Source organism: Rhizobium sp. BK196, from assembly GCF_014193255.1.
In the GTDB taxonomy this organism is placed as follows: Bacteria; Pseudomonadota; Alphaproteobacteria; order Rhizobiales; family Rhizobiaceae; genus Rhizobium.
In genome coordinates this window covers 917,492-975,162 of sequence record NZ_JACHZB010000002.1, presented here as the reverse complement: position 1 = coordinate 975,162, position 57,671 = coordinate 917,492, and the positions used below count along the sequence as shown (strand labels likewise).

General features: G+C 60.0%; 46 protein-coding genes (2 of these 46 running past the window's edge). 14 read left to right on the top strand and 32 right to left on the bottom strand.

All coding sequences use genetic code 11. The features are described from left to right. From FHT78_RS11030 to FHT78_RS10990, 9 genes are all read right to left on the bottom strand, one after another. On the bottom strand, positions 1–11 hold the start of the coding sequence (locus FHT78_RS11030) for a glycoside hydrolase family 95 protein (protein WP_183743375.1). It extends 2,236 nt beyond the left edge of the window; only the first 11 of its 2,247 coding nucleotides appear in the window; its start codon is at positions 9–11; the stop codon falls past the left edge of the window. A 2-nt stretch (positions 12–13) separates the two neighbouring features. Next, entirely contained in the window at positions 14–1,111 is a 1,098-nt protein-coding gene (gene ugpC, locus FHT78_RS11025; RefSeq protein WP_183743373.1) for a sn-glycerol-3-phosphate ABC transporter ATP-binding protein UgpC, read from the bottom strand. A 37-nt stretch (positions 1,112–1,148) separates the two neighbouring features. Continuing rightward, on the bottom strand, positions 1,149–2,183 hold the full coding sequence (locus tag FHT78_RS11020) for a LacI family DNA-binding transcriptional regulator (protein ID WP_183743371.1): 1,035 nt from the start codon (positions 2,181–2,183) through the stop codon (positions 1,149–1,151). A 140-nt stretch (positions 2,184–2,323) separates the two neighbouring features. Next, a complete protein-coding gene (locus tag FHT78_RS11015; RefSeq protein WP_183743369.1) occupies positions 2,324–4,375 on the bottom strand; it encodes a beta-galactosidase trimerization domain-containing protein in 2,052 nt (683 codons plus the stop codon). Positions 4,376–4,380: 5 nt separating this feature from the next. Continuing rightward, complete coding sequence (locus FHT78_RS11010) at positions 4,381–5,202, bottom strand: carbohydrate ABC transporter permease (RefSeq protein ID WP_183743367.1); 822 nt, start codon at positions 5,200–5,202, stop codon at positions 4,381–4,383. After that, complete coding sequence (locus FHT78_RS11005) at positions 5,199–6,158, bottom strand: sugar ABC transporter permease (protein WP_183743365.1); 960 nt, start codon at positions 6,156–6,158, stop codon at positions 5,199–5,201. The genes FHT78_RS11010 and FHT78_RS11005 overlap by 4 nt, the downstream gene beginning before the upstream one ends. After that, on the bottom strand, positions 6,158–7,465 hold the full coding sequence (locus FHT78_RS11000) for an extracellular solute-binding protein (protein ID WP_183743363.1): 1,308 nt from the start codon (positions 7,463–7,465) through the stop codon (positions 6,158–6,160). Before FHT78_RS11000 ends, FHT78_RS11005 begins: the two co-directional genes overlap by 1 nt. A 553-nt stretch (positions 7,466–8,018) precedes the next feature. Next, the gene (locus FHT78_RS10995) at positions 8,019–11,312 is read right to left on the bottom strand and encodes a cellobiose phosphorylase (protein ID WP_183743361.1); all 3,294 of its coding nucleotides are present in this window, start codon (positions 11,310–11,312) and stop codon (positions 8,019–8,021) included. Positions 11,313–11,711: 399 nt separating this feature from the next. Continuing rightward, positions 11,712–12,467: an SDR family oxidoreductase gene (locus FHT78_RS10990; RefSeq protein ID WP_183743359.1), complete on the bottom strand. Its 756-nt coding sequence runs from the start codon at positions 12,465–12,467 to the stop codon at positions 11,712–11,714. 216 nt (positions 12,468–12,683) lie between these two features. Here FHT78_RS10990 and FHT78_RS10985 point away from each other — a divergent pair, with 216 nt between their 5' ends. After that, a complete protein-coding gene (locus FHT78_RS10985) occupies positions 12,684–13,574 on the top strand; it encodes an AraC family transcriptional regulator (protein WP_210278631.1) in 891 nt (296 codons plus the stop codon). Positions 13,575–13,615: 41 nt separating this feature from the next. On the opposite strand, the gene cysG is transcribed toward FHT78_RS10985, so the two are convergent. The 7 genes from cysG to FHT78_RS10950 form a co-directional block, all read right to left on the bottom strand. Then, positions 13,616–15,091 carry a siroheme synthase CysG gene (cysG, locus tag FHT78_RS10980; protein WP_183743355.1) on the bottom strand — a complete coding sequence of 492 codons (1,476 nt, stop codon included), beginning with the start codon at positions 15,089–15,091 and terminating at the stop codon, positions 13,616–13,618. Next, positions 15,063–17,717 (bottom strand): nitrate reductase, encoded by a 2,655-nt coding sequence (locus FHT78_RS10975; protein ID WP_183743523.1) that lies wholly within the window; start codon positions 17,715–17,717, stop codon positions 15,063–15,065. The genes cysG and FHT78_RS10975 overlap by 29 nt, the downstream gene beginning before the upstream one ends. Then, positions 17,717–18,046, bottom strand: a complete 330-nt coding sequence (gene nirD, locus FHT78_RS10970; protein WP_183743353.1) for a nitrite reductase small subunit NirD — start codon at positions 18,044–18,046, stop codon at positions 17,717–17,719. Before nirD ends, FHT78_RS10975 begins: the two co-directional genes overlap by 1 nt. A gap of 11 nt (positions 18,047–18,057) precedes the next feature. Further along, entirely contained in the window at positions 18,058–20,508 is a 2,451-nt protein-coding gene (gene nirB, locus FHT78_RS10965; RefSeq protein ID WP_183743351.1) for a nitrite reductase large subunit NirB, read from the bottom strand. Positions 20,509–20,526: 18 nt separating this feature from the next. Continuing rightward, complete coding sequence (locus FHT78_RS10960; RefSeq protein WP_183743350.1) at positions 20,527–21,768, bottom strand: nitrate/nitrite transporter; 1,242 nt, start codon at positions 21,766–21,768, stop codon at positions 20,527–20,529. 454 nt (positions 21,769–22,222) lie between these two features. Next, positions 22,223–23,506 (bottom strand): CmpA/NrtA family ABC transporter substrate-binding protein, encoded by a 1,284-nt coding sequence (locus tag FHT78_RS10955; RefSeq protein WP_183743348.1) that lies wholly within the window; start codon positions 23,504–23,506, stop codon positions 22,223–22,225. 37 nt (positions 23,507–23,543) lie between these two features. Beyond that, complete coding sequence (locus FHT78_RS10950) at positions 23,544–24,131, bottom strand: ANTAR domain-containing response regulator (protein ID WP_183743346.1); 588 nt, start codon at positions 24,129–24,131, stop codon at positions 23,544–23,546. Between the two features lie 219 nt (positions 24,132–24,350). Here FHT78_RS10950 and FHT78_RS10945 point away from each other — a divergent pair, with 219 nt between their 5' ends. Next, entirely contained in the window at positions 24,351–26,654 is a 2,304-nt protein-coding gene (locus FHT78_RS10945; protein WP_183743344.1) for an FdhF/YdeP family oxidoreductase, read from the top strand. On the opposite strand, the gene FHT78_RS10940 is transcribed toward FHT78_RS10945, so the two are convergent. Further along, a complete protein-coding gene (locus FHT78_RS10940) occupies positions 26,651–27,673 on the bottom strand; it encodes a LacI family DNA-binding transcriptional regulator (protein WP_183743343.1) in 1,023 nt (340 codons plus the stop codon). The two genes, FHT78_RS10945 and FHT78_RS10940, sit on opposite strands and share 4 nt — an antisense overlap. Before the next feature lie 235 nt (positions 27,674–27,908). Between FHT78_RS10940 and FHT78_RS10935 the strand changes: the two genes are divergently transcribed. From FHT78_RS10935 to FHT78_RS10920, 4 genes are all read left to right on the top strand, one after another. Further along, a complete protein-coding gene (locus FHT78_RS10935) occupies positions 27,909–29,048 on the top strand; it encodes a sugar ABC transporter substrate-binding protein (RefSeq protein WP_183743341.1) in 1,140 nt (379 codons plus the stop codon). Positions 29,049–29,126: 78 nt separating this feature from the next. After that, positions 29,127–30,665 carry a sugar ABC transporter ATP-binding protein gene (locus FHT78_RS10930; protein WP_183743339.1) on the top strand — a complete coding sequence of 513 codons (1,539 nt, stop codon included), beginning with the start codon at positions 29,127–29,129 and terminating at the stop codon, positions 30,663–30,665. Next, positions 30,662–31,657 carry an ABC transporter permease gene (locus FHT78_RS10925; protein WP_183743337.1) on the top strand — a complete coding sequence of 332 codons (996 nt, stop codon included), beginning with the start codon at positions 30,662–30,664 and terminating at the stop codon, positions 31,655–31,657. Before FHT78_RS10930 ends, FHT78_RS10925 begins: the two co-directional genes overlap by 4 nt. After that, positions 31,654–32,637, top strand: coding sequence for an ABC transporter permease (locus FHT78_RS10920; RefSeq protein ID WP_183743335.1), 984 nt, complete (start codon positions 31,654–31,656; stop codon positions 32,635–32,637). Before FHT78_RS10925 ends, FHT78_RS10920 begins: the two co-directional genes overlap by 4 nt. Before the next feature lie 100 nt (positions 32,638–32,737). On the opposite strand, the gene FHT78_RS10915 is transcribed toward FHT78_RS10920, so the two are convergent. Together FHT78_RS10915 and FHT78_RS10910 are read right to left on the bottom strand one after the other, a co-directional pair. After that, a complete protein-coding gene (locus FHT78_RS10915; RefSeq protein ID WP_183743333.1) occupies positions 32,738–33,496 on the bottom strand; it encodes an alpha/beta hydrolase in 759 nt (252 codons plus the stop codon). Between the two features lie 43 nt (positions 33,497–33,539). Beyond that, on the bottom strand, positions 33,540–35,315 hold the full coding sequence (locus FHT78_RS10910; protein WP_183743522.1) for a cytochrome c biogenesis protein DipZ: 1,776 nt from the start codon (positions 35,313–35,315) through the stop codon (positions 33,540–33,542). Between the two features lie 206 nt (positions 35,316–35,521). Here FHT78_RS10910 and FHT78_RS10905 point away from each other — a divergent pair, with 206 nt between their 5' ends. The 5 genes from FHT78_RS10905 to FHT78_RS10885 all read left to right on the top strand — a co-directional run bounded on the left by FHT78_RS10905 (position 35,522) and on the right by FHT78_RS10885 (position 39,841). Beyond that, complete coding sequence (locus FHT78_RS10905; protein WP_183743332.1) at positions 35,522–35,890, top strand: DUF488 family protein; 369 nt, start codon at positions 35,522–35,524, stop codon at positions 35,888–35,890. 137 nt (positions 35,891–36,027) lie between these two features. Further along, positions 36,028–37,068 carry an alpha/beta hydrolase gene (locus FHT78_RS10900; protein ID WP_183743330.1) on the top strand — a complete coding sequence of 347 codons (1,041 nt, stop codon included), beginning with the start codon at positions 36,028–36,030 and terminating at the stop codon, positions 37,066–37,068. A 134-nt stretch (positions 37,069–37,202) separates the two neighbouring features. Continuing rightward, positions 37,203–37,943, top strand: a complete 741-nt coding sequence (locus FHT78_RS10895; protein ID WP_183743328.1) for a response regulator — start codon at positions 37,203–37,205, stop codon at positions 37,941–37,943. Continuing rightward, entirely contained in the window at positions 37,940–39,265 is a 1,326-nt protein-coding gene (locus FHT78_RS10890) for a HAMP domain-containing sensor histidine kinase (RefSeq protein WP_183743326.1), read from the top strand. Before FHT78_RS10895 ends, FHT78_RS10890 begins: the two co-directional genes overlap by 4 nt. A 159-nt stretch (positions 39,266–39,424) precedes the next feature. Next, positions 39,425–39,841: an organic hydroperoxide resistance protein gene (locus FHT78_RS10885; RefSeq protein ID WP_113320380.1), complete on the top strand. Its 417-nt coding sequence runs from the start codon at positions 39,425–39,427 to the stop codon at positions 39,839–39,841. Between the two features lie 104 nt (positions 39,842–39,945). Here FHT78_RS10885 and FHT78_RS10880 read toward each other — a convergent pair whose 3' ends face one another. Next, complete coding sequence (locus FHT78_RS10880) at positions 39,946–40,101, bottom strand: hypothetical protein (RefSeq protein WP_183743324.1); 156 nt, start codon at positions 40,099–40,101, stop codon at positions 39,946–39,948. Between the two features lie 80 nt (positions 40,102–40,181). Here FHT78_RS10880 and FHT78_RS10875 point away from each other — a divergent pair, with 80 nt between their 5' ends. Both FHT78_RS10875 and FHT78_RS10870 read left to right on the top strand, forming a co-directional pair. Next, positions 40,182–40,781 (top strand): TetR/AcrR family transcriptional regulator, encoded by a 600-nt coding sequence (locus FHT78_RS10875; RefSeq protein WP_183743322.1) that lies wholly within the window; start codon positions 40,182–40,184, stop codon positions 40,779–40,781. After that, positions 40,771–41,664, top strand: coding sequence for a haloalkane dehalogenase (locus tag FHT78_RS10870; RefSeq protein WP_183743320.1), 894 nt, complete (start codon positions 40,771–40,773; stop codon positions 41,662–41,664). Before FHT78_RS10875 ends, FHT78_RS10870 begins: the two co-directional genes overlap by 11 nt. Positions 41,665–41,742: 78 nt before the next feature. Here FHT78_RS10870 and FHT78_RS10865 read toward each other — a convergent pair whose 3' ends face one another. From FHT78_RS10865 to FHT78_RS10845, 5 genes are all read right to left on the bottom strand, one after another. Continuing rightward, complete coding sequence (locus tag FHT78_RS10865) at positions 41,743–42,702, bottom strand: trypsin-like peptidase domain-containing protein (protein ID WP_183743318.1); 960 nt, start codon at positions 42,700–42,702, stop codon at positions 41,743–41,745. A gap of 269 nt (positions 42,703–42,971) precedes the next feature. Further along, a complete protein-coding gene (locus tag FHT78_RS10860) occupies positions 42,972–44,150 on the bottom strand; it encodes an alpha-D-ribose 1-methylphosphonate 5-triphosphate diphosphatase (RefSeq protein WP_183743316.1) in 1,179 nt (392 codons plus the stop codon). A gap of 226 nt (positions 44,151–44,376) precedes the next feature. Then, complete coding sequence (locus FHT78_RS10855; RefSeq protein ID WP_183743314.1) at positions 44,377–45,522, bottom strand: Xaa-Pro peptidase family protein; 1,146 nt, start codon at positions 45,520–45,522, stop codon at positions 44,377–44,379. 257 nt (positions 45,523–45,779) lie between these two features. Further along, positions 45,780–46,970 (bottom strand): MFS transporter, encoded by a 1,191-nt coding sequence (locus FHT78_RS10850; protein WP_183743312.1) that lies wholly within the window; start codon positions 46,968–46,970, stop codon positions 45,780–45,782. A 322-nt stretch (positions 46,971–47,292) separates the two neighbouring features. Next, the gene (locus FHT78_RS10845; RefSeq protein WP_183743310.1) at positions 47,293–48,432 is read right to left on the bottom strand and encodes a helix-turn-helix transcriptional regulator; all 1,140 of its coding nucleotides are present in this window, start codon (positions 48,430–48,432) and stop codon (positions 47,293–47,295) included. Positions 48,433–48,724: 292 nt separating this feature from the next. Between FHT78_RS10845 and FHT78_RS10840 the strand changes: the two genes are divergently transcribed. Further along, entirely contained in the window at positions 48,725–50,953 is a 2,229-nt protein-coding gene (locus FHT78_RS10840) for a methyl-accepting chemotaxis protein (RefSeq protein WP_183743308.1), read from the top strand. A gap of 76 nt (positions 50,954–51,029) precedes the next feature. On the opposite strand, the gene ugpC (FHT78_RS10835) is transcribed toward FHT78_RS10840, so the two are convergent. The 7 genes from ugpC (FHT78_RS10835) to FHT78_RS10805 all read right to left on the bottom strand — a co-directional run. Continuing rightward, on the bottom strand, positions 51,030–52,100 hold the full coding sequence (gene ugpC / locus FHT78_RS10835; protein ID WP_183743307.1) for a sn-glycerol-3-phosphate ABC transporter ATP-binding protein UgpC: 1,071 nt from the start codon (positions 52,098–52,100) through the stop codon (positions 51,030–51,032). Between the two features lie 71 nt (positions 52,101–52,171). After that, entirely contained in the window at positions 52,172–53,473 is a 1,302-nt protein-coding gene (locus FHT78_RS10830; protein WP_183743305.1) for a D-tagatose-bisphosphate aldolase, class II, non-catalytic subunit, read from the bottom strand. Next, entirely contained in the window at positions 53,470–54,426 is a 957-nt protein-coding gene (locus FHT78_RS10825; protein WP_183743303.1) for an SIS domain-containing protein, read from the bottom strand. Before FHT78_RS10825 ends, FHT78_RS10830 begins: the two co-directional genes overlap by 4 nt. Before the next feature lie 11 nt (positions 54,427–54,437). Beyond that, on the bottom strand, positions 54,438–55,295 hold the full coding sequence (locus FHT78_RS10820) for a carbohydrate ABC transporter permease (protein ID WP_183743301.1): 858 nt from the start codon (positions 55,293–55,295) through the stop codon (positions 54,438–54,440). Then, on the bottom strand, positions 55,295–56,212 hold the full coding sequence (locus tag FHT78_RS10815; RefSeq protein ID WP_183743300.1) for a sugar ABC transporter permease: 918 nt from the start codon (positions 56,210–56,212) through the stop codon (positions 55,295–55,297). The genes FHT78_RS10820 and FHT78_RS10815 overlap by 1 nt, the downstream gene beginning before the upstream one ends. Next, a complete protein-coding gene (locus FHT78_RS10810; RefSeq protein ID WP_183743298.1) occupies positions 56,209–57,465 on the bottom strand; it encodes a sugar ABC transporter substrate-binding protein in 1,257 nt (418 codons plus the stop codon). The genes FHT78_RS10815 and FHT78_RS10810 overlap by 4 nt, the downstream gene beginning before the upstream one ends. A 27-nt stretch (positions 57,466–57,492) precedes the next feature. Next, a protein-coding gene (locus FHT78_RS10805; RefSeq protein WP_183743297.1) for a BadF/BadG/BcrA/BcrD ATPase family protein crosses the window boundary here: on the bottom strand, positions 57,493–57,671 show its final stretch. The gene runs 784 nt beyond the window's last position; 179 of the gene's 963 nt are visible here — the last part of the coding sequence; the start codon falls outside the window, past its right edge; its stop codon occupies positions 57,493–57,495.

The window sequence follows — 57,671 nt, the reverse complement described above, 5'->3', positions numbered from 1 at the left end:
TTGTCCGTCATGCTCATTCTGCCGGAATGCTGTTTGCCGGCCTGGCGTCGCGAATGCGTAGGCCATCGACACCGAAGAGCAGCGCTTTTCGGGCCGGAAAGCCTGCGCTTATCGTTTCCCCGGGGCGCAAAACTCTTTCCGAACGGTCCTCGACGATCACCGATTGGCCCGAGTTGAGCGTGCCATAGATGAAGCGGGTTCCGCCGAGGTTTTCCACGACCTCGACCTTGACGTCGATTGAGCCGCCGCCCTCATCGCGTCCCGTAAAATGCTCCGGCCGGATGCCGACCTTGACTGGCATCTCGCTGCCCGTGCCGACGATGCCGGCCCTGAAAACCGCGCCGCAATCGAGCCTGATTGCCCCGTCCGCACCGGACCTGCCATCGAGGAAATTCATGCGCGGCGAGCCGATGAAGCCGGCGACGAAGAGATTGTCCGGATCGGCGTAGAGCGCATCCGGCGTGCCGGCCTGCTCGATCTTGCCAGCCCGCATGACGACGATCTTGTCAGCGAGCGTCATAGCCTCCGTCTGGTCATGGGTGACATAGATCATCGTCGCGCCGATGCGGCGATGCAGCTTGGCGATCTCGACGCGCATCGAGACCCTGAGTTCCGCATCGAGGTTCGACAGGGGTTCGTCGAACAGGAAAACGGCCGGGTTGCGCACGATCGCACGACCGATTGCGACGCGCTGGCGCTGACCGCCCGAGAGCTGCGCAGGTTTGCGCTTCAACAGCGCTTCGATCTGCAAGGTGGCTGCCGCTGCAGCGACGCTGCGGTCGATGTCGGCCTTGCCCATGCCGGCCATGCGCAGTGAAAAGCCGATATTCTGCTCCACTGTCATATGCGGGTAGAGCGCGTAGTTCTGGAAGACCATAGCCACGCCGCGCTCGATCGGGTCGGCCTCGTTCATGCGCCGCCCATCGATCTTGAGATCGCCGGCGGTGATCTTCTCAAGGCCGGCGATCATGCGCAGAAGCGTTGATTTTCCGCAGCCGGAAGGCCCGACGAAGACCGTGAATGATCCGTCGTCGACGCTCAGGTTCAGGCCCTCGATGGCTTGAAAGCTACCGTAGGATTTGTCGATATCGTGCAATTCTACGCTGGCCAAAGCTTCCTCCCTTTAACCGCCTGGTGGGCAGCGCGCGTCAGGTGATCCGTCGCGTCGAGCCTCGTAGGATGATGTCGCATTCAAGGACGACGCTGCGTGTCGCTCCCCCGGAGGGCTCCGTCAGACGTTCCACGAGAATGTCGGTAATGGTTTCGGCAACGCTTGCGACCGGCTGGGCGACGGCCGTAATGCCGGCTTCGTAGAGGCGGAAGATCGCCACATCGTCGAAGCTCGCAAGCGAAATATCTTCGGGCACATGCCGGCCGTTTTCCTTCAGCCAGCTCAGCGCCCCGATCGCCATGCCGTAATTGGCCGAGAAGATCGCGGTCGGTGGGTTTTCGAGCGACATCAGCCGTTTGGTCGCCTGATAACCGCCGTCCATGCGCCAGTTGCCGCGCACTGCGAGTGTTGGATCGATTGCAATGCCCCGATCGCGCAGCGCCTGCTCATAGCCCTCCAGCCGTTCTATACCCGAGGAATTGCGTGGATCGCCTGTAAGAATGCCGATGCGGCTGTGGCCGAGATCGATGAGGTGGCTGACGATGCGGTGGCTTGCGCGATGGTTCTCTACCATCACCCGGTCTGCCGCCAGCCCGCGGACGTCGTTGTTGTAGAAGATGATCGGAATGTCGTGGTGGATCAGGTCGTCGACGCGATCATAGACTTCCGCAGTGCCGTCCATGACGAGCGCATCGACGCGCTGCGCCGCAAAGAAATCCAGTGCCTCGGCCACCACGCGCGGATCGCCGCCATGGCAGTAGGTCAAGAGCGCCCTTCCGGTCTGACGCACGGAATGAGCAAGATGCTCCAGCATTCGGGCATGGAACTCGTCGAAGGTCGGCACCAGGAAGCCGATCATATGGGTGAGATCGGTGCGGATCGAGGCGGCTGCGGCATTGCGCCGGTAGCCGAGATCCTGGATCGCCCGCTCGATCTGCTCGCGGTTCGAGCGACGGATCGTTTGGCCGTTAAGATAGCGCGACACAGTGCCGACCGCGACGTTCGCCACCTTGGCAACGTCGATGATCGTGGCTCCGCGCTTCCTTCCGGCCGTCTGGTCCGTTTGTTGCATTTCGAGCGGGCTCCTGCATTCATCCATGGGAAATGGCGCCAGGCCAAGCGCCTTTCCGTCGTATAGCCCAGCGCTCCGCCGCCCACCAGTATCGCGGGCGGCAAGAGCAAAGTCCGACGGCTCCCTTACTTCAATCTACATTATGCGCCTTCGAAGACCACGGCGCTGTGGATGCGCAGGCGCGGCACCGTGATGTTGATGGCGCCATCGTCACCCGCATTCCAGGCAAGATCCTCTCCTGTCATCGCGTCAAAAACGCGCTTCGGTTTTGTCGGCAGGCGCACAGTGGCATTGACCGGGCCAATCGCCGGAATGTCCTCGATCATCTCCATGACCCGGGTCGAACCGTCGTCGCCGCGCACATCCTTGCCGCGGATCTGCGGCGGACCGTAGAGCAGATGCAGGATATGGCGGTCATGCTCGATCTGGCGCGTCAGTGTCGCCCGGCCGGAAGACGGCAGGTCGGTGACCATGGCCGGATTGGGGACAAGTCGATCAAGAAGGCCGCGAACCAGATATTTGTAGAGCGGCTGGCCCATCGCCCGGTAGAGCCGGAAGATCGGATAAGCGATGTAGGCCACACCCTCGTGCTCGGTGACTGCTGCGCCCAGCATATCGGCATCCGGGTCGTCGGGCGCATGCTGATGTGAGCAGAAATGCTTGTAGGAGCGGTTGAAATAGGAGGGATATATGCCGGCCAGCACCGTCGCACCGACCGAACGGACGGTTTCGGCATCATCGTAGAAGACAAAGGCCGTTTCCGGCATGGACGGATCGAGATTCTTTCCGGCTTTTACATAGCTCGGCTTGAAAGCGATGGGCGCGGCTCCCCTTTCGATACCGAAGTCGACAGCAAATCGTCCGTTTTCATCAAGACCCGAACGCCAGGAGGCAATGATCCTGCCGCCGCCCGCGAGATAGGATTTGAGCCGTGCGGCGAGCGCGGCATCGACAGGGATTTCATCCGGCAGGATCAGCAGCCGGTATTGCTCGAAACGGCCAGACTTATCGATGACGTCGAAAGGCCGTTTCAGCTCCTGCAGCACCTGGGCGGCGCCATCATCGCTTGGATGGTTGCGTGCGCCCTTCGGGTTCATGTGTTCCGCCGAGAGTATGGCGATTTCGGAAATCTGCTTGGCGCCTTCGAGGAAAGGCTCGAGCTTTTCAACACGACGATAGGCCGGCGCGATCGACGCATAGGTGTCAGGGTTGATCGCTCCGTTCGGATGAAGCTGGTCGCCGACCAGGCATTTGGAGCCGAGCGCGATCATCTGGGCACATTCGTATTCCAGTGCATCCGGATGTTTGAAGCCGCCGAATTCGCCCCAGGACGTATGGAACTTGCCGGTATGGGCGAGAAAGTCCATGCCAAGCGTTGCCGCATAACGGGCGCTTGAGGGAAAGTGGTCGTATCCCCAACCGCCCGTCGGCAGGCTTTCGAGTTCGAGATGCGAATAGGTCGAAAAGCGTTCCGGCCCCTGCTTATGGATGTGGCCGCAATTGTAGAAGACGCGCAGGCCAGGGAACTCCGCAAACAGCGCTTCACTCGTCTCGCGGCGAAACTGCTCGTTGACGGCTTCGTCGTTCTTCAGGCGGTCGGCCGGGTTTTCAGGGTCGAGACCTTCGCACAGCATGCGTTCGACGCAGGCTGGGCAGACGCAATCCGGCGTCAGGATGATATCGAAGAAGAGGCCCTGCGTCGGATAGTTCTGCGCGACCTCGCGTGCCTGTTCGAGGATGTAGTGTCTTAGACCCGCATGATTGAGGCAGAGCGTGTGCCAGGCAGGGCTGAGTTGCTTGCCGGCGGAGGGGTCGGCCGGCCGGTCGTGATGATAGCGGTTCGATGCGCTCATGGCGCGCCATTCAGGATGTTCGCGTGCCGTCAGCTCGTCCCACTGAACAGAGATATAGATCGGGCTTTCGATATCCGCTGCGGCAAGCGCCTTCACCATGTCACCGAGAAGGTCCGGGCGGGCAAGTCGCGGATGCGGCTTGCCGACCTTGGTCGGATAATAGGACCAGCCGTGATGGCACTTGGCGAAGATGGTGATGGAATCGACATGGGCTGCTTTCAGTGTCGAGACGAAGACATCCGGATCGAAATCGGCGCCGATGCCCGGAATATGTTCCGACGTATGGAAATCGAGATGGATCTGGCGGTAGCGCAGCGGCTTGTTCGTGGTCTTGGGCATTGGTCCTATTCCTTTGCGCCGGCGCGGGTTTGCGAGCCGGCGGCGAACTGACGTTGGAAAACGAGGAAGACGAGCAGGGGAACGATGGTGGTGATGATGGCCGCCACCGATCTCAGGTCCCAATTGATCTCGTAGCTGCCGGAGATACGGGCGAGCAGCACAGGAAGGGGAACATCACTGCGCAGAAAGAGCATCGGCAGCAACAGGGCATTCCATGTCCAGAGGAACTGCAGGATGCCGACGGCAAAGATCGGCGACAGACTGTTCGGCAGCACCACATGGCGGAAGGTCGCGAGCGGTCCGCAGCCGTCAATCTTGGCGGCTTCCACCAATTCCCTAGGAAAATCCTCGAAAAAGTTTTTGACGAGGAAGATCGACCAGGCGAATGACAGCCCGACATAGGGGATGAGCACAGAGAGGATGTTGTCGATCAGTCCCATATCGCGCCAGAGCGTGAAGAGCGGAATGATGACGACCTGCTGGGGCAGCACGAATGCATTGATGATGATGATCAGCAGCAATCGGCGGAATGGGAATGTCAGGAAGTGGAAGGCATAGGCCGCCGCCGGCGTCAGCAGCATGGTGAGCGCCGTCGCGAGACCAGCCGTCTTCATCGTCACCCACATGGAGTCTGCGAGCGGATATTTGTCCCAGACGCGGCGCCAGGCATCGAGGGTGAGATCGAAATGATCGAAGCGCCACCAGCCGAGCGATACGCCCTCGGGCGGGCGCAACGAGGTGACGACGATGCCGATGATCGGGATCACCCAGATGAAGGCGACGATGCCGACGACGGCGATAATCCAGCGAGGTGCTTTGCCGGTCATTTCGCACCTGCCGTTCGCTGGATGATAGCGGGGATGGAGACGATCAGGACTGCAAGCAGCAGGATGACGGTAGCGGCCGCACCATAGCCCAGTTTGAACTGCGTCATGGATTCCCGGTACATGAAATAGCCGACAGTTTCCGTCGAGCGCACCGGCCCGCCGCCGGTCAGGATATAGATGATGTCGAAGGCGCGCAGAGCCGACAGGAGATTGATGAAGACGGCGACGCGCACGCCCGGCATCGACAGCGGCATCATGATGTGTCGCATGGTCGAGAGCGGCTTGGCACCATCCATATAGGCGGCTTCAAGCACGGATTTAGGGATCGCCTGGATGGCGGCGAAGATCAGCATCAGCGGCAGTCCGACACCGCTCCAGGAGGCCGCGACGATGAGCGCCCAGAGGGCCGTGTTGGCGTCACCCAACCAGGCGTGCGCGAAGCCCGGAAAGCCCAGGAGCTGGATCAGTGAATTGAGCAGACCGCCGGCATCCGGCCTGTAAATGCCGATCCACATATAGCCGGAAACCGCTTCCGAAATGCCGAAGGCCGCGAAGATCATCACGCGGAAGGGCAGGGTCTGCTGTGGTGCAAAAGCGCACAGCATCGCCAGAACCCAGCCGATCGCCACCGAGATCGCAGTCGTGCCGATGGTGAAGATCAAGGTCGTCAGCAGCGTGTTGCGGAAAGCCGCGTCGGCGAAGAGCCGCGTATAATTTCCGAAGCCGATAAAGGCTGGTTTCTTGAGCCCCTGGATATCCCAGAAGCTCAGCCGGATCGTCTCGACCAGCGGGTAGATCACGGCGATCGCAAACAATACGAGAACCGGCGCAATCAGGATAAGCGCGGCGGGCGTGTTCCTGAGCAGACGCCGATGGCTTCTGATGCCAGCTGCCGGCGGAGAACCCTGCATCACGCCCGCCGCTTCCCGCACCGGGGAAGCGGAGGTGTCAGCCATCAGTAGGAACCCTTGGCCTTTGTCTCTATAGCCGCAAGGACAGTGTCGATATTGGCATCGGACGGATCCTGCAGGAATTTTTGCAACTGCACGCGATACTCGTCGACGAGATCGCCGGGCAGCAGGTCGCCGAGCACGAATTGCAGCTTCGAGCTTGCGACCGCCTGTGTCGCCACCTTCTGCGCTTCACCATAGAGCGAGGCATCGACATTGCTGCTCGGTGAAGCATAGCCGGCTTTGGCAAGGATGTTGGAGGCCTCGGCACTCGTCCAGAAATCGAGGAAGGCGTCCGCCGCCTTCGGATTGGGGCCATTCGTCGTCACCAGTAGCTCCTTGGCGTCGACGCTCGACGTATCGTCATGGCCCATCCCGAGGGACGGGAACTGGAAGAGACCGTAATCCTTGCCTTCGGTGAGCTTGTAATCGTTCTTGGCACGATTGTTCAACCACATGCCGATCAGCAGATAGTTCTTGGCATCGGCCTGGAAGATCTGGTCGGCCTCACCGTCCCAGTCATTGGCAAGCATCGTGTTTGGGGCGCCACAGCAGCCGGTGGTCAGCATCTGCGCATATTTCGTCAGCGCCGTCTTCACAGCGGGATCGGTCCACGGGATCTCATGAGCGCCAAGCTTCGTCGCCGTCTCGACGCCCGCGGTTCTCAGCAGCAGGGTTTCGAACCATTCGGCATGTGCCCAATATTTGCCGGGGATCGCGACCGGAGCCGCGTAGCCTGCCTTTGTAAGCTTCGCGAAGGAGGCGACAAATTCGTCCCAGGTCTTCGGCGGTTCGGCAATACCGGCCTTGGCGAGATGCTCCTTCTTGTACCAGATGCCTGAGCGGTCCCCGAACGTGTAAGTCAGGCCATAGGTCTTATCGCCAATAGATCCGAGATCCTTCCACGATTGGCTGATGAGTTTGTCCCAACCGAAGGATTTCCACTGATCGTCGATCGGCCGGAGCATATCGGCATCGGCAAGTTCCTTGCGGAAGGCCGGCCAAGTGTTGAAGAGCACGTCGACGACTTCGCCGCCCATCAGCGCGGTGCGGATGCCGCCGCGCATGTCACCCTGGCCAGTGATGGCGACCTCGCGGATCGTGACATTGGGATATTTCCCCAGAAAGGCTTTCTGAATCGAATGCATCATCTCGAGTTCGGAGCCGCCGATCCAGTTCAGAACGACGAGTTCGCCGCTGATTGAATCCTGAGCCCGTCCCGCTCCGCTGACGGCCAAGAGCGCAGCGCTTCCTGCGCCGGCAAGAAGGGTGCGGCGACGGATTTCGGGCGCAAATCTACTGCTGCTGGTCATGTCATGTCCTCCCAAACATTGACTGTTGCCGTCATGCATTCAATTTAGTTGAAACGTTATCATCTATTTTGTCTGAAACAAATGTTTTTATCGATAAACAAACGACCCACCGGGTAAATGATTGATATCGCCTCGAAAAATGAACCAGAGCGATGATTGATAGGTGCGTTCCCTGCGCTGAAGAAGGAGCACGTGTCATTTGCGAGTGTGCGGCGATGACGCCGATTTGATACCGGCCAATTACAGTTCCCACAGAGGTGGAAATAGAGCGGTACTGTGTCTTCACTGCATAGGATGCATAGGTTTCTCGCTCGCCTACGTGAGAAATGTCAGCCATATATGACAGCTAATGAATCTGACATTTTCCAGAGGGCATGGGAAAATGCCTAGGCACCTATGCATCCTATGCAGGCCCTGCGATCAGCTGAAGCCTTTACGGCACGAAGCCCTCTGCTAGTAGAGCGCCTCCGGCATGCGGAATCGGAGGAGGCGCTCTATTGTTTTTTTCGCAATTCCGGATGGAAAACCGGCTCCCACTTTTCCTGGAATTGCTTTAACCCTTTCGCTTCGGTGCCTTCGACGGGGCGTTCAACCGGCGCCAAGGCGCATGATCCGTCCTGATCGTGACCGAGGCGGGTGACGGCAGAAGCGGTTCGCGCTTACGCCGTCCGAAGCGGCGTTTGAAGCCGAGGATGTTTTCGATGAAGCTGCGGGCATAGAGGCCGGGGCCGCTGGAATAAATACGCCAGCCGCCGTCGATATCGATTTCGCCTTTCTTGACCTGATCCCAGTTGGTCATCGCCTGATAGCGGTCAAGGAAGGCGGCATCGCTGCTGCTGAAATAGGTGTTGCGCTGGCGCAGCGACGCATGCGGCAGGGCGTCGGTGACGGCGATCGGGTTGACGAGGCCGATCGTTTTCCAGAGCGCCTTCGCATCCTCGGCGATGGCGAGCGTCTCGCAGTAACGCAGATGCGCATGCACATACATGAGGCCGATCTCGCGGCCGAAGAAGGAAGAGGATTCCGCACGCCGGAACAGCGTTTCCGGGCCGCCGGCATAGGTCGCAGGTTTCTCCATCAGGCGGACGCCATCAGGAAAAAGCAGGTGCTTTTCGATCAGCTTCATATGAGCCTGCCGCTGCTCCGGCGTGAAGAGCTTGCCGAGCATCGCCTGCGTCATCGAGATCAGCGAATAGTGCAGGCCCGTGCGCTGGTCATCGGGATGCAGCAGCAGCTCGACGCCGTCGTGGGCGGGATCGAAGATGCCGTAACCGGCGACAACGCCATCGCGGATCAGGTGCTTGTTGAAGTCGCGCCGCATGGCGGTGGCGATCTTGCGCAGTTCGGTGGCGTCGGCGCCTTTGCCGATACGGCGCAGGATGGCGGAATAACGCACGATCTGTTCATAGAGCAGGGAAACCGTCCAGCTGCTCACCATCCAGTCGCGCAAGTGCGGGTCGGCCGGCTGCAAAGAATCGTTCCAGTCGCCCTCGCCATAGCGGATCAGATGCGTGCCGGGAATGAAGCGTTCGCGCACCGTATCGAGGAGCTTGTCGACATGGACGGCGATCGTATCGGATGGTGCTCTGCCCATAGTCTTGTCATCGCGCCAAGCCACCTCTTCATCGAGGATGGCAAGGTCACCGGTCGCCTCGATATAGTCGCAGAGCGCCTTCAGCGGCCAGACGACGATATCACCGTGGCTGTCGCCGGAGCGGATGTTGGAATAGGGTTCCAGCATGAACCATTGCGGCCAGTCACCTTTCTCCAGGTATTGCTCGCTGAAGACAGTCTTCACGACTTCCTTGGCTTCGCGATCATGCTCATAGGCAAGCAGGAATTCGATCGGTCCCTGGCAGGCGTCGCGCGTGCCCCAGGCAGCACCGGTATATTGCTCCAGCCCGTGCGGCACGCTCAGGTGCACGATTGCGTCATGGGCCAGCCAGGGCAGGATCGCGCCATGGGCCACGGCATCGGCTTTGCGTTTGTCGAGCGTCAGGCCGCGGATTGTCTCCCGCCAGAAACGCGAAGCCGGAGCCAGCATCGCTTCTTGCGTCACGCCGCCTGCGTAACGATCTGCCAGGCGTTCAGCCTCCACCTTGTCCGTCATCGATCCGACGATCGTCAAGGACAGCGATTGCGTTTCCTTAGACCGCACCGCAATGAAGGCACCGTTGCGAGCGGCGCCATCCTCATAGAGAAGCTCGTCACCGCCGATCGCGTCAACGGCATCCGGTGTGGAGCTCACAAGCCAATAGCTGGCATCGGAAAAACGCTCACCCCATAGCCAATGCGGGTCCGGGCGAAAGAGAATGCGCTTGGCATCGTCGTCGAATTCGGCGTAGCCGCTCGTGTCATATTCCCGCTCGCCGAGGACGAGGTGGCCGAAGACCAGGAAGCGGGATGGTTTACCCTTGACGGAAATCGCCCATTGCATCGCGGGATCTTCGCCGGAGGCCGCGGCTGTCACGGTGATGGTGCGGTCGGCAAGCCGATAGATCCAGCGGCAGTCGCTGAGGCCCATGTCGAAGACCGAGGGCACGCCGAGAAGCTGCCAGCCGTGGCCGACATCGGCAAGGATGCGCAATCCGCTGGTGCGCGTCAGATTGTAGGGATCGCGGGAGACGGAAAACAGCTTGTGGAAGGATGTATTGCCGATCGTCAGCTGTGCGGCAAAGATACCCTGCATCCAGCAGGTCGAGGCCAGGGTGACATCGTCAAGCAACATGTTCTGGCCGCTGCGCACGATTGCTCCATGGCGGCGTGCGACCTGCAGTTCCTTTTCCCGCAGAACCACATGGCGATTGAGAGCGCCTTCGGGCACAAAGAAGGACAGCAGCTTTCCGTCTACGCGCTCTTCGAGCATGCGATCAGGGTAGAGTCGGGCAAGCGCTTTGTCGTTGAGCGTTTCGACCGCCAGCAGCCGGGCATCCTGCAGGATACTGCGCGGCGGCACTTGCTCGGCCGTCCCGGTTGCCCTCGCTTCGGGAACTTTCAGATGATCAAGGCGGGAAAGATCGGCATTGTCAGATGCCGCCTGATGATCGTTGAGGAACAGGCCGAAGAAGGTCGCGGTCACGCCTTCGGCTGAAGTGGAAAGCGGCTTCGACTGAAGGGCCGGGCAGGCCATTTCATGCTGCCGGCGCTGGCTCGGCAGATCGGTGCCGAAGGGGCCGACGAGAAGATCGTCCTCGCCAGCGGCCGATTTGACCAGTTCGATCGCATCGGTGGAGTAAGCAGCTACACCTTCGAGGCAACCCTGCGCGAGCCACGGATTGCGCCCGCCTCCCTGCTTGAGGTTCTGCCGATTCATCACTACAGGGCCGAAGGCCGGATGCTCGGCAATATGATGGTCGATATATTGTGAGGCATAGGCCTCGCTGTTCATCAGGAAACCGCGGTCGCCGAGGCCGATATCCTGAACCAGCACGAGATCGGCCTGCAGTTTTTCCGTACCGGAATGCGCAAGCGTGACATGCCAGAACCATGTCGTTTCGGAAGGGGCAAGCATCAGGCTCACGTGATAGCGGATGTCTGCGACTTCGCCACTCCAGGAGAAGCCTGCCTCACTATGGCCAAAGCGACCCTGCGCCCGTGGTCCGACGATCTCTGCAACGGCAGGCTTCCTGCCACCGATCCGCAGATAGAGGCGTCCGACGCCGCCTGAGAGCGGCGATCCCTGGATCTGGTTGATCTGTACCGATCCGAGGCTATCGGCATAGTCGATGGAAAACAGCGTGCCGTTCGGCAGCGCTGATATGGAAAGGCCGGAGCCATTGGCGATTGTCAGAAGGCCGAGGTCGTCGCGGCGCGGCAGCTGCAATTTGCGATTCAGTCTCGAGGGCATGTGAGATCTCGTGTCGCCTAAAGGGAATCGGACAATGCCGCAAAATGTTTGAGCAAAACACTACCGAATGTCACGGATTAGATCGTGGCGTGTATGGTGAACTCGTTAGAGCGAAACAAACACTGGTCTAAAGCAAAACTGATTCAACCAAAATAAAGCGAGAAGAGAGTATAAATTATTGATCTTACTGCGAAAATAGCCTTAAATATTTCGCGATGCAGGACGTTAAATGCCGCCGAGGATGGCTCAACCGAGTCCACGGTGCCCTCCCGACGATGCTGGTATTGAAGGCTGCCGCCTTGTCCTGCCTCAAAGAACAAGAAAGTCCTCGCGAAAGGGCGGCTTGTATTCAAGGCATTCAAGACCGGCCCAGCGGAACGCCGAACCGGCCCTGGCTGACTAGATATTTTGGCCGCCGGACACTTCAATGCGTTGTGCCGTGACCCACCCGTTGTCAGGGCCAATCAAGCTGGCGATCATCGGGCCGATATCGTCCGGCAGACCGACGCGGCCAAGGGCGATCATGTTTGCGAACGCCTCGTTATAGGCTGGCGTGTCGCGAACCGCGCCGCCCAGGAAATCTGTCGCAATCGCACCCGGGGCGACCGTATTCGCCGTAATGCCACGGCTTCCAAGCTCTTTCGCCATGTAGAGCGTCAGAGTTTCGACCGCGCCTTTCGCTGCGGAGTAGGCCGAAAACCCCGGATAGGAAACGCGGGTGAGACCGGACGAGAAGTTGACGATACGGCCGCCGTCTACAAGGAGAGGGAGCAGGGTCTGGGTCAGGAAGAAGACGCCCTTAACGTGGACATTGAAGAGATTGTCGAATTGCACTTCCGTGGTCTCCGCGAAACTTGCCATCTCGCCATGACCGGCATTGTTGATGAGGTGATCGAAGCTGGAGCGCGACCAGGTCACAGTCAGGGCGGATCGAACGGCTTCCGCGAAGGCTGGGAATGCCGATGTGGTACCGACGTCGAGCTGCAGCGCCACTGCTTTGTGGCCGAGAGCTTCAATTTCGGCCACGACAGCGTTGGCTTCTTCCGCGCCGTTTCGGTACGTCAAAATTACGTCGCCACCATGCTTGGCGATGCTGACTGCGGTGTTGCGTCCAAGGCCGCGGCTACCGCCGGTTACGAGTGAGATCGTCGTCATAGGTCAACTCCTTTTGCGATGACTGCTGATTGACACAATGCCTCCAGCCTAACCGGAACTGCTGCCTATTTCTCCAAACGAATTGCCTATTTCTCCGAAAGCGAGGAGTTGCATCGTCCCATGCACTTGCGATACGGCCGAAAGGCTTGCTAGTCTGGCGTTGGTGAAGGCCGACCGCCAATTTTGAGTTGCCTTTTTCTCTATTATCGCGGGGGTTTGATGAGCTTGCTGGAGATCGTCCGCCGTCATGCAGATATCAATGTCGATCGATTCGGAGTGGCAGTGACCCCGATCGCCGGTCTCACGGCTATCCGCGCCCTGAGCCCAAGCGAAATCCAGTTTGCGATCAACAGACCTCTGGTTGCGCTGGTTCTCCAGGGTCGAAAGAAAGTGAGCATCGGGCCGGAGACGTTCGATTTCGGCGCAGGCGATAGTCTCTTGATCACCGCCGACGTTCCCACGGTGAGCCAGATCACGATGGCAAGTCGCATTGCTCCCTATTATTCTCTCGTTCTCGAACTCGACCTCGCCATGATCCGCGAAATCGGTACGGAAATTGGTCCGGTGACAGCTTCGACCTCGAAGCCCGTTAACGTAGACCCGACGGAAACTGAGGTCGCGGACATCGCCGCCAGGCTGATGGGCCTGATCGATCGGCCTTCAGCCATGCCGATCCTGGCGAGGCAGCATCTAAGGGAGATGCACTTCTGGCTAATGACCGGCAAGCACGGAGCCTCAATCCGGGCGCTCGGTCAGACAGATGGCCACGCTGAGAGAATTGGTCGTGCCGTTGCCATCATCCGCGAAGGCTTTGCTCGTCCCTTAAGGGTGAATGAGCTTGCCGAGACGGCAGGCATGAGCCTTTCGTCATTTCATCAGCATTTCCGCGCGGTGACCACATTGTCACCACTTCAGTTCCAGAAGCAATTGCGCCTGATCGAAGCGCGAAGGCAGATGATTTCGGAAGGCGTTCCGGCCAGTTCGGCCGCCTATTCCGTCGGCTACGAGAGCGTCACGCAGTTCACGAGGGAATATGCCCGCCAGTTTGGAGCGCCGCCCGTTCGCGATCTCAAGGCGTTACTGGAAAATGGCCTAACCGCCGCGTGAGGTTGACGAAGCAAGGTTCTGTTCGCCGCTCCGGCGCGTCCTTAAGCCCGGGCAACAAACGGCAGATCGGCTTCAGCCATCAGATCGCAAGCGCCAAAAACCTCTCCGACGCCGATCAGTACTGGCCGGTCGAGGCCGATTTCCGCTATGGCCGAAGAAAGACCGTCCAGACTGCCGGCCCAGCGCCGCTCGTCGCTATTGGCGACAGAGCTGACGATCACGACGGGCGTTCTTGTATCGAGGCCAGCATCGATCAGCCTGTTCTGGATTGCTCCTGCTGTCCGTCCACCCATGTAGAAGATCGTCGTTTTTCTTGTGTCCGCGATAGCCTGCCAGTCGATCGTTTCGGGCAGGCTGCCATGGCGCGAATGTCCCGTGACGAACTGCACGCTCTGCGCATGATCGCGGTGGGTGAGGGAAACACCAAGTCGTGATGCCATGGCGCTCGCCGCCGTGATGCCGGGGATGACCTCGACCGGGACATTATGCTGCTTCAGATAGGCAATTTCCTCGCCGGCGCGGCCGAAGATCATGGGGTCGCCGGATTTCAGCCGGGCAACGTTCTTGCCGGCCTTGGCGAAAGTCAGCATCATCTCGTTGATATCTTCCTGGCGGCAGCTCGTTCGCCCGCCGCGTTTGCCGACGAGCAGGCGCTTTGCCTCGCGCCGCGCGAGTTCCAGAACCTCGTCCGACACCAGATCATCGAACAGGATGACGTCGGCGGCCTGCAATGCCCGCACGGCCTTTAGCGTCAGATATTCCGCATCGCCCGGGCCAGCGCCGACAAGCGTCACCCGTCCAACAGGACGCGCCTGAGCCGGCCGTCCCATATCGGCAAGCAGATCGCGAGCGCTTGCTTCCATCGGCTCAGCTCCGAAAGCGCGATCGACAAAACGCTCCCAGAAGGCGCGGCGCTCTGCGCCAGGCTTCAGACGAAGGGCAATCTCCTCGCGCAGTGACTGGGCAATGGCTGCCCAGGATTTCAGGGATGCCGGCAGCAGCGTCTCGATGCGGCGGCGAATGGCCTGGGCGAGAATGGGGGCGGCTCCATCCGTCGAGATCGACACCACGACGGGTGAGCGGTTGACGATGGAGCCGAACTGGAACTGGCAGAAAGCCGGCTTGTCGATGATGTTGACGGGAACGCCGGCTCGCTGAGCCGCTTCAAAAAATGTTCGAGCCTCCGCTTCATCCTCGCAGTCCGCTATGGCAAGCGCCGCACCTGCAAGAATATCTTCACGCCACGCCGTCGGATGGTGGATAAGCGCACCATCCGGATGCGATGAGCCGCGCTCAATGAGGGTGATGCAGGCTTCGCCGAGGTGCTCGGCATGGATATCGACCTTCGCACCGCATGCGGCCAGCAGTTCCGCCTTCCAGGCACAGGCATCCGAGCCGCCGGCAACGATCACCCGTTGTCCGGCAAGCGACCAGAAGACCGGCAGCTTGGCGAGCGGCGCCATGCGGGCAGGCGCCCGGTCGGCAACATCATTCGGCAGCGTCTGCAACACAGGCATTGATGATTCCCCTGATTTCGGCGCGGCACGAACCGCAATTGGTACCGGCCTTGAGTTCGTTGCCGATCGCTTCGACGCTGAGGCAGCCGGAGCGGACGGAGGCGACGATCTGGTTGACGCCGACGCTGAAGCAGGAACAGACCGTCGCACCCGGATCCGGCCTGTCGGCGCCCGGCCGGCCGGCGATGATGGCAAAGCGGCGACGCAGATTGCTGTGATCGGCAGTCAGCTGCGACACCGCCCAGCTGCGCGCGACGGCAACCGGCTCTCTTGCAAGAAAGAGCGCGGCAAGCAGCCTCTCTCCGTCGAAGAAGGCGATGCGACGGTCGCCCGATTGCTGGTCGGCATAACCCAGTGGCTCGATATGGTCGGCAATGCCGAAGCTTTTTCGGCACCAGGCCGCCCAGTCTTCGATGCCGTCACGGAAGGCAAGCTCCAGCCGCCAGCCGCCATCGGCCTTGGCGAGTGCCCAATAATCCGCGTCTGCCACATCAGGCTTTGCCTTGCTGACGGCGAAGCCGTAAGTGGCAGCGCGATAGCGGCTGACGGCAACCGCGACATTCTTCGAGGCAGGCTGCCCCGAAACGGGATCCGTTGCGGGTTTGACGACGGCGCCGATCCGCGCCTCAGCGGAATTCTGGTCGCTCCAGTGCATCGGCACGAAGACGCTGCCGCGTGCCTGCCGGTCGGTTACCAGCGCGCGGATGATCGCCTTGCCATAGCCGCTTTCGATCTGCACGAGGGCGGCGTCAGCCACGCCGAGTTCCATCGCGTCGCGCGGATGGATTTCCGCAAAGGGCTCGGCGATATGGGATGACAGCCGCGCACTCTTTCCTGTCCGTGTCATGGTGTGCCACTGGTCACGGATGCGACCCGTATTCAGCGTGAACGGATAGGCTGAATCTGTTCTGTCGGTTGCCGGTGCTTCTACGGCAACGAAACGCGCCTTGCGATCGGAATGGAAGAAACCGCCCTCAGCGAAGAACCGCGTTTCCCTTTTCTCCGTTCCAAAAGGCTGTGGCCACTGGAACGGCTTCAGCGCATCATAAGCTGGCGCTTGCGTCTCGGCGTAGGCGCCGATATCGAAGTCGCGGCTGCCGTCATTCTCGAAAGCGGAGAGTGCCGCGTGTTCGGCGAAAATATCGGCCGGAGACGTGTAGTCGAAGGCGGAAAAGCCCATCCGGCGGCCGACTTCTGCCATCTGCCACCAGTCGGCACGTGCCTGTCCCGGAGAAACGAGAAAGGGGCGTTGCCTCGATATGCGGCGTTCCGAATTGGTAGCCGTTCCGTCCTTCTCGCCCCAACCGAGGGAGGGCAGCAGCACATGCGCATGCCGCGTCGTATCGGTCTCGCGCAGCATGTCGGAGACGACCACGAAGGGGCAGGCGGCAATCGCCGCCTCGACGCGCCGTGCATCCGGCAGGGAGACGACCGGATTGGTCGCCATGATCCAGAGCGCCTTGACGCGACCCTCCTCGACGGCCCGAAACAGATCGACAGCCTTCAGGCCGGGTTTGGCGGCAATAGCAGGCGCATTCCAAAAACGCTGCACACGGTCACGATCATCAGTGTTTTCCATCGCCATATGGGCAGCCAGCATATTGGCCAGGCCACCGACCTCGCGGCCGCCCATGGCATTCGGCTGTCCCGTCAGCGAGAACGGCCCCATGCCGGGCCGGCCGATACGCCCCGTCGCGAGATGGCAATTGATGATGGCATTAACCTTGTCGGTGCCGGAAGCGGACTGGTTGACGCCCTGGCTGTAGCAGGTGACGACCTTTTCAGTCATCTCGAACAGGCGGAAGAATTCCCTCACCTGCATGGCCGGCAGGCCGGTACGCTCAAGCAAGTCGTCTACCGATAGTGCGGCGGCAGCGGCAAAGGCCTCTCCAAACCCTTTCGTATGGGCACCGATATAGTTCTGGTCGATGGCAGAACTTGCCGCGAGATGGGCAAGCAGTCCCATGAAGAGCGCGACGTCTCCATCCGGACGGATGGCCAGATGCAGGTCGGCGATGTCGCAGGTCATCGTCCGGCGCGGATCGATGACGATGATCTTCAGGCCCGGCCGGGCAGCCTTGGCGGCTGCCAGCCGCTGGTAGATGACGGGATGGCACCAGGCGAGGTTGGACCCGGTCAGTATGACGAGATCGGCAAGTTCCAGATCCTCATAGAGGCCGGGCACCGTATCCGAGCCGAAAGCGCGGCGATGGCCGGCGACCGAGGAGGACATGCAGAGGCGGGAATTGGTGTCGATATTGGCGGAGCCGATGAAGCCCTTCATCAGCTTGTTGGCGACGTAATAGTCTTCTGTCAGAAGCTGACCCGAGACGTAGAAGGCGACGGAATCGGGGCCATGTTCGGCAATGGTCTCGGAAAACCTGCTGGCGACAAGATCGAGCGCCTCATCCCAGCTTGCCTGTCTGCCCTTGATTTCAGGATGGAGCAGGCGACCATCGAGATCGATCGTTTCGGCAAGCGCCGAACCCTTGGAGCAGAGCCGGCCGAAATTGGCCGGATGTTCAGGGTCGCCCTTCACCGTTACGGTGCCGGTCTCATCCACCTTGGCGATCACGCCGCAGCCGACACCGCAGTAGGGACAGGTGGTCTTGACTTCCGCTCCCATCATTCCGCCGCCATGACAAGGCTTTCGAGCGCGACATAGAGCGTGCCGCCCTCGTTCCTGAGCGGAACGGTGCGCACCGCACCGTCGTCTGCACCGAGCGCCTTACCGGTCTCCAGCGAGATCACCCAGTTGTGCAGGGGGCAGGTGACGGCATTGCCGTGCACGATGCCTTCCGAAAGCGGGCCGCCCTTATGTGGGCAGCGGTTTTCGATCGCATAGACCTCGTTCTCGCTCGTGCGGAAGACGGCGATATTCATATGCGGGGTCTTTACGCAGCGGGAGCCGCGCAGAGGAATATCGGAGATCTCGCCGATAGGATGCCAGTTCATGGTTGATCTCCTCACTCTGCCGCCTGACTGAAGCCGATGGTCGCCATCGGCCGGAATTCGTGCTTGTCCTTGCCGGAGACGCGCTCCGACCAGGGATCGACCTGCGCGAATTTCTGGGAAAAGACGAAGCGCTCGTAATAGGCCTTGCGCTTGTCGTGATCCTCCATGATCTGCCGGCGGATCTCATCAAGGCCGATGCGCTTGGCCCATTTGTAGATGCGTTCGAGATAACGGGCCTGTTCGCGGTACATCTGCGTCAGCGCCACGATATGTTCGAGCGCTTCGTCCTCGGTCTTGACAAGGCCGAGCACCTCCGTGCCCTTGATGTCGAGGCCTGCAGCACCGGCGAAATGGATCTCGAAGCCGGAATCCACGCAGATGACGCCGATATCCTTGCAAGTGGCCTCCGCACAGTTCCGCGGACATCCGGAGACTGCCATCTTCAATTTGGCCGGTGTCCAGGAGCCCCACATGAACTTTTCGATGCGGATGCCGAGGCCGGTGGAATCCTGCGTCCCGAAGCGGCACCAGTCGGAGCCGACGCAGGTCTTTACCGTGCGCAGGCCCTTGGCATAGGCTTGGCCGGAGATAAAGCCTGCTTTGCCGAGATCGGCCCAGACCGCCGGCAGGTCTTCCTTTTCGACGCCGAGCAGGTCGATGCGCTGGCCGCCGGTCACTTTGACCATCGGGATCGCGAACTTGTCGACGACATCGGCGATGGCGCGCAGTTCGCCCGAACTAGTCACTCCTCCCCACATGCGTGGCACGACGGAATAGGTGCCATCCTTCTGGATGTTGGCGTGAACGCGTTCGTTGATGAAGCGCGACTGGTAATCGTCGGCATACTCATCCGGCCAGTCGCAGACGAGGTAATAGTTGAGCGCGGGGCGACATTTGGCACAGCCACAGGAAGTCTTCCATTCGAGCTCCTGCATGACGGCCGGGATGCTCTTCAGCCCCTTCGCCTTGATCAGCCGGCGGACATCGTCATGGCCGAGTTCGGTGCAGGTGCACATCGGCTGAACGGCAGCCGGATTGTAGCCGTCGCCGAGCGTCAGTGCCATGAGTTGCTCGACAAGCCCGGTACAGGAGCCGCACGAGGCGGATGCCTTGGTGTGGGCGCGCACGTCGTCGAGCGACGTCAGCCCCTTGGCCGTGATCGTCGAGGTGATCTTACCCTTGCATACGCCGTTGCAGCCACAGATCTCCGCGTCATCCGGCAAGGCTGCAACGGCCGCCATAGGGTCCAGCGGCGACCCTCCCTGATAGGCCTGTCCGAAGATCAGCGTCTCGCGCATCTCGGAAATATCGGTCGCTTTCTTCTTCAGGTCATTGAACCACGCGCCATCGGCAGTCTCGCCGTAAAGTACCGTGCCGATGATCTTGTTATCCTTCAGCACCAGACGCTTGTAGACGCCAGCTGAAGCATCGCGCAGCACGATTTCCTCGCGGTCGTCGCCGTCGGCGAAATCGCCGAGCGAATAAAGTTCGATGCCGGTAACCTTGAGCTTGGTCGGCGTATCGGCGTGAACGAAGGCAGGCGAGCGATCGCCTGAGAGATGCGCGGCGGCGACGCGGGCCATTTCATAGAGGGGTGCAACCAGGCCGTAGACCATGCCGCCCACCTCGGCGCATTCGCCAAGTGCGAAAATATCGCCGTCCGAGGTCTGCATGCCGGCATCCACGACGATGCCGCGATTGACCGCAAGTCCGGCTTCTTTCGCGAGGCCGACACTGGGGCGAATGCCGACGGCCATAACGACGAGAGTTGCCGGGATAATGCGGCCATCATCGAGTTCGATGCCTTCGACCTTGCCATTGCCGACGATCGCCTTGGTATTGGCCTTGCAGATGACCTTGATGCCGCGTTCCTCGACCGCTTTCTGCAGCAGATAGCCGGCAGCAGGATCGAGTTGGCGCTCCATCAACGTCGGCATGACGTGCAGCACGGTGACGTCCATGCCGCGCTGGGCAAGACCGGCCGCCGCTTCGAGGCCAAGCAGGCCGCCGCCGATGACGACGGCTTTTTCACGCGACTGAGCAGCAAGCAGCATGGCCTGCACGTCGTCGAGGTCGCGATAGGTGATGACGCCGGGCAGGTCCTTGCCCGGGACCGGGATGATGAAAGGCACGGAACCGGTAGCGATTACCAGCTTGTCGTAATTTTCGACGACGCCGTGGTCGGACGTGACGGTCTTGGCGTCACGGTCGATGTTGATGATCCTGTGGCCTTTGTAGAGCGTGATGCCGTGCTTGATGTACCAGCCGTCACCGTGAATGATGATCTGCTCGTAGTCTTTTTCTCCCGAGAGAACCGGCGACAGCATGATTCGGTCGTAATTGACGCGCGGCTCGGCGTTGAAGATCGTGACGTCATAGCGTCCGGGCGCCCGTTCGAGGAGGTGCTCCAGCATGCGCCCAGGCGCCATGCCATTGCCGATGATGACGAGTTTTTCGGTCATGTTTTACTAGTCCCTGGATCAGGTTGCAGCCACGGGCGCGGAGTGCCCTTGGCGCGACAGTTGTTTTACGGAGAGGTGCATCCAGATCAGCGAGATCGCGACGATCGCGAAGAGCAGCAGGAAGCAGCTCGACCAAAGGCCGGTCATGTCCTTGAGGAGGCCGAAGGCGATCGGCAGGATGAAGCCGCCGAGACCGCCCATCATCCCGACAATGCCACCGACTGCGCCGACGCTTTCCGGGTAATAGGCCGGAATGTGCTTGTAGACGGCAGCCTTGCCGAGGCTCATGAAGAAGCCGAGCACGAATATGACGACGATAAAGATGACTGGGGTGATGGCGGTTGCTGGCAGCGACAGGATAAGGGTGGCGACTGCCGATACGGCAAACATTGCGTACATCACGCTGCGCGCGCCCTTCTTGTCCGAGAGCATGCCGCCGAAGGCGCGGAAGATGCTGCCGGGGATGGAATAGGCGGCGGCGATCATGCCAGCAGTTTCCAGGTTGAAGCTGTAGACGCCGACCAGATAGCGCGGCAGCCACAAGGACAAGGCGACGAAGCCTCCGAAGGCGAAGAAATAGTAGAGTGAGAAGCGCCAGACCTGAATATTCTGCAGCGGCGCGAATTCCTGGGCGAGGCTCTTGGAGGCGACACCGCGTTCACGGCGAAGACGGAAAGCCGGATCATCGGTCGTGGTGAACCAGAAGACGATTGCCATCAGCGCCAGGCCGACGGCCCAGATCTCGGCGACCGCCTGCCAGCCCCATGCGAGGAGCACGAAGGGGGCCGCGAACTTGGTCACGGCCGCGCCGACATTGCCCGCGCCGAAGATGCCGAGCGCCGTTCCCTGCTTCTCTGCCGGGAAGAAAGGCGAGACGTAGGCGACACCGACCGCGAAGGAGCCGCCGGCAAGCCCGACACCGAGGCCGGCGATCAGCATCTGTGTATAGGTGTGAGCGTAGGAGAGCAGAAAAGTCGCCAATGCGGCGGCAAGCATCGTGAGCGTATAAACAAGACGGCCGCCGTACCGTCCCGTCCAGATTCCAAGGACGATGCGCACGAGCGAGCCGGTGAGCACGGGGGTGCCGACCAGCAATCCGAACTCGGCTTCATTCAGCCCGAGTTCCTGCTTGATGCGAATGCCGATGATCGCAAAGATCGTCCAGACGGCAAAACAGAGAGTGAAGGCGACCGTGGAGATCCACAGTGCTTTGGCTGGTTCGCCGGCGGACATGGGCTGCGCTTTCTCGATGACAGACATGGCTTCTCCGTGGCCCGACTTAGGTCGTGCCGATCCATCGCTGGGGGTTAAAACAAAAAGCCGCTGGTCAGGACACGCATGCACGAGCTGCGCGAGATATCCTGATCAGCGGCTTTGCTGGTGGCGCCCGTCGTTGGACGCCGAATTCATGGCCTGGTGGCCCATCTGCCTCAAACAATCGGTAGCAGATTGCTCAAGAGTAATTCTGTGTCTCTGATGAGCGCCTATGGCGCCCAAATCCTGCTCCGGTCGCCCTTGACCAGTACAGTTTTATCCTTGCAAGCATCGTGCCAGTCTGTTGCCGTTGCTGCAGATCGTTGAAATAAAAGGGAAATTCTTCGGCTTGCGCTGCTGCTGATTTTCAAAGCACGAAATCGCTGTGCAAAACTTTTGTGCGATTGCTCAGTCGCCGGTCGAAAATGCTGCAAGTGATTTATGCAATGCAGCGACCGATTCAGGCTTCATCAGCAAGCGGAACGAAGGGCAGGGCGCTCTTTACCGCAAATCCCGCAATGTAGTCAGGCAGTTTCGACGGATCGAAAACATGGCCGTCCATGAAGCGGTCGTTTTCGTCGGCGCCCTCGATACGAACGTCGGCATCGCTAGGTGCGCTGCCCTCGCCAAGGGCCGTGCGGTAAAGGTCCGGGCGGTAGGCGGAAGCGGCCGCGCGTGCGGGGTTGAGTCCGAGTTCGGTCTGACCCCACCGGATCATCTGGCTATAGATCCACAGCGCCTGACTCGTGCGCGGATAATTGGCAAAGCCCGAATGGAACATGAAGTAATTGTCGATGATGCGCCGGTTACCTTTTGCATCGAGGCTGAATTCGCCGGCCAGCACGTGGCGGATGATGTGAACCGGTGCTGCGATATAGCGGGGATCCGCGAGGGCCTCGGCAAGCGCATCGTGGTTTTCCGGGCGGTCGCACCAGCGTGCCGCAGCATCGAGGGCGACGATCAGTCGGGAGACCGTTTCCGGATGGCTGTCCGCCCATTCCGGGCGCATGCCGATCACCTTTTCCGGCGCAGATGGCCAGATATCCTGTTTGGCGGCGACGATACGGCCGACGCCACGCTCTGAAGCCACCATATTCCAGGGTGCGCCGACACAGAAGCCATCGATCGCGCCGGCGGCCAGCGCGTCGGAGGTCAGCGGCGGCGGCACGACGACGAGTTTGACGTCCTTGTCCGGATCGATGCCGCCGGCGGCGAGCCAGTAGCGGAATTCATAATTATGCGAGGAAAAGGGATAGGTGACGCCGAAGGTTGGCAGCGGCTCGCCGCTTGCCTTCATTGCCGCCAGCACCGTTGCCAGTGCCTCGGCGTTTTCAAGGGCGCTGGCGTTTTCCGACAGGTGCGCTGCATCCTTCATCCTGTCGAACAGACGGGTCGAGAGCGTGATTGCGTTGCCGCCGCGTCCGAGAGAGAAGGGAGTAATCGTCGGTGACGGATTGGAGCCGAGGCCGAGCATGGAGGCAACGGGCATCGGCGAGAGCATGTGGGCGATATCGAACTGCCGGAAAGCGAGGCGGTCGCGGATGTTTGCCCAGGAGACGTCCTTGACGAGATCGAGCGTCAAGCCCTCCCGCTTGGCAAAGCCGAATTCCGCTGCGGTGATGAGCACGGAAGCGTCGATGAGCGGAATGAAGCCGGCCCGCAGAGTTCTGGAACCTTCGCCGTTGGCATGTGCGGGTGCCGGCAGACCGGCATCGGGATTGAAGCTTTTCGTCATCATGTTCACTCCGGCTTCCTCCGGACAGTCGCAACCAGACCGGCCATCACATCAAAAGCCCTGCCGCGGTCACGACGCTCTGGGCGATGTCGGACATCTTCTTCTTTTCGTTCATTGCCGTCTGACGAAGCAATGCAAACGCTTCCTCCTCCGACAGGCCGCGCATCTTCATCAATATGCCCTTGGCGCGTTCGACGATCTTGCGTTCCTCCAGGGCCGACTTGGCATCGGCAAGTTCGCGCTGCAGCCGGCTGAAGGCATTGAAGCGGCTGACCGCCATGTCAAGAATGGGTTTGACGCGCTCCTTCTTCAACCCGTCGACGATGTAGGCCGACACCCCGGCATCCACCGCGGCCTCAATGGAGGCCGTGTCGGAGCGGTCGACGAACATGGCAATCGGTCTGCCGACGGTACGGGTCAGCTGGAACAGATGCTCCATCATGTCCCGATTGGGGTTCTCGATATCGATGATAATGACGTCGGGCCTCAGCGTATCGATAATACGCGCCACACCCTGAACCTCGTGGATGACAGTCACGCGCGCATGGCCAGCCTCTCGCAGCCCCTCTTCGATGATGGAGGCGCGAATGGTATTTTCATCGATCACAAGGATGGTCAGATCGAGCCGGCTCATGCGACATTTATGACGCAATGCAACAAGGCCGACAAGGCGAAAAGGCAATTTATTAGGCATTTTATGAAGCTGATGAAATAATGATCTATTTGCTTTATATATGTGCAATCCTGCCCGCATTCCTACACTTGTCGACAACTGGCTACCTATGCCTCAGTATAATGCACCGCCCCGACACTCGCGGTTATCCTCGGGCTATCTTGAAGACGGAGAGCGAAGATGAGCGACAAGCGTCCGGAAGGCGTCGAAGCGTACAGTCACCCCGCAGGCGGATGGCATGCGCTGAAAGCGGTGGCGAAAACGCTGAAGCATCAGCAGATCGTTGGGCAGGGAAGTGCGACCCTCCTTAGGGCAAACCAGCCCGAGGGCTTCGACTGTCCCGGCTGTGCCTGGCCCGATCCCAAGCATACGTCATCCTTCGAATTCTGCGAAAACGGTGCAAAGGCCATCACCTGGGAATCGACAGCCCGGCGCGTCGCGCCGGAATTCTTTGCCGAACACACTGTCTCAGAGCTTTGGGAATGGATCGATCACAAGCTCGAAGACCAGGGGCGGCTGACGCATCCGCTGAAATACAATAGCTCCACGGATAAATATGAAGCGGTCGACTGGGATGATGCCTTCAGCTTGATTGGTGCGGAACTCAACAAGCTAGCGAGCCCCAACGAGGCCGAATTCTATACATCCGGCCGCGCCTCCAACGAGGCGGCTTTTCTCTATCAGCTTTTCGTGCGCGCCTATGGCACGAACAATTTCCCAGATTGCTCCAACATGTGCCATGAGGCGACCAGCGTCGGCCTGCCGCTGTCTTTGGGCGTCGGCAAAGGCACGGTGACGCTTGAGGATTTTGACGAGGCCGATGCAATCTTCAGCTTCGGCCACAATCCCGGAACCAACCATCCCCGAATGATGACGACCTTGCACGAGGCCTCGCGCCGCGGCGTGCCGATCATCGTCTTCAACCCCTTGAAAGAGCGGGCGCTCGAGCGTTTTGCCGCGCCGCAAAATCCGGTGGAGATGGTGACCCTATCCTCGACGCGCATTGCATCAGCCTATCATCAGCTCCGCACCGGCGGCGACCTTGCCGCCCTAAAGGGTCTGATGAAGTTGATCTTCGAGCGCGACGAGGCAGATCTTGCGGTCGGGGGCGAAGGTGTTCTCGACCGGGCTTTCATTGCCGAACACACCATCGGTATCGATGCCCTGAAGGAGGATCTCGCCAAAACCGGCTGGGCCGATATCCTCAGCGTGTCCGGCCTTACCATGGAGGCGCTGAACAGCGCCGTCGATGTCTATCTCAATGCCCGCAACGTCATTCTTTGCTATGGCATGGGGATCACACAGCATGCTAACGGAACGGCGAATGTCCAGCAGCTTGCCAATTTCCTGATGCTGCGCGGTAATGTCGGCCGCCCGGGCGCCGGACTCTGCCCGCTGCGCGGTCACTCCAATGTGCAGGGCGACAGGACCGTCGGCATCACCGAAATCCCGAACAAGGCGCTGCTCGATGGTATGGAGCGCGCCTTCGGTTTTCGTCCTTCTGCAGAGAAGGGCCACAACGCGGTCGAATCCATTGAGGCGATTGCGGCCGGCAAATCCAAAGCGCTGATCTGCCTCGGCGGCAATCTGGCTGTCGCCATGTCAGATCCTGACGTCACCTTCCAGGCGATGCGCAGGCTTGATCTTGCTGTCCATATCGCCACCAAGCTCAACCGCTCGCATCTCCTGACGGCAAAGACTTCGATCATCCTTCCCTGCCTCGGGCGGACCGACCTCGACACCCAGGCGTCAGGCCCACAGTCCGTGACGGTGGAAGACTCCATGTCGATGGTGCATGCCTCGCGCGGCTTCCTCCAGCCGCCGAGCGAGTCGCTGAAATCCGAACCCGCCATCATCGCCGGCATTGCGATGGCCACGCTCGGTACAAAATACGACATCGACTGGAACGGGCTGATCGCCGATTACGATCGCATCCGCGAAAAGATCGAAGTGGTCTTTCCGGATTTTCACGAGTTCAACAGCCGCGTCCGGGTCCGCGGCGGCTTCCGGCTTGATGTTCCGGCCTCCTATCGTGTCTGGAAGACGGCGAGCGGAAAGGCGAATTTCCTTGTCGCACCCGGTCTTGACGAAGATCCCCGCCTGAAGGACCCGACGACATTGGTGCTGACGACGCTGCGCAGCCACGACCAATACAATACGACGGTCTATGGTCTCGACGATCGCTATCGCGGCATTTTCGGCCGCCGTGACGTCATCTTCATGAGCAGTCGGGATCTTGCCGAACGAGGCCTGCGTGACGGAGACCGGATCGATATCCGTTCAGCGACTAGCAACGGCGGCGGGAAAACCGTCATCGGGTTCACCGCGGTCGAATATAGTATCCCTGTCGGTTCGGTGGCGGGCTATTATCCGGAAATGAATGCGGTGATCGCGCTCGATCACTACGATCGCAAGTCAGGCACACCAAGTTACAAGGGCGTTCCCGTCACGATTGCCAAGAGCAAGGTTCAGGCTGCGGCTTAGCTCGAAGCCTCGACGGTAACGCCTGTACTTTCGCGTGCGATGACCTCGAAGCCAAGATCGATCTGGTTCGGTGGCTGACGGCTCGTCGAATTGAGGGCCGCCAGCACCTTTTCGGCGGCAAGTTTGCCCGTTTCGAAACGTCTCGTCATGATCGATGAGAGGGACGGTGACGCACAGGCGGAAAATTCCAGATCATGAAAGCCGATTATGGCGATATCGTCTGGCACGCGGATGCCGCGCTTGCGGCACTCCTGCATGGCGCCGAGCGCCACGTTGTCGTCGGTGCAGAAGATCGCTTCCGGGCGGTCGCCACGTTCATGCATTAAGGCCAGGAGGTCGGAGCCGAGCGCAACCGAGCTGTGCCGCGGCCGCTGGGTGACGATCTCAAGGTTCTCCAGGCCTGCTTCCTGCATCGCCAGGCGATAGCCGTCGAAGCGCGACTGGGAGCGATGGTCGAGATTGCCTGCCAGAAAGGCAACACGGTTGAAGCCGCGGTCGATGAGATGCTGCGTTGCCGCCTGCCCGGCGCGATCCTGCAGCATGCCGATATTGAGGTCGATCGGATCGGGCGACAACTCGAACGTCTCGACGACGGGCAAATGTGCCCGCGTCAGAAGCTGATGGGCAAGCTGCGTATGATGAATGCCGGCGATAATGATTGCTTCGACCCGCTGGCCGAGCAATACCTTGATGGCATTCTCCTCCTCCTGCTCCGAATACCGGCTGTTGACGACGATCACCTGGAAGCCGGCACCGACAAGCACGTCGTGCAGCGCAAAAAGATATTCGGCAAAGATCACGTTGTAGAGGGTTGGCACAATGACGCCGATTGCATGCGTGCGCGATGAGGCAAGTCGGCTGGCCGCGATGTTGGGGACATAACCGAGCTCCTGAATGGCGGCATTCACGCGCCGCCGCAGCGCCTCCGAGACCGCGTCGGGCTTGCGAAGTACGCGTGAAACCGTGATAGGGCTGACGCCAGCCAGATTTGCCACATCATCCAAAGTTATTCTTCGCATTGTCCTCTCACTCTAACAGAACAATTCATATTGATCCGTAATCCATCTCGCAATTGCGAAATATCTATCGCGATAATCCTAGTTGACAGCGCTAGCAAATCCGATTTGACAGCGCTGTCAACTATGTTACGCTCAAATCGCACCGGAAAGGGATGGGATGGAGCCTTCCCGGAATCAGCATGCCAATAATATCTTGTGGAGGGGCGGCTCGGGCCGCCTGAGGAGGAGGTATTCAATGTTCAAGGTGAAGAAAGCTAAGATGGCTGGTGTCGCCGCGTTTTCCGCGTCGGCGTTTGCTCTTCTCTGCAGCACGGCCATGGCGGAGCCAAAGGTTGTGTCCGGACCCGCCGCCGATCCGGATTGCATGGTTCCATGGTCCGCTGAAACCCAGTTCTTGCAATTTCCGAAGAAGGATGGCCCATACCGCATCGCGCTTGCTAACGGGTATATCGCCAATACATGGCGCATCCAGATGGTTCAGACGGCAAAGGCCTATGCCGCCCAGCCCGACGTCGCTGCCAAGCTGAAAGAGTTCAAGGTCGTCTCGACCGGCGAGGATGTTCCGGCCCAGATTTCGGCGATCAACAATTTCATCGATGCCGGTTACGATGCCATCGTCGTCAATGCTCAGAATCCGACAGCGTTCGGTCCGGTTATCAAGCGCGCCAAAAAAGCCGGCGTCGTTCTCGTCGCCTTCGACAATATTCTCGACACCAAGGATGCGATCAATGTCAACGTCGATCAGAAGGGCCTTGGTGCTCTCTGGGCCGATTGGCTGGTGAAGCACCTGCCGCAAGGCGGCAAGATCCTGGAAGTGCGCGGTGTTGCCGGCACCTCCGTCGATACGGATCGTCATAACGGTATCCACGAAACGCTGGACGCTTCGGGCAAGAAGTTTACCGTCACCGAAGTTGTCGGCAAGTGGGATGACGGCGTAGCGCAGAAGGCAACCGCCGATGCGATCGCCACCAATGGCCCATTTGACGGCATCACCGCGCAAGGCGGCGATACCGGCGTGGTACAGGCGATGATCGATGCAAAGCATCCCTTCGTGCCTTTCGGCGGTGAGACAGAGAACGGCTTCCGTAAATTCTGCGCCGCCCACGCGGCAGATGGCCTGAAATGCTCGTCGGCCGGTACTGGCCCGGCGCAGGTTGCTGTTGCCATCAAGACGGCCATTGCGGCGCTTGAGGGTAAGGTCGTTCCTCAGGCCGTCAAGCTGCCGACGGCACTCGTTTCCGATCCCGATTTCAAGGAAGGTGAGGATTATTACCCCACGCAGTCCGATAACTTTTTCGTCGGCAACTCCTTCCCGACCTGCGGCATCAACTTCTCCGCACAGGAAATCATGGGGCAGAACAAGGAAAATCAGTAAGCACCACCATCCGGACCTGACTGCGGGCGTCCGCGCCCGCTGTCTCGATCTCGACACGACCGAATGGAGGCTGGATGCATGATCCTTTCTGAACCACTTCTGCGCATGGAAGGCATATCGAAACGCTATGGCGGTGCGATTGCGCTGAAGGAAGCCAATATCGCTGTTCGACCGGGCGCGATCCACGCTGTGCTCGGCGAAAACGGCGCCGGCAAATCGACGCTCATCAAGATTATGGCCGGTGTGGTAGCGCCCGATGAAGGACGCATGCTGCTCGACGGAAATGAAGTTTCTTTCGCGTCACCGGCCGCCGCCAATGGCGCCGGTATCGTTTGTGTCTTCCAGGAATTGTCGCTTATTCCCGATCTTTCGGTGGCCGACAATATCGTCATCAGCAATCCGCCACTGCGTTTCGGTATGATCGATCGCAAAAGACAGCGCCAAATTGCCGAGGAAGCACTCGCTCGCGCCGGTGCTGCCGATATCCATCCATCATCCCTGGTGAAGGATTTGCCGCTTTCTCGCCGGCAGATGGTGGAGATCGCCAAGGCTCTGGCCCGCAAGCCGCGTTTGATGATCCTCGACGAGGCTACCTCGGCCTTGACCCAGTCGGATGTCGAGAAGGTTTTCGGCGTGCTCAAGCAACTCAGGGCCGAGGGCATGGCGCTGATCTATATTTCGCATCGCATGCATGAGATTGCACAACTGGCCGACGACTGCACGGTCTTTAGAAACGGCCGCAGCATCGAATCCTATCCCGCCGGCAGCAAGAGTGACCAGCAGGTCGTGGAACTGATGATCGGCCGTGAATATACCAATGTCTTTCCGCCCAAGCCGATGCAATCGAGAGCAGCTACGCCGGTTCTGTCCTGTCGCGACCTTTCCTGGGGAGACCGGCTTTCCGGAATCAATTTCGATGTGCGGCCGGGCGAGATTATCGGCTTCGGCGGATTGGACGGGCAGGGGCAGCGAGAATTGCTTCTGGCGCTTTTCGGTGTGCTGCGCGACCTCAAGGGCGAGGTGGCGATTGATGGCAAGCTGGTTGCGTTGAAGAGTCCCGGCGAAGCGAAATCGGGCGAGATCTCGATGGCGCTGATCCCAGAGGATCGTAAGACCGAGGGGCTGATGCTGCCAATGACGGTGCGCGAGAACCTCTCGATTGCGGCACTCGACCGCGTTTCGCGCAACGGTGTTATTGATCGAGCAGCCGAGCTTCGCGAAATCGACGAGCTGCTGAAGCTTCTGGCGATCAAGGCCGCGACGATCGATATGCCCGTCGCCTCGCTGTCAGGTGGCAACCAGCAGAAAGTGGTGATCGCCAAATGGCTGATGAACCGCCCGCGCATCATTCTGCTCAACGACCCGACACGTGGTATCGACGTCGGCACCAAGCAGGAAATCTATGCCCTGCTGCGCAAGCTTGCAGATGCGGGTGCCGCCATCATCTTCTATTCCACCGATTATGATGAACTGATCGGCTGCTGCGATCGCGTGCTCGTCATGTATGATGGCAGCATCATTCGCGTTCTGGAAGGAAACGAGATCAACGAGCGCGAGCTCGTCCGCGCCGCTCTCAATATCGACGCCAGCCAAGCACAGCAAAGGATAGCCCAATGAGCATGCAGGCGAGCGGCGAATGGCGCTATCGGTACGTTCAGCAGAAGGGCACGCTCTTTGCAGCCCTTCTCTTCATTCTAATGTTCATCATCTATGTCTCGAACCATCCCGCCGGCTTCACGCCCAACGTGGTGCAGACGGCCGCCAACAAGGCGACATTGCTTGCCTTCGTGGCCATGGCGCAGTGTTTCGTGGTGATCACTGCGGGCATCGATCTTTCGGTTGGCATGATCCTGATCCTGTGCAACTGCCTCGCATCGTGGCTCGTCGTCGGTACGCCGCTGCAGACGGGGCTTGGCGTCATTGCCGTACTCCTGACCGGTCTTGCCTGCGGGTTGCTCAATGGGCTGGTCATCATCTTCGGTCGATTGCAGCCCATCGTCACGACGATTGCGACCAGTGCGGTCTTCTATGGACTGGCGCTGTTGCTGCGCCCCACACCCGGCGGCTCGGTCAACGAGGATCTCGCCGATGCCTTCACCTCGACGTTCTTAGGCGTCATCCCGGCAAGCCTTGTCGTGCTCGCGCTAGTCATCCTGGTGATCTGGGTGCCGTTCAGCCGGTCCGTGTTCGGCCGCACCGCCTATGCCGTCGGATCGGCGGAAAACGCCGCCTATATGTCGGCCATGCCGGTGAAGCGGGCAAAGCTTGCCGCCTATGCGCTGGCGGGCCTGCTGTCGGCGATTGGCGGGCTCTATCTGACCTTCTTTTCCTATACCGGCGAGGCGGCCTTTGCGAGCGGCAACGCCTATACGCTCTATTCGATTGCGGCAGTGGTGCTCGGCGGCGTTTCGCTCGCAGGTGGTAAAGGAAGTGCCATCGGCGCGGTATTCGGCGCGCTCGCCTTCCGCACCATCGGCGACCTCTTGTTCGTCTTCGACTTCGACCCGCTCTGGCAGCCGCTTTTCCAGGGTGTCGTGCTGATGCTGGCAGTCAGCATCGGCTGCATCGGCCTGTCGCGGGTGCGCAATCGTCTGGAGTGGTTCCAATGAGCGAGGATGCTTCCACCATGCGGCAAATTCCCGTGCCTCCACGCTTGCGCGGTGTCGATCCCGCCGTGGCGATCGCCTTCGGCTGCATCATCCTGTTGCTTCTCGGCGGTTCGCTCTATTCTTCCAACTTCCTGTCTCCGGATTACCTGTTGCAGCAGCTGAAGGTGGCTTCGTTCCTCGGTGTGATTGCGACGGGCATGATGGCGGTCATCCTGCTTGGACAGATCGACCTGTCGGTGCCTTGGGTGGTTACGACAGGAGCGATGATGGCCTGCGCCGCCACCGCCTACGGAACGACGGGTGCGATCCTCGCGATCCCCTTCGGCATTCTCTGCGGCGCCGCAGTCGGGTTCGTCAACGGGCTCGCGGTCGCCTATCTGCGCATTCCCTCGATGATCATCACGCTTGCCACCAATGCCGTCGCCCAAGGATTGATGGTCGTGTATACCGGTGGCTTCTCCCCTCAGGATTCGGCTTCTGCGGCCATGCGCTTCCTTGCAACCGGCTACACCATTCCGGGTCTTCCAAACGGCGTTCTGGTGTGGCTCGTCGTCGGCCTGCTCGCCGTCTTCCTTTTGACGCGCACGACTTTCGGCCGGTCGCTCTACGCGATCGGCAATCGCGAACGCGCCGCCTATATGTCCGGTATCAATACGCGCAGAATTACCCTGCTCGCCTTCATAATCTCGGGCGGTCTGAGCGCGCTCGGCGGCGTGCTGCTCGCGGGCTACGCTTCGAAAGCCTCCCAGTCCATGGGTGACGCGTATCTCCTGCCGTCAATTGCTGCCGTCGTGCTCGGCGGCACGCATGTGCTGGGCGGCAAGGGTTCCTATCTCGGCACCGTCGCTGGCGTCATCTTGATAACCCTGCTGCAGTCGATCCTCTCGGTCATGCAGATCGAAGAGGCTGGGCGTCAGCTGATCTATGGTGCCGTCATCATCGGCATGTTGCTGCTTTACGGGCGGCAGAAGGTTTCGTGACGAAACTCGGCGCTTCGCCTCATCGAGGCGAAGACTGTACGGCCAAAAGAAACGAGCCGGCGGAGTGATCCGCCGGCTCCGGTTGGCGCTTTTGATCCGATTACTTGCCGGCTGCCTCGGCAGCCTTCGCGATCACATCGGCGACCTTCTCCGGCTGAGACGCGAAGACTGCATGGCTTGCTTTGATCTCCGTTACCTTGCTGCCGGCCCGCTTTGCCATGTCGCGCTCGAGGTCGGGATTGATCGAACGGTCTTCGGTAGCGACGATCGTCCAGCTCTTTTTAGTCTTCCAGGCGGGATCGCCGATCTTGGCCGAGAAAGCCTCCTTGGCGGCGAAGACTTGCGACTTTGCGAGGAATGCGGCCTCGTCCTTCGGCAGGTCGGCTGCGAAGTCGTTCGCGAAGGCGGCCGGGTCGAGATAGAGATATTTTCCGTCCTTCGTCTCACGAATATTCATGCCGCCGGCCGGCTTGGAACTCGCCAGGCTGATGAGGCTTTCGCCCTTGTCCGGCTGGAAGGCCGCGACATAGACCAAGCCCGCGACGTTAGGACTGTTGCCGGCTTCGGTGATCACCATGCCGCCATAGCTGTGCCCGACGAGCAGGGTCGGGCCGTCCTGCAGGTCCAGCACCCGGTTGGTGGCGGCGACATCATCGGCAAGCGAGGTGATCGGCTCCTGCACGATGGTGACGTTGAAGCCGCGGCGTTCGAGAATTTCGGTCGCTTGGCGCCAGCCGGAGCCGTCGGCGAGAGCGCCGTGGACGATGACGATGTTCTTCACATCCGCTGCCTGGGCGGCAAAAGCGATGATGCTGGTGGCGAAGGCGAGGGCGATGGTGGAAAAATACTTGCGTTTCATGATATTTGCTCCTGTTGTTCAAGTTAAACGAGAGAAGGAATGTTCAGCCGAAAGTGAAGGCGTAGGCCTGAACGCCGGGATCGAGGAAATGGATCTCGAAGTTGCGTGCTTCCACCGCGCCGGACTGGCGCACGAGCTGGTAGAGCTTGGTCGAGGTCACCGTGCCGTTTCCATCGGCATCGATATCGCTGCCATGGTCGGCACCCGGCGCCTTGCCGTCGATCGTCACCTGGAAGCGAACCGGTTTGCCGTCAGCACTTGGGCCAAGAACGAGATGCAGATCGCGGGCGCTGAAGCGGTAGGCGATACCGCCGCCTGCCTGATCCAGCGTTGCCTCTTCGGCGCCGACAGTCCATTTGCCCGAAAGACCCCACCGGTTGAGACCTGGCTGCTTGACCGAATAGTCCCTGGTAGCATCGGCGCCCGTGCTCTCATTGGAGGCAAAGCCAGTGGCCTGCTGATAGCCGATATAGGTCTCGCCGGAGCCGATGTCCTTCAGGTCCGGGCTCATCTCGGCACCTTTCGCATCCGGCACGACCGGTGCGCTTGTCGCCATCTCGCTGCCGGCTTCGCGCAACAGATCCTGGATCGCCTGCTCGGTCTGTCGGTAGTTGCCTTCGCCGAAGTGATGTTCGCGGATCTGGCTCTTTGCATCGATCAGATAATGAGCCGGCCAGTAGCTGTTATCGAAGGCGCGCCATATCTTGTAGTTGTTGTCGATTGCGACCGGATAGCCGATGTTGAAGTCGCCTATGGCCTTTTTGACATTGTCGATCTTCTTTTCGAAGGCAAATTCCGGGGCATGCACGCCGATCACAACAAGGCCCTGTTCTTTGTATTTTTCAGCCCAGGCGCGGACATAGGGGATAGTGCGGATGCAGTTGATGCAGGAATAGGTCCAGAAATCGACGAGCACGACCTTGCCGCGGAGTTGTTCCATTGTCAGCGGCGGCGAATTCAGCCATTCGACGGCACCGTCCAGTGAGGGCGCACGGCCTTCGACCGGCAGATCGCTATGGAAAGGTTTCTTCGCATCGGCAAGACCGATCGTCTTGTCGTTGCTCGCGACTTCGGACGGTCCTCCATCAGTGGGCTTCACATTCACCCTCTCGAGAACGGCCTGCTCGAAGGATGCGGTGCTGGCATAGGAAAGCTGCGAAAGCAGGCCAGTGTCGAGACCGAGTGCAATGACAGCGACGCCTGCAAGTACGGCAGCGCCGAGGCCCTGACGAATGCGCTCGCTGACGCCAAGCGACTTCTTCATGCCGGCAAAGATCTTGCCGCCGACTGAGAGTGCAATAGCCAGAGAAGTGGCGGCGCCAGCGGCGTAGGCAAGCAGCAGCAACGTCGTCTGCAGGTTGGCGCCCTGGAGTGCGGCGCCGGTCAGTACGAGACCGAGGATTGGCCCGGCGCAGGGTGCCCAAAGCAGGCCGGTCGCGACGCCGAGAATGAGCGCGCTGGCCGCAGTCGGCGCGGAACCACTCTTGCCGGAGGTGTTCAGCAGCCGATTGCCGAACTTGACGACTGGCTGGGTAATGAAGCTTGCGATACGCGGCGAAATCAGGCTGACGCCGAAGACGGCAAGCAGGGTCAGCGCAGCAAGGCGGCCATACTCATTGGCATTGATCGCCCAACTCCCGCCAATGGCGGCAAGTGTGGCCACCAACGCGAATGTGGCGGCCATACCGACCAGCATTGGCAGCGTGCAGCGCACGAATGGCTGTCCGGCGCGGGCGAAGACGAAGGGGAGGATTGGAAGGATGCAGGGACTGAAAATAGTCAGCGCCCCTCCGAGATAGGCAATGATAAGAAGCGTCATCATCGTTTCCTCTGAAACCTGTTGGGTTCTGGACGGCGATGCGGCTCGGCCAGCAACGACGCTAATCTGTTGAGGCCATGTATCTCCTATGTGTCCGGGTTCGCGGCAATATGTACCGAAGTGTAGGAAGCGCCTTCCTTGCGGCTGCGCTATCTTCACTCCATCGCCGCCTTACCTGGCGTCGATCAGGCACGGAGGACGTCAAAATGGTCAAAGCGGAAGCCATAAAGCTGAAGCGCGCCTATGCAGCCAAGGCAGATACGGATGGTATCCGGCTGCTGGTCGATCGAATCTGGCCGCGTGGCCTGAGCAAGGAGCGCGCCGCCTTCGATGCCTGGTTAAAGGATGTCGCGCCGAGCACTGAATTGCGCCACTGGTTCAATCATGAACCGGGGCGCTGGGAGGAGTTCTGCAAGCGCTACAGGGCCGAGCTTCAGCAGAAAGAAGAAGAGATAAATCAGGTGCTCGATTTCACAAAGAAAGGCACCGTCACCCTGCTTTACGCGGCCCGTGATGACGAGCGCAACAACGCCGTGGTGCTCCGCGATGTCCTCATCCAGCGAATTTCCGATTAAGAAGGCAGCCAATTGTATCCGAATGTATCCGGAAGGCCGGATGCTACATCCGCATGCAATAAAAGCGGATGCGCGAAACATCGGGGATACATGCCGGCTGTTTTCTCCCTGCCACCCACTCGAAACGGAGAGAACCAATGTCCAACGAAATCAATCTTCAGCGTCGTCGTTTTTTCGGTGTTGCGGCCATGACCATGGCGGCCGTCGAATTCGGCCTGACCGGCGCCGCCAGCGCCCAGTCACAGGTGACCGCGCGGGCCGTCAAGCCAGGCTCGAATACGTCCTTTGCAGCGCTGAAGCAGATCAAGGCTGGCGTACTGAATGTCGGGTACGCTGAAGCCGGTCCGGCAAATGGCCCGGTTGTGCTGCTGCTCCATGGATGGCCCTACGATATCTACAGCTATGTCGATGTAGCGCCTGCGCTCGCCGATGCCGGCTATCGGGTACTGATCCCCTATCTGCGCGGCTATGGCACAACCGAATTCCTCTCCGCAAAGACACCGCGCAACGGTCAACAGGCTGCCATCGCCACTGATATCATTGCCTTCATGGATGCGCTTGACATCGAGCGCGCCGTGATCGGCGGTTACGATTGGGGCGGCCGCACCGCGGACATCCTGGCCGCTGTCTGGCCGGAGCGCTGCAAGGGCTTGGTCTCGGTCAGTGGCTATCTGATCGGCAGTCAGGAGGCGAATAAGAAGCCGCTTCCGCCGCAGGCCGAGCTGTCCTGGTGGTATCAATTCTACTTCGCCACCGAACGCGGCCGCGAGGGATATGAGGCCAACCGGCATGATTTCGCAAAGCTGATTTGGAAGCTCGCTTCGCCGCAGTGGAAATTTGATGACGCAACTTTCGACCGCACCGCCAAGGCATTCGAAAACTCCGACCATGTCGCGATCACCATCCACAATTACCGCTGGCGGCTTGGCCTTGCCAACGGCGAAAAGAAATATGACGCGTTGGAAAAGAAGCTCGCTGCCTTTCCTGTTATCACCGTACCGACCATCACAATGGAAGGCGACGCCAATGGCGCGCCGCATCCGGAGCCTTCGGCTTATGCAAAGAAATTCACCGGCAGGTATGAGCATCGCAACATCACTGGCGGTATCGGCCATAACCTGCCGCAAGAAGCACCGCAGGCCTTTGCCCAGGCCATTCTGGATGTTGATCGCTTCTAAACCCTGCCTCGGCTGCCGCGAACGGAATTCCATGTTTCGCGGCAGCCAATTCAGAGTCAAAACAGTAAGCAACGAGTCTGCATCTGAGATAACGATTCTGCAGCGCCAACAAGCAGAGGATCCGAAAGTCCGACATGGAGCACGTCGACCATATCCTGATCGTCGATGACGATCGTGAAATCCGCGAGCTGGTTTCAAGCTATCTGAAGAAGAACGGGCTTCGCACGTCAGTCGCCGCCGATGGCCGCCAAATGCGCAGCTTTCTCGAAGGCAATACGGTCGATCTCATCGTGCTCGATATCATGATGCCAGGCGATGACGGGCTCGTGCTCTGTCGTGAGCTGCGTGCCGGCAAGCACAAGGCAACGCCGATTCTGATGCTGACGGCCCGCAGCGACGAGATGGATCGCATCATCGGGCTGGAGATGGGCGCCGACGACTATCTGCCGAAACCCTTTGCCGCACGCGAATTGCTGGCACGCATCAAGGCCGTCTTGCGGCGCACCCGCTCCTTGCCGCCAAACCTGCAGATTTCGGAGGCAGGACAATGGCTTCGCTTCGGCGACTGGCGTCTCGATACGGTCGGCCGGCATCTTCTCGACAGGCAGGGAACCGAGATTGCGCTGAGCGGTGCCGAATATCGGCTGCTGCGCGTCTTTATCGACCATCCGCAGCGGGTGCTCAACCGCGATCAGCTCCTGAACCTGACGCAGGGCCGCGATGCGGAACTCTTCGACCGCTCGATCGACCTTCTGGTCAGCCGCGTGCGTCAGCGATTGGGCGACGACGCACGCGAGCCGACCTATATCAAGACGGTGCGCAGCGAAGGTTACGTCTTTTCCGTTCCGGTGGAGATTGAAGAGGCCAGATCATGAGTGCGAGCGGTGCCCTTCGCTCCGGATTTTGGCCGAGCTCGCTAAAGGCTCGGCTTTTCCTTATCCTGCTTTTCGGGTTGGCGATTGCCTACGGTTTGTCATTTACGGTGCTCTTCATCGAACGTTCCATGTCGGCCAAGGCCGTCATGCTCGGTACGCTGGAAAGTGACGTTGCAACCTCGATTGCGGTGCTCGACCGCCTGCCGGCGGATCAGCGCGGCGACCTGCTCGATCGTCTCAGCCGCGGCAATTATCGCTTCGAACTTGGGCCGGGTCTGCCGGGCGTGCCCGATAACTCCAGCAAGGGCAGGGAAATTGGCGGCAGGATCGAAGAAGCAGTCGGCGGCACCTATCCGATCCGCATGGAATCCATTCCGGGCGATGTTACGCGGTTGCAGGCGCATCTGACTCTGAGTGACGGAAGTCCCTTGACGATCGACATCACGCCGCGCCCGCCCATGCCCATTGCGGCATGGCTGCCCTATGTGCTCGCAGTCCAGATGGCGCTCCTGGTGCTTTGTACCTGGTTTGCCGTGCGCCAGGCGATCCGCCCGCTCGGGGCGCTTGCGGCGGCCGCCGACGCGCTTGATCCGACAAAGAAAGAAGCGCCGCTTAGCGAACGCGGACCGAGTGAGGTTGCCCATGCCGCGCGCGCCTTCAACGCCATGCGGGAGCGGATCGCTCACTATCTCGAAGAGCGGGTTCAGATTCTGGCTGCAATCTCCCACGACCTGCAGACGCCGATCACTCGCATGCGGCTGCGCGCCGACATGGCCGACGATACCCCTGAAAAGGACAAGCTGGTGCGCGATCTCGGTGAGATTGAGCGGTTGGTCCAGGATGGGATCGCCTATGCCCGGAGTGCGCATGGCAATGGCGAGAAGTTTTCCCGTATCGACCTGTCTTCCTTCATCGACAGCATCGCCTATGACTATCAAGACATGCAGAAGGCCGTCAGTGTCGTCGGCCTCGTACAGGGCGTTGCATCGACAAAACCGCATGCGCTTCGTCGCGTTCTCACGAACTTCATTGACAACGCCCTGAAATTTGCAGGCGCAGCCGAAATCAGCGTTGAGCGAAAAGGTGAAGAGGCGATCGTTATCACCGTAATGGACCGCGGCCCCGGCATTCCGGACGCCATGCTCGAAGCCGCCATGCAACCCTTCTTCCGGCTGGAACAGTCGCGCAACCGTGAGACTGGCGGCACAGGCCTTGGCCTTGCCATTGCCCAGCAATTGGCAGCCGCCATCGGCGGCTCGGTGCGGCTCTATAACCGCGAGGGCGGTGGTCTCGCGGCCGAAGTGACGATCCGCGCCAACTGAATTTTTGGCTGCATTTGTATGCGAAAATGTCCAGATAGACCGGCGCTACGCTTTGATACAGTTCGGCCGATTTTGGAAACATACAGGATACGTCAAACGGTCAAAACCACTCCGTTACCAGATGTCGCAGACAGCGACGCGAAATCAAGGAGTGCTCTCATGACGACGATTGAAAAGGTTCTCTATACCGGCAAGACCCACACCACCGGCGGTCGCGACGGTGCCGCCCGCAGCAGCGATGCACAGCTCGATGTGAAGCTTTCGCCTCCGGGCAGCGCCCATGCCGGCACCAATCCTGAACAGCTCTTCGCAGCCGGCTGGTCTGCCTGCTTCATCGGTGCGATGGGTCTTGCCGCCGGCAAGCGCAAGCTGAGGCTTCCCGCCGATACCGCGGTTGACGCTGAAGTCGATCTCGGCATGACGGGCGATGCCTATTTCCTGCAGGCACGGCTAAACATCAGCCTGCCGGGTCTGGAGCCTGAAGTCGCCCGCACGTTGATCGAGGAAGCCCACCAGACCTGCCCTTATTCGAAGGCGACGCGCGGCAACATCAATGTCGAGCTCAATCTCGTCTAAACATTCCGGTGTGGCTTGGATGCATTTGGCTGCGTCCACGGAGGCTCGATGAAAAGGATCATTATCTTCATTCTGGGAGCCGCGGTTTTTGCAGCACCCTGTGTTTATGACGTGTTATCTGACGAGCCGTCGCCACTGCTTGGTCTGCTTGCTGCGACCTCGGGAATGTCGAGTTCCCTATAGGCTGGTCTCAGTCCGATATCGCGGAAGGCAATAATGAAGGCACCGGCCGGCAGGCGGGTGCCTTTATTTTTATGCATGTTTTTCGGTCCGACGCCCGCTGAGCGGCGGCCGCAATTTCGTCCTTGATTTTAATACGGTCGTCCATATTATAACTCCTATGGCAAAGCACTCACATCGAAACACAATTCTCGAGGCAGGCCGCAAGGTCATGTTCCGCAAGGGGTACATTGGCGCGGGCGTCCGCGACATCGTCGCCGAAGCAGGCGTGCCCCAAGGCTCGTTCACCAACCACTTCCGTTCTAAAGAGGAATTCACGAAGGAAGTGCTGGACCTCTACTTTCAGGATCTTCAGAGCGCTATCGAGACGGCGCTGGGGGATAAGGCGCTGAGGCCACGCCAGCGCATCGAGAAATACCTCGATATCATCACCGGCCGTCTGGCTGCTGACGGTTTCAGCCGCGGCTGCCTCATAGGCGATCTCAGCCTTGAGGCGGCCCCGCAGAGCGAGATGCTGCGCACGCGGCTCGCGGAAATTTTTGGCGAATGGAGTGCGCCATTTACGGCTTGCATTGCCGAAGGACAGGCCTCATGGGAGATCGATAATGCAATCGGGCCGGAAGATCTGGCCGAATTCCTCCTTGCTTCATGGGAAGGTGCGATCCTGCGCATGAAAGTCTCGCGGGATGCCCAACCCCTGGAGCGGTTCAAGAGGATCGTTTTTGCCACAGTGTTCAAGGATCACACCCATGAGACATGATATCAGTCTGCCGCGCGTGCCGGTGCTCGATTCCGAAATGGCCTATCGGGAGGCCGGCAGAACGGACGGCCCTGTCGCCCTCCTTCTGCATGGCAATCCCACGTCGTCCTATATCTGGCGCAACATCATTCCGCATGTCGCAGATGCCGCCCATTGCATCGCCCCTGATCTGATCGGCTTCGGACAATCGGGCAAGCCCGACATTGCCTATCGCTTCGAAGACCATGTGCGCTACCTCGACGCCTTCATAGCGAAGATGGGCATCAAGTCGGCCTATCTCGTTGCCCAGGATTGGGGCAGCGGGCTGGCGTTCCATCTTGCTGCCCGCCGTCCCGACTTCGTCCGGGGTTTGGCCTTCATGGAGTTCATCAGGCCGATCCCAACCTGGGACGCATTTCTGCAGAACAGCACCGAGCGTGAGATTTTTCGCAAGTTCCGCACCCCGGGAGAGGGGGAGGCGCTCATCCTCCAGGACAATATCTTCGTTGAAGGCGTATTGCCGGGGGCGACGCATCGTCAACTCAGCGATGAGGAGATGGCCGTCTATCGAGCGCCATTCCCGACATCGGCCTCGCGCCGGCCGACCTGGCGATTTCCGAACGAATTGCCGATTGCGGGTGAGCCGGCGGATGTCTATGCGACCATGGAAAAGGCACATGAGGCTCTGGCGGTATCGAACTATCCGAAGCTTCTCTTCGCCGGCGATCCCGGTGCGCTCATTCCGCTGACTGTTGCCGAGGATTTCGCAAGACGTCTGCGCAATTGCCGGCTGATCAAGCTGGGAAAAGGCCTGCACTACCTGCAGGAGGATCACCCCGAAATCATCGGCGAGACAGTTGCCGAGTTCATCGCTGAGACCGAGGCGCAGAACCTCGTCGGATAGCCAGCCGAGCGATTGCCACACTGGAGAACGAAGGCGAGCATCGACTTCGTTCTCTTTTCCGCGCAGCTGCTGCAGATGCTAGTGTATTCTTTTTGCAGGACGAACAGTGCGTTGTTCAATCCGCCCTGCGATAGAGAAAATCAGCACATCGACGTCGGCATCGATCGTCGACCCATCCAACAGCCGGACGACGTCGTCTATCCCCGATACGGGATGGCCGGCGATTGCAAGCAGATAGTCGCCTTCACGAAGGCCGGCTCTGGCGGCAGGGCCGCCGTCTTCGACGCGGCGCAGGCGGACAGTCGTCCGTTGCGGAACGCCGGCCTCAAGCGCAATACGCCGATGCAGATCGACCGTATCGGCGGCGATACCGATATATCCGCGGCGGACCTCCCCGAAGCGCAGGATTTCGGACACGACATGTTTGGCTGTATTCGAGGCAACCGCAAAAGCAATGCTCTGCGCGCCCTGGATGACGGCCGTGTTGACGCCGATGACCTCACCCGTCGAAGAGACCAGTGGACCGCCTGAATTGCCGGGATTGAGCGCTGCGTCAGTCTGGATGATATCTTCCATCAGACGACCGCTCGCAGCGCGCATCGAGCGGCCGAGAGCGGAAACGACGCCGGCTGTGACGGTCCATTCAAAGCCAAGCGGATTGCCGATGGCAACGGCGATATGCCCGCGCTTCAGCTTCTTCGAGTCGGCAAGCTGCGCCCAGGCGCCGGACCAGTCGTTGGCTCGGATCAGGGCAAGGTCGGTGTCTTCGTCACGGCCGAGAACCCGTCCCTCCACGACCGCACCATCGGGCGTCTTGATGGTGACGGCCTTTGCATCGCCGACGACGTGATTGTTGGTGACGATGAGACCGTCGGGCGAAATGGCAAAGCCGGAACCATGTCCCGCCCGGCCGCCGATGCGCTCGATGCGGCTAACTGCCGGGCCGACCATATCGACGGTATTCGACACCGTTTCGGAATAGGCATCCAGCAGCCCGGCGTCTGACGACGGCTGAATGTCACGATCAATGAATCCCATGAAATCTCCTCCGACACGCGAGACGTCGACGTTGAGGACCGGCAGCGACTGCTGGAGGCAAAGGGCTGTCGTTCGACAGGTGAACAATGGAGATATCAGGTGAGACTTGTAGCGGCGTCTTTCAAGAGACGTGATGCCCGAAGCCGCAATGTGCGAGGTTGCTGTCTTGCAGAGCAGCGGGGCAGGATGAGCGTTTTAGTGCCAAGAGGCGAGTGGAAGTCGACGACCGCGTCGCAATATCCCGCGAAACGCAATGGCCGTCTTCAGTGTCAGATCGCGGATGGTGTTGATAGTCCCGGGACTGTTCCATCCGAGTAAACCAGTTTTCCGCGGCTGAAGGTTGCTCTCAGCCGTGGCAGATGACCTCCCTCAGCTACAACTAGATCGGCGCGTAGGCCAACTTCGATCGCGCCGCGATCTGTGAGCCCCAGCGCGGACGCCGGGTTGGCGCTGACGAGCGCCACAGATGCCGACAGCCCACCTGCTCCGGCTTTCGCAAGCGCGATGGCGGCTGGCAACATGCTGGCGGGATGATAATCGCTTGCCAGAATGTCGAGAACGCCGTGTTCATAGGCCTCGCGGGCAGAAAGATTGCCCGAGTAGGACAAGCCGCGAAGCGCGTTCGGCGCCCCCATGGCTGTTGCCAGTCCGAGTTTGCGAGCTTCCTGGGCCGCTGCCATGGTGACTGGAAACTCGCTGATGCATGCACCCAATCCCTCGACGACCATCACCTTCTCGGCGCTGTCATCGTCATGGGAGGCGATGATGACGCCGTGCTCGCGCGCCGTCGCGGCTATGCACTGGAGATTGTCAACCGCGTCATTGTTCTGGGCACGATTTTCCATGCGTTGCTGAACACGCTGGGCGGCCTGTTCAAGGGTGATCCTGTTATTGCGCGCGATCGTTTCGATATGGCGTTCGATATCGCGATACTGGCCCTGGCCCGGCGTATGGTCCATCAGTGAAACGAGGTCGAGCGCTCCGGCCCGCAGCAGGTCCTCGATGACGGCGCGGGCATGGGTGAAGGTGATTTCGAAGCGTGCATGGACCCGGTGGTCGACAAGTAAGTCATTTTTTCGGAGCTGAATCAGGGTCTGGATAATCGAACGCGAGTGTTCTTCCGAGCGTATTTGGCCATGGCCGTTGCTGGCGTGGAAGGACAGCGCGGCAAAGGCGGTGGTGATGCCATTGCCGGCAAGTTTCTTGTCCAGTTCGAAGATGCCAAGTTCCAAAGGAAAGCGCACACTCAGACGCGGTTCGATCTCGCGCTCGATCATGTCTCCATGCATGTCGACGAACCCGGGAAGCAGCAGCCTGCCGTCGCCGTTGACATCAGCGGAAGCCGCAGGTTCTTCCCTGATTTCTGCGATCATGCCGTCTTCGATCCTGACTGCGCCCCGAGGTATTACCCTATCACGCAGCACGACTTCGAAATCACTCAGCCACATTCTTTGCTCCATCCTGGATCTGTCTGATCTGCCGATGCGACGGCCTAGCCTGTTACGCTGCTGTGATGACGAAACATGTCAGCAAGATCTTTGATCCGCAAAGTGGTCCTTCCGTGGTCGCCGACGTGCGCCTTCTGCGGGCTGTTGTCGCGGACCTCGGCTCAGCTTGATGCAGCGGCACGTGGCAGCATCTGTGACCAGGCTACGCATGTCTTCGGAATGGAACTCAGACTGCGTAAGGATTTGCAGCCGGCGTCGTAAACCAGCAGGGACCGTTCTCGGTCATATGCACATGGTCTTCCAGGCGGACACCAAATTCCCCCGGAAAGACGATCATCGGCTCGTTCGAAAAGCACATTCCTGGGGCCAGCGGAGTTTTGTTGCCTCGGACGATATAAGGCGCTTCATGGATTTCGAGGCCGAGACCGTGACCGGCGCGATGCGGCAAGCCAGGCAGGCGGTAGTCCGGACCGAGGCCGTGGCGCGCGAAAGTGTTTCGGGCAGCGGCATCAAGGCTTTCGCAGGCCGCACCGAGTTTTGCCGCATCGAAAACGGCCTCCTGGCCCTCGCGTTCGATCGCCCAGGCGCGTTCGAACGCGTTATTGCCCTCGTCCAGCATATAGGTGCGTGTCAGGTCGGAATGATAGCCATCGATCCGGCAGCCCGTATCGACGAGAATGACGTCACCCGCCTGCAGGATCTGTTCGCCGTCCGCCCCATGTGGCAGTGCAGTCGCTTCACCGAAGGAGACGATACAGAAGGTCGAGCCGCCATCGGCGCCGGCCAAACGATGCTGCTGGTCGATGAAACGGACCACATCCGAGGCTGCTGTGCCGGGGGCAAGGATGTTGCGGACCTTGTGGTGAATATCCAGCGTGATGCCCATCGCATACCGGATGAGGGCAATTTCCGCCGGCGATTTGATGGCGCGTAGTGCATGGATGGCAGGCCCTGCATCGGCAAGGCGGGTCGCCCCCATCTCTTTCGTAAAGGCGTGGTAGAAGGCGAGCGGTAACGCATCGTCGAGCGCGAGCTTGCCGGACGGGCCGACGAGCCGCGATACCAATGCGGCAGGGCTTTCTTCTTCTTCCCAGACGGCGATCTCACCGGGCAGATGTGGCAGCGTCTCGACGCGGCTGCGCTCAAAACCGGGTACGATGTACGTGAGCTTGTCGTCCGTCACGACCGCGCCGAGCAGCCGCTCGCTCAGGTGCCAGGCGAGTCCGGTGAAATAGCGTAGACTCTCGGTTGGGCCAAGCAGCGTGGCGGCAATGCCATGCGCTTCCATGCGCTCGCGCAAGCGAGACAGCCGACTGTTTCGTTCCTCATCTGCAATGGCTGCGACGGAGTGGGACCAAGCTGGGAGAGACACGCTATATATCCGTTATTTTTTTGCCGAAATTAGATGATTGATTCCAGCATAGGACGGTTGCGGGCACTGTGTCGACAAACATTCCACAGGATTTGCCTCGTGCTCGTCAGCGAATAAACGATCCCCGGTGTCCATGTCCACGATGTGTCGAAAGGCGAAAAGGTGGAGGCAGGCATCCAGAGGTTGCCCTGTACGCTCGCCCTTCGCCATTCTTCTGGCCGGCCTGACCAAGCCCGAGCTTGGCCAGCCATAGCCGATCACACACGCGCTGCTTGATTGGCTTCGCTCTCGATTCTCGCCTTGTTGTCAATTCCGCGCGGCTTCAGCGCTCTCGTCAGACACAGAGCCGCGATGATAACCGGCAGGCAGACAAGGAACGAGATCCTGATGCCGGCATGTTCGGCGACGAAGCCAAGCAATGGCGGCGCCAGGAAGAACACGACGAAGGACATTTGTCCGAGGGCCGCGACATTGAGATGGGCCGGGCGGTCGGTCCGCTGTGCCGCTGCGGAAACGGCAAGGGGATAGACTGCGCTACAACCGGCGCCCATCAGGGCGAAACCGAAGAGTGCGACATAGGGGTGCGGCGCAAGCCAGACGGCGCAGACGCCCCCTACCGAGAGAACCAGGAGAAAGGTCGCAACGGCGCGAGCACCAAACCGGTCGACAAGCGGGTCGACGAACAGTCGGGCTGCGGCCATAAAGAAAGTGAACAGCGTGAGCCCGAGACCACCGATAAAGGGCTCGACTGTGAAGGCGTCGCGCATATAGATAGCCGACCAGTCGATGCCGGCGCCTTCCACCAGGAAGGCGGCAATACCGATAATGCAAAGGGGCATAAGCCCCCATGTCGGCAACGCTATGCTTGCACCTTCCACATGTTTGACCCCAGCACGGGCCGGTGCATTCTCAATGCCGGAGATGACGACAATGCCGACGATCAAAACGAAAGTGAATGTCAGCGCGAGATGCAGATGCATCGGAACGCCCGCCTGACGGAGGGCAGAACCGACGAGAGCGGTCAGGAAGAATCCAAGGCTCCAGAAGCCGTGCGCTCTGTTCATCACGCCGCGGCCGAGCCGGGCTTCGATCCGATCGATCTCCACATTCAGATTGATCTCCAGCGCTCCGGCGAGCAACCCTTCGCAGAGCAGAATGAAGAAGACGAGCCAGGCGGTATTGGTCCAGGGGATCGTCGCCAGCAGCGCAGACGTGCCGAGCACCGTCAGAAACGCCGTCCTGCGTGCGCCGACGCGGGCAATGAGCGGTGACGCGAATGTCAGGGAAATCAGCGCGCCGATCGCCGCGCCGATCAGCGTGAGGCCGAGTTCGGACTTGTTGACGCCCAAGGCATCCTGAAGGTCAGGCAAGCGCGAGAGCAGCGCTCCCATCGAGATCGCGAAGAGAAAGAAGCAGACATAGATCCGATGTTGCGGCTGGACGTGCATTCGATCGCTCCAGGATGTGATCGGTTCGGGAGTTGGACCTTAATCGCAACGACGGCGAAAAAGACAATTTCGAGTGGCATTTTTGAGATATATCTTGTTGATGACAACCGCAACAGCAACCTTTACGAGGTGTCGGCAGATGCTCGCGTTCTGTTCTGACAGCCGTAAGCAGGACGTCAAACCATCGTATATCTGACCTTTCGCGGTGTGCGGGCTTAGCCAGCCTCGACCGTAACGAGCCCGGCAGAAAAATATGATGTTCAAGTCCCATCGCCGCGCTGGCGCTGACCCTTGCTACGGCCCGGGCCTCGATGGAGACAGACTAAGGCCGACCCGGCCGCGCAGGAACGGAAGCCATTAGCCGCGCAAATGCCGCTTGAGATCGCACACCTGTCTTGGACAGAAGCCGTGCCGTATGCGTTTTGACGGTATTGGGAGAAAGGGCAAGCATCCGGGCGGTCTCTGGAACTGAGAATCCGCAGCCGACGAGTACAGCTACCTTCGTTTCCGCAGCAGTCAGGCTGAAGATGCTGCGGAGCTGTTCTGCCTGCCCGGTGGCCCGGCTTTCCGCATCGACGATCTGAAGAAGCACGCGGGCGCCGGAATCTGCCGAATCCCAGGCGACAAAGGAATTTGGCGGCAAGGGAGTAACCTGCGCGAGGTAGGGTGGCAGGCCCGACGGCCGGAGAATCTGCACTGCGCCGTGTAATTGCGCGGCGGAGCCGCCTGCGATTTCGATGGCTTGCCGGATCGCGTGGGTCAGAGCCTTAGAGCTGCTGGAAATGCTCGGCAGCGCCATGCGCTCATGTCTGTTGATCGAAAGGCCGTCGCCGCGTCTCAGGATGTCTTCAGCGGCGGAGTTCAACAGAACAATCTCGCCCTGGTCATCAAGCAGCATGGCGGCATCCGGCAGAGCTTCGAGCAGCCGCTGCAGAAGGCTGGCCTCATGCCTTATGCTTCCGACGAGAAGGGAAAGCTCTATCGAACGGGAAAGGTGCGGCGTCAACTGCAGGAGCTTCCGGGCAGCCTGGGCGTTTTCCGCATCCTGGGTTTTGGAGAGAAAAAGCGCTACCCCGCCGATGCCACCGCGTTCATGCAGGCTGGCGTGGGGAACGAAGAGCTGATTGTAGATATTCTGAGGCGCGCAGATGTCTGCATAATAAGCGGTCTGTCGAACGGCAGCATCGTCGATGAGTTCATTGCCGATTGCCACATGGTCCGGCTGAATTTTCTCGAACGCCCTTGCATAGGGATTGCCGGCGTAATGTTGCAGGTAGAGATCGTTCAGATCTTCGCGCATCCGGCCGGGGATCAGAAAGCTGCTTTTCCCATCAGGTGCCTGATAGACAATATTGCCGGCTGTTGCTCCGACATAATCGACAACCGCGCATAGAGTACTCGACCACAACTGTATGTTTACAGAAGCCTGGTAGATCGCATTGACAATATCCGTATGCTCCATTTGACTGTCTCTCGATTGGCAAAGTCATATGAGCGGCCGAGGCCGAATATTAGTCCAGCCTGATCTTTTAGAGAAGGGATCGATACTTGAGCATCACCCGATTGGGTGAGGATAGAAAACTCTTTGATTTATAAAGAAATAAACCGCCGTGCATGAACCTGAGGCGCGGCTGAACACGGTATCATCAGCGACGCAAAGCTGCAGTTCGTTACTGAATATTGACCATCCGAAATTAAGTAAAAAACAAGTTTTCCCCTCAAGAATTAAGGGCATCGATATTTGAGGGGACGTCATGAACGCGGAAGAGATCAAGCGGCCGATATGGATCCGCATCACGGCCTATGGATTTGCGGCCGTTATGTTTGCGAGCGCGGCAATCGGTGGTCTTGCCTGGTATCGTCAGAATGCGATGAGCGATCAATCGCTTCAGAAGGAGCTTTCGTCGGATCTGCATGTAATCCAGGCGGATATGGAGGCTCAGAAGCGGGCGGCAGCCGGGCTTGCGGTAACCCTTGCCGGCGAGCCTGAAACGGCTGATCTGATCAGCAAGAATGATCGCGCATCCCTTCTTGCAAAATATACTGCGAGCCTACCGGCGATCAAAGCGCAGGGCCTTCAGCTCATCACCTTCAGCAATTCCGATGGCATGGCCGTTGCACGTATCCATGCGCCGGATACTTTTGGCGACGATCTCAAGGGACGTCGCAAGACGATCGTTGCAGCACTAACGCAGGGTAAGCTGAGCGCCGGCATCGAACCTGGGCGGACCGCCGTCAGCATGTTTGCTTCGGCTCCCGTCATCAAGGACGGCAAGACCGTCGGCATCGTCGATGTCGGCACCTCGCTCACCAACGACTATTTTGCGCCGCTGGCGCAGTCGGTCGATGCGGCCGTTGCAGTCCATATCCTTCAGGACGGGAAATTCGTATCACAGGCCTCGACTTTCGGCGACAAGGCAATTCTCACTCAAGAGCAGTTGCAGGCAGCATTCAACGGTGACCGCGTCCGTGTCCACGCGATTCTCGGCGATAAGGACTATGAAGTCGCGGCCATTCCGTTCGAAGATTTCTCCGGCCGCAAGATCGGCGTTTTCGAAATCGGCTCCAATGTGACGGAGGTCGTTGAAGCGTCGCGGCAGGCGCTCTGGATGGCTGCGATCGGTACGGTTATCGTCTCGCTGATTTCGCTTGTTGGCTTCCTCGTCTTTGCGCGATCGATTGCTGCGGTTATCAAGAAGACGACCAGCACGATGGCGCGTCTGGCTGCAGGCGATCTCGATGTCGAGGTTCAGGGTCAGGCCCGGCCGGATGAAATAGGCGCCATGGCGCGCGCTGTTCAGGTCTTCAAGCAGAATGCGATCGAGCGGGTTCGCCTCGAGCAGGAGGCAGAAGCCAATCGCAGCATGAGCGAAAGGGAGCAGATCGAGCGGGAGAAGGAAAAGGCGAAAGATGCTGCCGATGTGCAGTTTGCCGTCGACAACCTTGCCGTCGGTCTCGCCAAGCTCGCCGACGGCGATGTGTCCTATCGCATCGATCAGCCCTTCGTGACGAAGCTCGATGGCGTTCGCAGCGACTTCAACAACTCCGCCGACAAGCTGCAATCGGCGTTGAACCGGGTGTCGCAGAATGCGCGCGGTATCGACTCCGGAGCAAACGAAATCAAGTCGGCCGCCGACGACCTTGCCAAGCGCACGGAACAGCAGGCGGCAGCGCTCGAGGAAACCGCTGCTGCCCTCGAAGAAATCACCACGACGGTGAAGGATTCGAGCAAGCGTGCGAAGGAAGTCGGAGAGCTCGTCTCACGCGCCAAGACTGGCGCGGAAAAATCCGGCGAAGTCGTCCGCAAAGCGGTTTCGGCCATGCAGCAGATCGAAAAGTCCTCGGGCGAGATCTCCAACATCATCGGCGTCATCGACGATATCGCTTTTCAGACCAACCTTCTCGCTTTGAACGCGGGCGTCGAAGCCGCCCGTGCCGGTGAAGCCGGCAAGGGATTTGCGGTCGTCGCCCAGGAAGTGCGTGAACTCGCCCAGCGCTCGGCAAACGCCGCCAAGGAGATCAAGTCGCTGATCAACACGTCGAGCGAACAGGTCAATTCCGGTGTCGGTCTCGTCGGCGAAACCGGCAGGGCTCTGGAAGCGATCGCCGCCGAGGTCCAGGAAATCAACCGCCATATCGCCGCGATCGTCGAAGCATCGCAGGAACAGTCCTCCGGTCTCGACCAGATCAACCTGGCCGTCAATCAAATGGACCAGGATACGCAGAAAAACGCTGCGATGGTCGAAGAGTCGACTGCCGCAAGTCACAACCTTGCGAAGGAGGTCGCTTCGCTCAACGAGCTTCTTGCCCAGTTCAAGCTGAACGAGACCGGTCATGCTCCGCGTTCTGCAGCACCTCGTGCCGCCGCGCGAAACGATGCACCGGCGCCGTCACCGGTTCGCGCCCTCGGCCGCAAGATCGCCTCTGCTTTCTCAGGAAATAGCGCACTTGATACGAAGGGCGACAATTGGGAAGAGTTCTAAAGCTCGAACCGTTAATGCAAGGCGCAGCGTGGCGATCATCGCCGCGCCGTTTTCGTTCAGTGGCCCAAAGGAGGTGCTAGCCGATCGACAGGCGCTTTTCGCTTTTGGCGTCGAAGAGATGCAGTTTGGTGAGATCAGGCATCATCCTGACGGTATCGCCAGCCTGCAGGGAAAGCCGGTCTCGCACCGTTGCCACCAGGGGATCCGATCCAAGCTTGGCGTTAATCTGGGTTTCAGCGCCTGTCGGTTCGATGACCGCCACCTCGGCGCTCACGCCTTCCGGGCTGACGATCAGATGTTCCGGACGGATGCCGTAGACCACTTCCGTACCACGCGCTGCCGCGGCAGTCTCCGGAAGCGGCAGGTGCGCTCCTCCGTCTGCGATGAATTCAAGCGGCCCGGACGCGCTGATCTTGCCTTTGATGACGTTCATGCCCGGCGAACCGATGAAACCGGCGACGAAGAGATTGGCCGGCCGGTCGTAGAGATCGAGCGGTGAGCCGATCTGCTCAACATAACCATCGCGCATAACGACGATGCGGTCGGCCATGGTCATGGCTTCGATCTGATCATGCGTCACATATATGGTCGTCGTTTTCAGTCGCTGATGCAGCTGCTTGATCTCGGAGCGCATTTGCACGCGAAGCTTGGCGTCGAGGTTGGACAACGGCTCGTCGAAGAGGAAGACCTGTGGCTGGCGCACGATTGCGCGGCCCATGGCAACACGCTGCCGCTGGCCGCCGGAGAGATTTCTCGGGTAGCGGTCGAGGAGATGTTCGAGGCCGAGGATCTGCGCCGCATCGCGGACACGCTCTTTGATCTGCTCTTTCGGCGCTTTCGCCAGTCGCAGCGAAAATCCCATATTCGCTTCGACCGTCATATGCGGATAAAGCGCGTAGGACTGAAAGACCATGGCAATGTCGCGCTCCTTCGGAGCGACATTGTTGACGACCTTGCTGCCGATCGAAACATTACCGCCAGAAATCTCCTCAAGCCCTGCGATCATGCGCAGCAAGGTCGACTTGCCGCAACCGGAGGGTCCGACGAGGATGACGAATTCTCCATCGCGGATGTCGATGTCGACCCCGTGCAACACTTCGAAGTGACCATAATTCTTGCGGACGTTTGCCACGTTTACGGACGCCATAACTGTCTCCGGCTGAAAAATCTGATTTCGGATCTGCGTTCGCTCGGAAAGAGCGACATGCGACGCCTCTTCTACCGAGGCGCCGTCGCGGTGGCGTAAGGAGCCAGCGCCGCGTCAATGGCAGCTAGGCAAAGATCGCGGGCTTTCGGCACGACACGCTTTTCAACCACATCAGGGTAGAGGCGAGCGAGATGCTGGCTGATTAGCGTTTCCGGGATCGCGTCGGGCAGCCGGGCGAGCAGTTCGTCGACTGCCGTTGCTGCCCGCGCGTCGGGCCAATAGTACCGGATGCGATCGCTATAGCTGAAATGTCGCTGCAGGCGTTGTTCGTCAGTCGTGCCGCTGTAATGGCCGGACCAGTGGCTGGGCTGAGCAAGCATGATCTCCTCCATGGTCACCGCCAGCCGGCCGGCTCTCTTGTCCCCGGAGAGAATAGCGGCGATCGCGTCGAGGCCGTAGAGCGCCTCCCGCAATGCAAAGGTCAGGCCGGGGCCGACTTTCAGGATCGCAAACCCGCCGTCGACCAGGGCCGAGAGCGCGGCTGCCGGCTGGTAGTCGGTGGAATGGGCTTCGAAAAGCAGTCCCTTCATCCCGTCGAGCGCGGAGATCAGCTTTTGCGCGCGCTCGGGCCTGTAGAGCGCGACATTGGCGTTGCCGAACTCGACGCCCGGCTGGACGACGATGGCGATTACCCGCTCCAGTGCGTAACCGACCCCAGCCTGGGTAAAAGCCTCACGATGAACGTCAAGCGTCTTCACGGCGGCCTCCCGTCGCGTGACCTCGATCTCGTCCAGGGCATGTGTGGCGCCACCCGGCGGCGGCACTTCCGTGCCGATGATATAGACCGGCGGACGACGGCCGCTGCGGCGGGCGGCGTCTTCGGCGGCCCCTGCCAGCCGCGCGGCTCTTGCTGCGGTCAGTTCATCGGCAAGAGCCACAGGTTCGTCGGCGCAGCCCATTGATGTGTCGAGATGCAGCTTTTCGAAGCCGGCTTCCACATATGCTCTTACCATGGCTTCGGCGCGTGCCATGGCATCGTCAGCGCTGAGTTTCCGCCACGGGTTCGGGCCGAGATGGTCTCCGCCGAGAATGATGCGCGCGGCGGGAAAGCCGACGCTTGCCGCAATTCGTTCGATGAAGGCGCGGAAATCCGCCGGCGTCATACCGGTATAGCCGCCCTCCTGATTGACTTGATTACAGGTTGCCTCGATCAGGACCACGTCGCCCTGCCGGGCGGCACGTCGCAATGTTGCCTCGATGACCAGCGGATGGGCGGAGCAAACGGACGTGATGCCACGGGGCAGGGGCAGCCCTCTGTCCCCGAAGAGTTTCGCCAGAGCAATCTGGCGATTTTGATCGACCGCGGCGCTCATGCGAGTGTGACAACTTTAGTGAGATGACGCGGTGAGACCGTATCGATGTGGCGTGCCTGAGCGGCACGTTCGCCGAGTATCTGCAGCGCCGGCAGAACGGCGAGGCCGCCAAGCGACAGGTCGACATCGACTGGTAGCTCCAGGTCGCCGGGGCCGCCGAAGCCGATAACGACGGCGCCTTTTTCGCGCAGCTCGCCAACCAGCTTGGCCTCGGCGTCTCTCTGGTCCGAACTGTAGAGCACGATAACCGCCGTCTTCTCATCGACGAGGCTGATTGGCCCATGGCGGTATTCGAGCGGATGGAAGGCCTGCGTCATGAGCTGGCTCATCTCCATAAGCTTCAATGCACCTTCAAGCGCGATGCCGAAAAGCGGTCCACCGCCGAGAAAGACGAAGTGCAAACGGTCCTTGATGATATCGGGCAGGGAAGCGTCGAGCGTGTTCGCAAGCTGCCTCGCCGATGCGACGATCGAAGCCGGCACGGTCTGACCGATCATCTGCAGGCTGAGCAAGACCATGAGGCTTGCCGACACCGTCATGACGATGCCTTCGTCCGGATGGGTTGGCGAGCAGATCAGCTGGTCGCAATTCCTGGCGAGTGCGCTTTTGGGCTCGACCGTGACGGCAGTAACGAACGCGCCGGCAGCGCGGCTCGCCTTGGCCGCAGCGACCGTTTCCGTCGTTTCGCCGCTGCGCGAGAGCGCAACCACATGGGTCTTCTGCCATTCCGGCCAGAAATAGGAGGGGCGGTTCAGCCACTCTGCGCCGGGCACCGCAATCGCCCTGCGCTTGAGGCTGTTGGCATAGGCGGCCAGAGATAGAGCGAGGTTGAAGGAGGTGCCGCAGCCGATAAAGACGAGGAGGTCGTCCGCTTTGCCGCTTGCCGTATTCGAGCCGATGGCTTTTTCCCAATAGGGAAACTGCTCGAGGATTACCTTTTCGGTCGTGTTCATGAGGTCTCCGATTATTTGACCGAACCAGCCAGCAGACCGCTGACGAGGTACCGGTTGAGAAAGATGACGACGAGGGCAGGGATGACGATGGCGATCGATCCGCTTGCCGTGATCAGCCCGTAGTCGATGAAGTTCTTGGTGACGAATTCGGGGATTAGAACCGTCAAGGGTTTCGTCGCCTGGGGCGAGAAGATGAGGGGAACGAGATATTGGCCCCAGGCTCCCAGGAAGGTGAGGATGGCGGCTGCCGTCAGACCGGGGCCGGCGAGTGGCAGCACGATATGGAAGAAGATGAAGAGGCGACCCGCGCCATCGAGCTGTGCCGCCTCTTCGAGAGCGATCGGAAGCTGCTCGAAGACGCTGCGCAACAACCAGAGGGAGAGCGGCAGATAGGCTGAGACATAGATCAGCGAGACGCCGGTATAGGTGTCGACCAGATGCATTTTGATCATGATCTGATAGAGCGGGATGAGCACCGCATAGGCAGGGATGGCGAGTGTCGCGACGACAGCACCGAACAGAAGGTGACGCCCGGGAAAGCGCATCCGGGTGAAGGCGTAGGCTCCGAGTGCCGAGATCGCGACGCAGAGAGCCGTGGCGGCCGCAGATGTGATCACGCTGTTGAGCAGCGCAGCGCGGAACTGCTTCCACACTTCCACTCCGCCGATCCGCGCAATGTTGATGCCGAGCAGGCGCGAATAATGGTCGAGCGTGAAATGCTGCGGGAAGAAATGGATCGGCCGCGTGGAAAAATCTTCTGTCGGCGTCACGGAACTTGCGATCGTCCAGTAGATCGGGCCGAGCGACCAGATCAGCAGCACGGCAAGACCCGTCCATATCATCAGGCGATAGAGAATGGTTGGTTTCATCAGTCGAACCGTGTGTTGCGATAGACGCGGAGGACGTAGACCAGCGAGACGAGCAGCGACACCAGGGTAATGACTACCGACAGCGCCATCCCGTAGGAGAAGCGAAGGTTCTGGAACGTCTCGAGATAGATCTGCACGAGGATCGGCCGTGTTTCGAGGCTCGATCCGGCGAGCACCCAGGCCTCGTCGAAGAGGTTGAAAGCGTTGACAGTTGCATTCGTCATGGCGACGGCGATGGCGCTGCGCACGAGCGGAAGCGTGACCAGGCTGAACATCTGCACGCGCGTCGCGCCGTCGATACGGGCAGCCTCATAGAGATGCGCCGGAATGCTCTGCATGGCCGCCAGCACGATGACGATCGTCAACGGCATCATGCGCCAGACATGCACGACGGTGACCGCGATGATCGCGCTCGTCCGGTCATTGAACCAGACATGGTTTTCGAAGGGCAGGCCGAGTGCGACGAGAATGCCGTTCAACAGGCCGGCGCCGGGCTGATAGATCCATAGCCAGATGACGGAGTTGACGACACCGGGAAGCGCCCAGGGCAGGATGACGGCGGCAAGCACCCACTGGCGCCCGATCTTCATCTGATTGATGAGCGCTGCAGCCAGCACGCCGAAGATGGTTTCGGCAGCGACGGCGAAAACGACATAGATAAGGGTATTCGTCCAGGTCGTCGCCAGCTGTCCGTCCGACAGCATGCGGGTGTAATTTTCCAGTCCGACAAAGGGCGTTCCCGCCTGCATTGGATTGACCCGGTGCAGCGAGTCCCAGACCGTCCGGCCCATCGGATAGAAGACAAGTGCTGCCATTGTCACAAGGATCGGCAGTACCAGCAGCAGGCCGAGCATCGTGTCGGCATTGAAGCCGACACTCCGCTTGGCTGCGATACCTTCGACAGTAGCTGTCGTCATTGCGCCATGGCCTGCTTGGCGGCGTCGGCGATGGCCTGCATGGCCTGATCAACCGTCATCTGATCCTTTGCCGCACTGTTGATCGCCGTGTTGACCGCGCTTGAGAACTGCGGATACCACGGCGGCGTTCCCTGCTGGAACAGCGGCTCGACAGTCTTCGACTGCGCAACGAGCGCATCGCCGCTCGTCAGCTTGCCTTCCGTGTTGAGCTCGGATAGGGCGGAAGTGCGTGTCGGCAGAAAGCCGTTTGCCGCATTCTTCTTCTGGAACTCCTTGCTGGTGAACCATTTGACGAAAGCGACTGCCGCTTCCTTGTTCTGCGAGACGTTCGGAATGGCGAGTGCTTCCGGAAGGCCGAAGCTGCGAGTCTGGCCGCTTTCGGTCGGCACGAGGATCGCTTCCACCTGGCCGGCGACCTTCGACTGTTTCGGCTCGTTCATCTGACCCAGGCGACCGGGTTCGCCCGAGATCATGATGCTGGTCAGGCCCTGGGCGAACATGCTCTCGTTGATCTGGCTGTCTTTGAGGCCCGTCGATGCCGGGTCGACCAGACCATCCTTCAGCAGGCTCAGTTCGAAGGCGAGCGCCTTATAGCCGGCTGAATCGGGGGTGAGGAAAAGCGGCTTGAAGTCCTTGTCGAAGAGTTCGCCGCCGAAGGCCTTGGTCAGCAGATACCAGCTGGTGGAGGCACCCTCCGTCGCCGAGAGCGGCAGGCCGATTGGATAGGTGGAGATGCCCTTTTCCTTGATCTTCTTGGCGGCAGCGACCAGCGCGTCGAGCGTCTTTGGCGTCTCGGTGACGCCGGCATCCGTGAAATGCTTCTTGTTGATGAGCATGACGCGGAAGTCGTTGGTATAGGGCACGCCGAGCAATTGGCCGTCGACAGTGAAGATCTTGGCGACGCCGATGTCAGCGACCGTATCCTTGTCGATCACATTGTTCAGCGGCATGTACCAGCCGGCAGCGCTGAACTGTCCCGTCCACGACCAGTCGAATTCGGTAACGTCGGCCGGTGCCGTGCCGGCGACCAGCGCCGTTACCAGCTTCGGCCGGATGTCGTCCCAGGAGAGTGTCTGGAGGTCTACATGGATGCCGGTCTCGGCTTCGAAATCGGCCGCTACCGTGGCGCCCTGCGGCGATGGCATGAGGACCGTGATCGACTGGCCGGCAAGTGGCTTGGCATCGTCTGCCAACGCAGGCAGACCAATCACAAGGGCGGCTGAGGCAAGCAAAGGCAATATCAATTTACGCATGTTCCCATCCTTCTTTATCGTTGACAGTCATTGTCTTGATCGTGCGATCACGGCTTCAGCCTCGACCGCGATTTGCCCGAACCAGCGCCCATCAAGCTGCCAGTCGAGGAGTTGGGCGGCAGCCAGAAGCGCGCCGCCAATGGGAGGAAGTGCAGGTGCGATCGCTCGCCGGCCGATCCGCCGTTCGACCGCCTCGAGCAGGAGAC

What these genes read in the sequence shown, in the direction of transcription:
- FHT78_RS10860 (WP_183743316.1), bottom strand. Translation starts at nt 44,150, where the DNA reads ATGTGGCTGAGTGATTTCGAAGTCGTGCTGCGTGATAGGGTAATACCT.
- FHT78_RS10850 (WP_183743312.1), bottom strand. Translation starts at nt 46,970, where the DNA reads ATGCACGTCCAGCCGCAACATCGGATCTATGTCTGCTTCTTTCTCTTC.
- FHT78_RS10935 (WP_183743341.1), top strand. Translation starts at nt 27,909, where the DNA reads ATGTTCAAGGTGAAGAAAGCTAAGATGGCTGGTGTCGCCGCGTTTTCC.
- FHT78_RS10930 (WP_183743339.1), top strand. Translation starts at nt 29,127, where the DNA reads ATGATCCTTTCTGAACCACTTCTGCGCATGGAAGGCATATCGAAACGC.
- FHT78_RS10810 (WP_183743298.1), bottom strand. Translation starts at nt 57,465, where the DNA reads ATGCGTAAATTGATATTGCCTTTGCTTGCCTCAGCCGCCCTTGTGATT.
- FHT78_RS10975 (WP_183743523.1), bottom strand. Translation starts at nt 17,717, where the DNA reads ATGGGAGCGGAAGTCAAGACCACCTGTCCCTACTGCGGTGTCGGCTGC.
- nirD (WP_183743353.1), bottom strand. Translation starts at nt 18,046, where the DNA reads ATGAACTGGCATCCTATCGGCGAGATCTCCGATATTCCTCTGCGCGGC.
- FHT78_RS10830 (WP_183743305.1), bottom strand. Translation starts at nt 53,473, where the DNA reads ATGAGCGCCGCGGTCGATCAAAATCGCCAGATTGCTCTGGCGAAACTC.
- FHT78_RS10880 (WP_183743324.1), bottom strand. Translation starts at nt 40,101, where the DNA reads ATGCATAAAAATAAAGGCACCCGCCTGCCGGCCGGTGCCTTCATTATT.
- FHT78_RS10885 (WP_113320380.1), top strand. Translation starts at nt 39,425, where the DNA reads ATGACGACGATTGAAAAGGTTCTCTATACCGGCAAGACCCACACCACC.
- FHT78_RS10895 (WP_183743328.1), top strand. Translation starts at nt 37,203, where the DNA reads ATGGAGCACGTCGACCATATCCTGATCGTCGATGACGATCGTGAAATC.
- FHT78_RS10890 (WP_183743326.1), top strand. Translation starts at nt 37,940, where the DNA reads ATGAGTGCGAGCGGTGCCCTTCGCTCCGGATTTTGGCCGAGCTCGCTA.
- FHT78_RS11015 (WP_183743369.1), bottom strand. Translation starts at nt 4,375, where the DNA reads ATGCCCAAGACCACGAACAAGCCGCTGCGCTACCGCCAGATCCATCTC.
- FHT78_RS10845 (WP_183743310.1), bottom strand. Translation starts at nt 48,432, where the DNA reads ATGGAGCATACGGATATTGTCAATGCGATCTACCAGGCTTCTGTAAAC.
- FHT78_RS10995 (WP_183743361.1), bottom strand. Translation starts at nt 11,312, where the DNA reads ATGCCCTCGAGACTGAATCGCAAATTGCAGCTGCCGCGCCGCGACGAC.
- FHT78_RS10825 (WP_183743303.1), bottom strand. Translation starts at nt 54,426, where the DNA reads ATGAACACGACCGAAAAGGTAATCCTCGAGCAGTTTCCCTATTGGGAA.
- FHT78_RS11010 (WP_183743367.1), bottom strand. Translation starts at nt 5,202, where the DNA reads ATGACCGGCAAAGCACCTCGCTGGATTATCGCCGTCGTCGGCATCGTC.
- FHT78_RS10900 (WP_183743330.1), top strand. Translation starts at nt 36,028, where the DNA reads ATGTCCAACGAAATCAATCTTCAGCGTCGTCGTTTTTTCGGTGTTGCG.
- FHT78_RS10865 (WP_183743318.1), bottom strand. Translation starts at nt 42,702, where the DNA reads ATGGGATTCATTGATCGTGACATTCAGCCGTCGTCAGACGCCGGGCTG.
- FHT78_RS10840 (WP_183743308.1), top strand. Translation starts at nt 48,725, where the DNA reads ATGAACGCGGAAGAGATCAAGCGGCCGATATGGATCCGCATCACGGCC.
- FHT78_RS10815 (WP_183743300.1), bottom strand. Translation starts at nt 56,212, where the DNA reads ATGACGACAGCTACTGTCGAAGGTATCGCAGCCAAGCGGAGTGTCGGC.
- FHT78_RS10925 (WP_183743337.1), top strand. Translation starts at nt 30,662, where the DNA reads ATGAGCATGCAGGCGAGCGGCGAATGGCGCTATCGGTACGTTCAGCAG.
- nirB (WP_183743351.1), bottom strand. Translation starts at nt 20,508, where the DNA reads ATGACCGAAAAACTCGTCATCATCGGCAATGGCATGGCGCCTGGGCGC.
- FHT78_RS10940 (WP_183743343.1), bottom strand. Translation starts at nt 27,673, where the DNA reads ATGCGAAGAATAACTTTGGATGATGTGGCAAATCTGGCTGGCGTCAGC.
- FHT78_RS11005 (WP_183743365.1), bottom strand. Translation starts at nt 6,158, where the DNA reads ATGGCTGACACCTCCGCTTCCCCGGTGCGGGAAGCGGCGGGCGTGATG.
- cysG (WP_183743355.1), bottom strand. Translation starts at nt 15,091, where the DNA reads ATGCCTGTGTTGCAGACGCTGCCGAATGATGTTGCCGACCGGGCGCCT.
- FHT78_RS10905 (WP_183743332.1), top strand. Translation starts at nt 35,522, where the DNA reads ATGGTCAAAGCGGAAGCCATAAAGCTGAAGCGCGCCTATGCAGCCAAG.
- FHT78_RS10920 (WP_183743335.1), top strand. Translation starts at nt 31,654, where the DNA reads ATGAGCGAGGATGCTTCCACCATGCGGCAAATTCCCGTGCCTCCACGC.
- FHT78_RS10960 (WP_183743350.1), bottom strand. Translation starts at nt 21,768, where the DNA reads ATGTCTGTCATCGAGAAAGCGCAGCCCATGTCCGCCGGCGAACCAGCC.
- FHT78_RS10870 (WP_183743320.1), top strand. Translation starts at nt 40,771, where the DNA reads ATGAGACATGATATCAGTCTGCCGCGCGTGCCGGTGCTCGATTCCGAA.
- FHT78_RS11000 (WP_183743363.1), bottom strand. Translation starts at nt 7,465, where the DNA reads ATGACCAGCAGCAGTAGATTTGCGCCCGAAATCCGTCGCCGCACCCTT.
- FHT78_RS10915 (WP_183743333.1), bottom strand. Translation starts at nt 33,496, where the DNA reads ATGAAACGCAAGTATTTTTCCACCATCGCCCTCGCCTTCGCCACCAGC.
- FHT78_RS10910 (WP_183743522.1), bottom strand. Translation starts at nt 35,315, where the DNA reads ATGACGCTTCTTATCATTGCCTATCTCGGAGGGGCGCTGACTATTTTC.
- FHT78_RS10950 (WP_183743346.1), bottom strand. Translation starts at nt 24,131, where the DNA reads ATGAGCCGGCTCGATCTGACCATCCTTGTGATCGATGAAAATACCATT.
- FHT78_RS10820 (WP_183743301.1), bottom strand. Translation starts at nt 55,295, where the DNA reads ATGAAACCAACCATTCTCTATCGCCTGATGATATGGACGGGTCTTGCC.
- FHT78_RS11020 (WP_183743371.1), bottom strand. Translation starts at nt 2,183, where the DNA reads ATGCAACAAACGGACCAGACGGCCGGAAGGAAGCGCGGAGCCACGATC.
- FHT78_RS10945 (WP_183743344.1), top strand. Translation starts at nt 24,351, where the DNA reads ATGAGCGACAAGCGTCCGGAAGGCGTCGAAGCGTACAGTCACCCCGCA.
- FHT78_RS10990 (WP_183743359.1), bottom strand. Translation starts at nt 12,467, where the DNA reads ATGACGACGATCTCACTCGTAACCGGCGGTAGCCGCGGCCTTGGACGC.
- FHT78_RS10875 (WP_183743322.1), top strand. Translation starts at nt 40,182, where the DNA reads ATGGCAAAGCACTCACATCGAAACACAATTCTCGAGGCAGGCCGCAAG.
- ugpC (WP_183743307.1), bottom strand. Translation starts at nt 52,100, where the DNA reads ATGGCGTCCGTAAACGTGGCAAACGTCCGCAAGAATTATGGTCACTTC.